We start from the raw sequence: 57,671 nt of genomic DNA on the forward strand, positions 1-57,671 counted from the left end.
ATCCGGTGGCCGTGGAGACCGCCCAACGCAATGCCCGGCTCAACGGGGTCGGGGAGCGGCTGGAAATCATCGAATGTGCCCAGGTGCCGGATGGTCCGTTTCAGACCATTGTGGCCAACATTCTGGCATCGGTGTTGTTGTCGGCGGTGGTGCCGTTGGTGGCGGCGTTGGCGCCGGGGGGCAGTCTGATTCTCTCCGGAGTGCTGCGGGAGCAGGCCCGTGAAGTGCAATTGGCGTTCGAGGGGGAAGGGGTGCGGTTGGATCGGACCCTGTTCATCGAGGAGTGGGCCGTGCTGTTATTGAAATTCGGAGAGGGATCATGACGGTTTTCGATGTGGCGGTTTGGAAGAATGGCAAGGTGCGCATGCTGGATCAGCGGCGTTTGCCAAGCGATGAGATCTACCATGATTACGGTTCCGCGGCGGAGGTGGCGGAGGCTATCCGGGATATGGTGGTGCGGGGGGCGCCGGCCATCGGTTGCGCGGCGGCTTTCGGGGTGGCGGTGGAGGCGTTTCGGCTGGCGCGGGAGGGCATTCCCGACTCCTGGTCTCAGGCCATGGATCCCGCCATGCGGCAGTTGCGGGCGGCCCGGCCCACGGCGGTGAATCTGGCCTGGGCTTTGGATCGGTTGCAACCGTTGCTGGCCGGGGAGCCTGAAGGTGTGCCGGAGCGGTTGCTGGCGGAAGCCGAGGCGATCCATCGGGAGGATATCGCGTCGTGTCGGGCCATGGGTGCGGCGGGTGCGGCCATTCTGCCCATCCCGGCTGGCGGGAGACCCCTGGCCATCATGACCCATTGCAACGCCGGCGCTCTGGCCACGGCGGGATACGGGACCGCCCTGGGGGTGATCCGCGCCGCCCGGGATCGCTTCGGATCGGTGATGGTGTATGCCACCGAAACCCGGCCCTATCTGCAAGGGGCCCGTCTGACCGCCTGGGAGTTGCTCCACGATGGTTTCGACGTGACCTTGATGACCGATTCCATGGCGGGTCACGCCATGAGTCGCGGATTGGTGGATGTGGTGGTGGTGGGAGCGGATCGGGTGGCGGCCAATGGCGATGTGGCCAACAAGATCGGTACCTATGCCCATGCGGTGCTGGCCAAACGGCACGGCATTCCGTTTCTGGTGGCCTGTCCCCTGTCCACCATCGACCTGAACACCCCCACAGGCGCGCATATCCCCATCGAGGAGCGTTCCGAAGAAGAGGTGACCCATTTTTCGGGACAGCGGGTGGCCCCCAATGGGGTGCGGGTGTTCAATCCCGCCTTCGATGTGACTCCCGCCGAGCTGATTGCGGCGCTGATCACGGAAAAAGGTGTGGTCCGCGCCCCGGATGTCGCGGGGATCCGGGGACTGTTCGGCTCTTGAAACGTCGGTGGGAACCGGATAAAATTCAAGACAGGATTTGGACCGCTTTTTGCTGTCTTGATTTAAGTATCGTGAACGCCCGGATTTTCGGACCCCTTGGCTGCGGCCCGACTCCGACAAGCCAATGACCTGACAGGGAACCAAGTGTATGGATTTCGCAACGATCATCGGATTTGCCTTTGGACTGGCCCTGATGTTCGGGGCCATCCTGATGGGTGGTCAGCTCGGCATGTTCGTGGATATCCCCAGCATCCTGATCGTCTTTGGTGGGACCATGGCCACTTTGTTCATCCGTCACCGGATGAGTGAAGTGTTTGGCGCTTTTGGTATCCTGATGAAGGCTTTTCTTGTCAAGTCTCACGATATCAATCAGATCATCAGCCAGATCGTGGAGATGTCCCACATTGCCCGCAAGGATGGCATCCTGGCTTTGGAAAAAATCAAATCCCCGGACGAGTTCTTGCAAAAGGCCATCAACCATTGCGTGGACGGGGCGGATCCGGCCTTTCTGGAAAAGGTGCTGGCCAAGGAGTTGAGCTATCAACGGGACCGTCATCGCAATGGGGTGGGGATCTTTGAAGGCATCGCCGAGGCGGCTCCGGCTTTCGGTCTGCTGGGCACGTTGATCGGTCTGGTGCAGATGCTGGTGCATATGGATGATCCCACCACCATCGGGCCGGGTCTGGCCATGGCGTTGATCAGCACCTTTTACGGCATTTTCATCGCCAATCTGGTGGCCCTGCCTATCTCCTACAAGTTGACCGCCTACAGCAAGGAGGAACAGATGGTCCGTCAGGTGATCATCGATGGCATGATCGGCATCCAGAAGGGGGTCAATCCCCGCATGCTGCTGGAGTCCCTGATTGCGGTGCTTCCGCCCACGGCACGGGATCTCAAATGACCACCCACGCCCCGACTCGGGCCTGAATGGGGTGAAAACAAGGTATCCGCATGGATGAACTGGATGACAAGCCGGCGTTTCCCCCTTCCGGGTCGCCTGGATGGTTGATGCCCCTTGTCAGCATGATGGCCATGCTGCTGGCGGTGTGCATTCTGCTGCTTTCCATCTCCCGTCCGGATCGTCTTCGTCTGGCCGAGGCCACCTCTTCGATTCGCTCTGCGTTCGGATTGGATGTATCCGACATCATCCTGCCCACCACGGGGGCGACCAACGATTCCGCCGGACTGCAAGAGGCCATCGCGTTTGAACAGGCCATCCAACTGGTGCGGATCAAGGAAAAACTGGAACGGATGCAAAACCGTCTGCCGGATGCCAAGGGGCTGGAGGTGATGGCGGTGGAAGAGGGCTTTTTGATCCGGTTGAGCCGGAGTACCCTCTTTGCCGATGGCTCCGTGACCCTGCGGCCCGAGGTGGTCCCTTTGCTGAAGGAAATGGCTCAGATGTACGCCCGGCTTCCCAACGTCATTCGCATCGACAGCCATGGGGGGGAGTCCAAACCGTCTTCTTCCGGTGGAGGCATGAACAGTGTCTGGGCCACCAGTGCCGCCGAGGCCGCCACCTTGGCCGATTTCATGGTGACCGTGGGGGGGCTGGATGTGGCGCGCCTGATTCCTTCCGGACATCCCGCGCCCCGGGCCGGTGGTCCAGGTCAGGAGGGAAAGGGCCGTGGGGTGGGAATCGAAATCCTGTTGACCCGGGAAGTCCGCGCCGAAGTCAAACCTCCGTCGGGTCCGGCTGGAGTCTCGTCAGAGGCCGCCGCTCCGGGCGCCTCCAAGTAGGGAGCCTTGTTGATTGATCATGTCTCAATCCAACCCCGCTTCAGGTCAGCAGCGTCAATTCGTCCGGGTGGATGATTCCCTTCCCTTGGCTTGGCGGCGCATCGAGGAGTCCCGTTTTCGGGAAATTCTGGCCTATTTCGAGAAACATCGGGTGTTTCCGCAAAAAGGCAATGATGTGCATCAGGTGATCACCTCTTTGGATGTCACCGATTCCCTGCGCAAAATGGAACAGAGCGATCCTCTGCTGGCCCGGGTGCTGAGTCGTTTGGATCAGAAACTCAATTTGTTGCTGCGGCTGTTTCATCCCGGCGAGTCGGATCGTCCCATGGTCATCACGCCGGTCAATCTGAGCGGGGGTGGGGTCTCTTTTCTGGAAAAGGATCCGGGGCTGTCCAAAGGGGAGATCCTGGAAATCCGGCTGGCCCTCTCCGTGGACGCCTTGACGGTGATCGAGTGCTTCGGCAGGGTGATGGTGGTCTCTGAAAATGCCCAGGATGGCCTGACCCGTGTGGCCTGTCGTTTTGAACCGATTCTGGATCCGGACCGGGAACGGCTGATTCAATACATTTTCTGGCGCCAATCCGAATTGTTGCGGGCCAAGAGCGGTTATTAGACCGGTCGGAATCGACATGGGGAGAGTGGCATGACCGGGAATGCGACGGCAATGGGCTCCAGTGTGATCGAGGTTCCATTGTGGTGGCGAAAGCTCAATGCCGTGGAAATCGAAGCCGTGGTGCGGGCCAGGCGGGGCAAACATCTCTCTCCGGTGCTGCAACCGGGGCTGGGCCATGAGGTTCGTACCCTGTTGGACGCGGAGCAGGCGCGAGATTCCGATGAGGGATTTTTCGCCTCGATTGCCCGCAAATGGCGTCTGGTGGCGCTGGAGACCTTCAACGCCAAGCTCAACCGTCTGGTGGAGCGGGCCCATCCCGGTCAGGACACCTTTCAACCCCACCCCCTGCAATGGCATGAGTCCGGAGAGGGGTTGACCTTTTGGGTGTCGGAAGGGGATGTGGGGGTCGGGGATTTTATCGAGATGCGTTTTTCTCTGTTTCCCGAGCAGCCGGTGCCGGTACATGCCTATTGCCGGGTGCGGCGGGTGCGGCGGGAGTGGAGTGGCACCGGGTTGCGGGTGGAGTGCAGCTTTGCAAACCTGGAAAGTCCAGCGTCGGCCCCGCCGCCGCCTTCCCCCGTGGACGAGGAGGTCCCGGGACTGATCATGCCCTCACCGATCCGCAAGACTCCGGAACCGGATCTTTCCGAACGTATGCCTTCCCCCCGATCCGCTGTTTCCCTTTCCCAACCCGTCGGTTCCTCCGGGCCTGCGACGGATCGCAAGAGTCGTCTCGAACAGACCCTGGCGGCGGGCAAGGCCATGGTCGATGCGGATCCCAGAGCGGTCGCCGCCCATGTGACCCCTCATGCCCATCCGGTGTTGCACACCACTTTGCCCAGGGCGACTCCCGCCCCGCCGGCGGTTGTCCAGCCGGTGCCGGCGGGTGGTTCCAAGCGTCAGGATTTCCGGATCAACGACAATCTGCCCCTCACCTGGAAAGTGATCTCCCAGAAAACCTTCGATCAGGCGGTGGCCCATTTCGAGATGCATCGGGAGTTCCCGATGCGGGAGCGGGTGGCCCGGCAAAAACGGATCCTGGCGGAGGTGGATGTGCAATTGAAGTTGCTGCGTCAACTCAACGTCAAGGCGCGTCGGCCTGTGGTGTGGTTTCGCGAGTTTCTGGATCGACGTTTCCGGCAGGCCAACGCGGAGAACGAAGAGGAGTATTTCCAGAGCGTTTTGATCTTTTTTTTCAGTTTGACCAAGGATCTGACCAAACGTCCGTCAGGCTCGATGATCGCTGCCCAGGTGGTTTCCCTCATCAAGGATCAAGTGGATCTTCAGATCGCCCGGGACCATGGGGAACCCGGTGTGCCCCAATTGCCCAAGAGCAAGGTGGAAGAGGATCTGGCGGAGATCAACCGGCAGATCACCAAGTTGATGGGGGAGTTGCGGGGGCTTTCCCCGGAGTTGGCGGAGAAGATCGTCGGATTCCGGGAGGTGCTTTCCTTGATGGATCTATCCAGCCAGGATCTTCCCAAACATTTGACGCCAGAAGGCGATGCGGTTTTTGCCGTCAATCTGAGTGCCACGGGGGTGGCCTGGAAAACCTCGAAGGATCGGGTCTATCGGGGGGATCTGGTGGAGGTGCGTCTGGGGGTGGATCCGCAAGGGGATGGGTTGGAACCGATCTGGGCCTATGGCCGGGTGGTGGTGGTCCAGGAACCGGATGATCAAGGCAAGCGTCGGGTGGCCAGTTATTTTGAACACATGTCGCCATTGCATCGGGAGAAGTTGCAAAGTCACATGGTCCGCAGGCAGCGTTCGGAACTGATGCGACGGGCCAACACCCCCTCATGACAAGGTGTGATGCGCCGGGGTGGAACCGGTGGCGTATTGCTGGAGAATGGCCCAGGCCTGTTGAAAGGTGATGGCGCGGATTTGTCCCGGATGGCGTTTGAGCAGGGTGTGATGAAATTCCGCCAGGGTTTTCAGATGGGCCGGATGGATTCCCTTGGGATGGATGTTCAAGGAGACGAACAGAGGCGCGGTGGGGTTGTGGCGTCGGGCTGTTGCCACATGACCGTTGAAACAGGTCAACAGGGCCTGGAGGTCGGTTCCCAGTTCCAGACGTTGGAAGTCGTTGGCCAGAATGGCTGTGGCGCGCCAGTAGGCCAGTTTCATCCGGTTGGTGGGGGTGGACAGGGGCGGAGGGGCATTGCAGGCTTCGCCCCGGGGAGGCGGGGGGGCGTGGCGGGTGAGAATGGCGACAGCCTGACGCAACGCCTGGGGTGCGCGCACCCGGAATCGTTCTCCGGGGGTGAGACGGTGGGCGGCGATGGGGATTTCAAACAGGCCCGATCCCCAGGGGGCTGGAGTGGTCAGGCCGGATTCGTGACTGAGCCAATAGTTGCCCGCCGCGGGCACGTTGGAAAAATCCACCTGTTGCACCGATGAGGCGATGCGGGCGCCGGGAATGATGCTGGAATCGATGCGGTATCCGGTTTCGCGTAGGAGTTGGAGGAGCCTGTTTGCGTCCGGTTGCAGCCCGTAGCCGCCGGCCCGGAAGGCCAGACAGCGATAGGCCGGCGTGTCGGCTGGCACATGGGGGGCGAGCAGGGTGGTCAGGTAGTCCGAGGCCCGTTGCAACCAGCCACGGATTAGGTGATGGCGCTCCTGGGGATCCGGGGAGAATGTGCCGGCAAGATAGTGTTCGGGTTGGAAGATGTAGCGGTTGTCCTCAAGGCGGGCATGGGTCCAGTGGGGATGGAGATGGGTCTGGACATCGTGTCCCCGTCGGATCGCCTCCACCAGTTGGGCTTCGGCCTGGGCGGGAAAGGTCGCACGCTGCCACTCCCGATAACGCCACAGACAGGCCACGTCGGCGAAAAGCGTGAGGGGAATGGCGAGCCGTTCGCAGGCGGCGAGCAGATGGGTGGTCGGCTCGATCAGCACCGCGTGTTCCGGCTGGCAGATGCGGCCCAGATAGAGTTCGTAATCGGCGGAGTAGAGGATGTGGATCATGGCATTATCCGATGTCGGCACCATGACTCGCAACCCGTGGCGAGTGCGTCTGGTCATGACACGATAACAGAGGGCAAGGGCATGAAACAAGATCCGGCCAGCACGATCGATACCCGGAGGCCGCGGCCATGAGCATGGATCCGCGTCAGTGGCCCGATATCCTGGGGCAGGAGGTGCGTGGGCGTTTGCGGCGTCGGGTCCACTACATCACCGACTCGGCCAACTGGTCTTACAAGTGGGATGCCCATTACATTGCCAGCGGGCTGGAAAAGCGGCTCGGGGATCGGGTGCCGATTGTCACCTCTCCCTGGGCGTTGCGGCATCAGGTGTTGTTGTTCGGCAATCGGGGGGCTTTCTTTTTTGGTCCACGGGAGCGGTTGCACCGTTCCAACGCCTTGTTCCTCATCTGGTTTCACGGCGAGGCCGGCTCCGGAGACCCGCGACTGGAGGCGATGTTCGATCAACTCCCCGGTGCGTTGGACCGGGTACGCAAGGTGATCGTGTCGTGTACGGTCTCCCGTCGGGTGCTGATGGAACAAGGTGTGGCCGGCGACAAGATCGAGTTGATTCCCCTGGGGGTGGATCTGGAACGGTTCCGCCCTGCGGATCCGGCGCAACGGGCGGCCATCCGGGCCGATTTGGGTATCCCACCAGAAGCGTTTTGCATCGGTTCCTTTCAGAAGGATGGAACGGGGTGGGGGGATGGGCTGGAACCGAAGTGGGTGAAGGGACCGGATTTCTTCCTGGAATTCCTGGAGCGGATTCGCGGGGTGCATCCGGGGCTGATGGTGCTGTTGACGGGGCCGGCCAGAGGCTATGTCAAGGCCGGGCTGGAACGGCTGGGTATTCCGTATCGTCACCGTTTTTTGGAGGATTATCAGCAGATCGTCTCTTATTATCAGGCGTTGGACCTGTACGCGATCACCTCCCGGGCCGAGGGTGGTCCCAAGGCGTTGATGGAAAGCTGGGCTTGCGGTGTGCCGGTGGTTTCCAGTCGTATGGGCATGCCGGCGGATTGGATCCTGGATGGCCAGAACGGATTCTTGTCCGAGGTGGGGGACGCGGGCCGCATGGCCCAACAGGTGGAGCGTTTGATGGGGGATCCGGTCTTGCTGGAGCGGTTGCGTTCCGGGGGGCTGGAAACCGTCCAGGGACTGGATTGGGAGCGGATCGCTGGACAATATCATGCCTTGTTCGTGGCGTGCGGGGTGCTTTGAGCGTTGCTCTTTGACGGGTGCTCTGATACACTCCAGGCATGACTGACAACTTTTAATTATTGAAAGTCAGAGTCAGGTTGAGAGGCATTCCCTGAAGCATGGCTGCGTCAGACTCTCTATTTTTTTAATTCATCAATCTGGGGACATGTGAACCGATGACACTGAAAACAGAGTTTGCCGGTTTGATCAAGGACGCGGTCCGCGAAATGTTTGCCGCCTATCTCGTCATGGAGCTTGAAAACGGCCCCACGGTCAGCAAGAAAGAAGACGACGATTACCGTCCACCGAGTTCCGAAGTGACGGTGGTGATCAATTTTTCCGGGGGCATCAATGGTGGCATCCATCTGGCTGCCCCGCTGCATGCCGCCATCGAACTGGCCTCGGCCTTTTCCGGTGAGGCGTATGACTCGATTGTCGGCGAGGCCGGGGATGGCTTCGGAGAGTTGGCCAACATCGCCGCCGGTGGGGTTCAGACCCGATTGGGTACCCGTTTCGGCAACATCAATCTCACCCCTCCCACCTTGATCACCGGCACCGATTACAAAATGCAGTATAAAAGTAATTTCGATAGCGTCAAGCAGTATTTCAAGTGTGATGCCGGGTTGTTTTTTGTCGAGTTCTTCTTTTACGTGCAACAGTTCAAGCGCTAAAAAAACGGACAGGCCCGATGCGTCGGGCCTGTCCGTTTTCCATTGGTGTCATCGGGGTGACACGGGAGCCTGATTGATCGCCTCCAGCAACTCCCGTTTGCTCACCGGCTTGGTCAAGTGTCCGTTGCATCCTACGGCCAGACTCTCCTGTTTTTTGTCGCTGGTGGCGTGGGCGCTCAAGGCCAGGATGGTGAGCGGGGGCAATCCTTGTTCCTGTTCCCACTGGCGGATGTTACGGGTCGCGGTCAGACCATCCATGATCGGCATTTCCAGATCCATCAGCACCAGATCAAACCGCTCCTGTCCGATCCGTTCCAGGGCCTCTTGGCCGTTGTTGACCGTGACCACACACTCGTGGGACGACTCCAGATACAGTTGAAACAGAAACTGATTTTCGGAACAATCCTCTGCCAGCAGAATTTTCAGGCGGCGTGTTTCGGTTTCCAGGTTTGATGGGACTCCGCTGGATTGGGATTGGGGTTCGGCCTGACGCACCGGCAGGGTGAAGTGGAAGCGGCTGCCTTCGTGCAGACGGCTTTCCAGCCAGATATCTCCCCCCATCATGGTCAACAGCTTGCGGGAGATGGACAGTCCCAGTCCGGTCCCCCCATAACGACGGGTGATGCCCGTATCGGCCTGGGAGAACTGCTCGAAAATCCGGGTCTGGAACTCCGGAGCGATGCCGATGCCGGTGTCCGACACCGTACACAACAGCCGATCCGGCTGGGTGGGATGAAAATCCAGATCCACCTGAATTTCCCCCCGGTTGGTGAACTTGATGGCGTTGCCCAACAGGTTGAGCAGAATCTGCCGCACCCGGCCATCGTCTCCCAGCATGGTGAGGCGGGTCGCGGGGGTGACGTTGACCTGGAGTTTCAGTCCTTTTTGTTCCGCGGACAGGCGCATCAGGTGGGAGATCTCCTCCACCAGGGTACCGGGGGAATAGGGGGCTTCGTTCAGGGTGAACTGGCCGGATTCGATCCGGGAGTAGTCGAGAATGTCGTTGATGATGGCCAGCAGCGCGCCACCGGAACGGTGCATCATTTCCACGAAGTGACGCTGCTCGGGTTTGAGTTCACTTTCCAGCAACACACCGCTCAAGCCCAGCACGATGTTCATCGGAGTGCGGATTTCATGGCTCATGGCGGCCAGGAAATCGCTTTTGCCCTTGGCGGCCCGTTCCGCCCGCTCCATGGCCTCCCGGAGTTCCTGTTCAATTTTTTCACGCTCATTGATTTCGTTCAATAATTTTGCATTGCTGGTGGCCAGTTCGTTGAGCAGTCGGGACATGGTGATGCGGCGATAGTACAACTCCAGAAAAATCCGGATCTTGGACAACAGCGTATAATCGTCGATGGGCTTTTCGATGTAATCCACCGCCCCCACCCCATAGGCGTGGACCCGGTGGGAAAGATCCTTGTAGGCCGCGGTGACGAAAATGATCGGATAATCCCGGGTGCGTTCCTCGCCCCGCAGCAAGGTGGCCACCTCGTAACCATCCATGTCCGGCATTTGCACGTCCAGCAGAATCAGCGCGAATTCGTGTTCCAGACAGAGATTCAAGGCCTGATTGCCCGATGACGCTTCCAGGATTTCCACCTGTACTTGGCGCAACAGTTTGCGCAAGGCCACGCGATTGGCCAACACGTCATCCACGATCAACAGCTTGGGCAAAGGTTCATTCATGACGGCACATCCTGGTCATGGGGGGGAAGGATCGGATTGGGGGGGGCGGGAGCGGTAGATCCGGCATCCCGGATCCAGTTCTGTGAAGCGGGATTCTTCGGTGGTTCCCAGCAATCTCTCCTGGGGGCCCAGACAGAGAAATCCGCCCCGTACCAGACTTTTGCGAAAGACGCCGAGTACCCGGTTTCTCAGTTCGTCGTTGAAGTAAATCAGAACGTTGGCGCAGTAGATCAGATGGGTTTCGGCGAAGTCCCCATCCGACACCAGATTGTGGTGGGCGAAGACGATCTTGTGGCGGATCTGATCGTGGATGGTGGCCGAATGGTCATGGCGGTGAAAATACGCCTCCAGCGCCCGTTTTCCGCCGGACAATTGGTAATTCCTGGAGAATTGCCGCAGTTTGTCCGCGGAGAAGACCCCGGATTCCGCCTGGGCGAGGGCGGTGTCGTTGATGTCGGTGGCAAACAGGGTGGTCTGGTTGAGCAATCCTTCTTCGTGCAGCAAGATGGCCAGGGAGTAGGCCTCCTCTCCGGTGGCGCAGCCGGGCAGCCAGAGCTGAATGCGGGGATAGGTGGCCAGATAGGGTATCACCTGATCCCGCAACCCCAGATACAGGGGCGGATCCCGGAACATCTCCGTGACCGGCACCGATACATGGGCGATCACCTCGTCCACGAAGGTGGTATCGTGGAGCAGTCTGGGGATCATCGCCGACAGGGTATGGTATCCCAGGGTGATGGAGAGGGTATGCAGACGCCGCTCCAGGGAAGCGCGGGCGTATTGGCTGAAATCATAGCCATGACGCAGACGCAAGGATTCCAGCAGCAGTTGCACTTCGATGGCGTGAATCTGGAGGTCGGTCATGATGTTTGGGTGAGCCAGTGGTGCATCATGGCCATGAGTTTGTCCAGATCCACGGGTTTGGCCAGATAGTCGTTGGCACCGGCCTGTTGACATTTTTCCCGTTCGCCGCTCATGGCCTTGGCGGTGAGGGCCACAATGGGCAGGGTGCGCCACTGCTCGTGGCTGCGAATGGTGCGCATGGCGGTGTAGCCGTCCATCTCCGGCATCATGATGTCCATGATCACCAGATCGATTTCCGGATGGGCCTGCAACTGGGTCACGGAGCGCACTCCGTCCTGGGCCATGAGCACCTGGAGTCCACGGGCGCGCAACGCCTTGGAAAGGGCGAAGATGTTGCGCATGTCATCGTCTACGATCAAGACCGTCTTGTCCTTGAGGGCCGGAATCTGGTGGATCGCGGGATTGGCGGCGGTGGCCGGCGGAAACGAACCGGTGGGAGTCTGCTGCATCTGGTGGAGAAACTGGGCCACCTCCTCTTGCAGCCGTTCCGGGGAACGTTCCCCCTTGATGATGATGTGATCGGTGAATTGCCGCAGATAGAGGGTCTCCTGATCGGACAACATCCGGCCCGAATAGATGATCACCGGCGGCAGTCGCAATCCATTGGTGGTGGCTCGTTCCAGCAGTTCGAATCCGCTGACCCCCCGCAGATTCAGATCCAGCACCATGCAGCAGAAAGTCTCCTCCCCCAGTCGCGCCAGGGCCTCTTCCGCCTTGGCCACGCAGGTGGTTTTCACCTCCGTGGACTCCAGCAGCGTGGCGATGGCCTTGCGGGCGTTGGGGTCATCCTCGATCACCAGCACATGGCGGGGATGCAACAGCCCTCCCTGGGTCCGGGCGATCCGGTTCATGACGGTTTCGATCTGTTCCCGTCCGATGGGCTTGACCCAATAGTCCGCGGCCCCCTGGGCGGTGCCGAAGGCGCTTTCGTCCCGGGCCGAGATGACATGAACCGGAATGTCCCGGGTCACCGGATTGGCCTTGAGTTGCTTGAGTACGCTCCAGCCATCCATGTCCGGCAGGGTCAGATCCAAAATCACCCCCGCGGGCAGATGGCGGATGGCCAGGGTCAACCCGTGTTCTCCGTCTGTGGCCATGATGGGGGAAAATCCCTTTCCCTGGGACAGTTCGTTGAGAATACGGGAAAAGACTGGATCGTCTTCGATGATCAGGATGGTTTTTTTCCGCAGGGGCGCGGTCACAGGCGCTGCGGCGACGGGGTGAGGCGGATCCGTGAGCCGGGGTTGGGGGACCGGGGTGGCAGGGGGGACGGTTTCTTCGGAGGCCTCCGAAACCGGGAGCGGAATCGGCAGGGTGAGGGTGAAACGACTGCCGGATCCGGGGATGCTGGAGACCTGGATCTGTCCTCCCAGCAAGATGGCCAGTTCCCGGGCGATGGTCAATCCCAGACCCGTTCCTCCATGGCGGCGGCTGGTGGTGCCATCCACCTGTTGAAAAGCCTGGAAGATTCGTTCCTCCTGTCCGGCTGGAATGCCGATGCCGGTATCGTGAACCGTCCAGGCGAGCCACTCCCGTTTATCCGGGGCCGAGGGGGGAGGGAAGGGAGGGGGGATTTTGTCCACGGTGAGGGTGACTTCCCCCTGATCGGTGAACTTGATGGCGTTGGCGAGCAGATTGGTGAGAATCCGGCCCAGTTTGTGGGGATCGGTGCGCAGGGTGGCCGGTGTGTGGGGGGTGGCCCGCAGGGTCAGGGTCAGGGCTTTGTCCCGGGCCAAGGGGGTGAAACGACGCTCCAGGTTTGTGAGCATTTGCACCACACTCACCGGCTCCAGGGCCAGTTCCATCTTGCCGGACTCCACCTTGGCCAGATCCAGGATGTCGTTGATCAGCATCAGCAGATCCTGACCGCTGTCGTGGATGATCTGGGCCGATTCCTTTTGGTCTTCGTTGAGGTTGCCTTCCGGGTTGATGGCCAGGGCGCGGGCCAGAATCAGTAGACTGTTCAACGGGGTGCGCAACTCGTGGGACATGTTGGCCAGGAATTCGGACTTGTAACGGGAGGCCTGTTCCAGCTCGGCGGCGTTGCGTTCCGCGATCTGCCGGGCCTCTTGCAAGGCGCGGGTGTGGCGTTCCAGGGTTTCGTTTTTGGTGCGCAACTCTTCGTTGGCGATTTGCAGGGCTTCCCCTTGGGTGGTGAGTTCCTCTTCCGAGCGGCGCAACTCCATGGCCTGCTGTTCCAGGGTTTCGCTTTTGGAACGCAACGTTTCATTGATCACCTGCAACTCTTCCCCCTGGACCTGGAGCTCGGCTTCGGATTGGCGGAGTTGTTGCGCCTGGGATTCGGATTGCTGCAACAGATTGCGGGTGCGTTGCAGGCGGTAGAGGCTTTCGAGATTGATGCCGATGACCGGTTGAATGGTTTCCAGCAAGGCGTGATGGGTCGGGGTGAACTCCCGGAAGGAGGCGATCTCCACCACTCCCAGGGTGCGTTCCTGAAAGCGCAAGGGTATCAGGATCAGGGCTTGGGGTTTGGCCTCTCCCAGGCCGGAGGCGATCTTGACATACTCTTTGGGCACGTCGGAAAGCTGAATGGTCTGACCGGTTTGGGCGCACAGTCCCACCTGGGTCTCGCCCAGAGGAATGGTGAGCCGGGCCTGTTTCATGTCTTCCAGACCGTAGCCCCCTTTGAGTTCCAACACCTTTTTGTCTTCGTTGTGGAGATAACAGGCCCCGTGACTGCCGTTGAGCAACGGGGTCAGGTGGTGAATCACCTGATGGGCGAACAGACCCGGATCCGAGAGTTGCTGCAACTGCACCGACAGGTGATTGACCTGACTCTTGATCCAGGACTCTTCATCGATATGCCGGGCCATGCCCTGAAGGATTCCAATGGAGCGGGCCAGGGTCCCGAACTCGTCTTTTCTTTCGGTGCCGGGTATGGCGATGGTGAAGTTTTTGGCGGCGAGTTGGGTGACGGACTCGTTCATCTCCCGCAGGGGACGGGTGATGGCCCGGGTGGCCAGGATCGCCACCACCAGACCGAACAGCATGATGGCCGAAAAAAACAGCAGCACCACCTGTCGGGCCGCCGTCGCGCTTTGATCGAACTCCCCGGAGAGGGAGAGAACCTTGTTTTGGGCAAACTGGACGATATAGTTGATATTCTCGTTGATCCGATCCACCCGTTTCAGGTACTCCGAGGTGGTGTGCAGCGCTTGGGCCTCCGGGGTGCGGTTGTCCAGGATCAAGACGATTTCCCGTTGGTGCAGGGCGTGCCACCAAGTATCCAGGAGGGTCTGGGTCTCGATGACACGGTTCATGTCACCCAGAAATCGTTCCTGGATGATTCTCATGTTCTCATTCAGGTCGCTCCAGGACTCCTGAAGCTGATGCTCGATCTTTTGGATGTCGTCGGGGGATTGGGGGGTGAGGATCAGGTCGCTGTACAGTCGTATTTCGATGATACGTTTTTCCAGACGGAGCGCGGCTTTGGTGACGGTGAAAGGGTGTTTGACCAGTCGGTCGTGGATGTTGGCGAGTTTTTGATTCTGGGTGTCGAAGAGCAGGAACTGCATGATCAATAAAATAATAAGTATCGAAAATCCCGCAGAAATACGATAAGCGATGGGAATATGATGGATGGATCGATTCATGCCCTCTCCTTAGCGAGTGGTCATTGGCTCCATGTTGGCCGCGAGAGTGGCCCTCAACTCCTCCCCCGAAGGATTGTCCCGCACCACAGCCCGTCCGACGGTTTCGGGCAGGATAAAGCGAATGTTGCCAAATGCAACCTTCTTATCGTGTATCATGGCTTCCAGATAGTGGTCAACCGGATACGCGGGCAGTCGGGTCGGCAGTCCGGCCCGTTGAATCAGGGCGCAGACCCGTTCGGTCTCCGCTGCCGGGCACAGGCCGACGCGGGTGGCGAAACGGGCGGCGGCCACCATGCCCGCAGCCACGGCCTCGCCGTGCAGCCAGGTGTCGTAGCCGGTCAGAGACTCGATGGCGTGACCAAAGGTATGACCAAAATTCAGCAGTGCCCGGGCGCCTTGTTCCCGTTCGTCCATGGCCACGATTTCCGCCTTGATGGCGCAGCAGCGGTACAGCAGTTCGGTGAGCAGGGGGGCGTCTCCGGCCAGGATGGTCTCCAGGCGCTCTTCCAGCAGATCGAACAACTCTTTGTCCCAGATGACCCCGTATTTGATCACCTCCGCCAGTCCGGCCCGTTGTTCCCGCTGGGGCAGGGTGGCCAGGGTATCCACATCCATCAGCACCAGACAGGGTTGATGAAAGGCGCCGATCAGATTTTTGCCCAGCGGATGGTTGATACCGGTCTTGCCTCCCACCGAGGCGTCCACCTGGGCCAACAAGGTGGTGGGCACCTGCACGAAAGGTACGCCCCGTTGATGACAGGCGGCGGCGAAACCGGTCATGTCGCCGATCACCCCGCCTCCCAGAGCCAACAGGGCGTCACCCCGCTCGAAACGGTTTGCGATCAGGGCGTCGAAAATGCGTTGCAAGGTGATCCAGTTCTTGTGGGTCTCCCCGTCTGGCAGGATGACGGGGGTGACCCGGAATCCCGCCTCTTCCAGCGACTGCCGGGTTGGGGCGAGATACAAAGGCGCCACGGTTTCGTTGCTCACCAGGGCGATCCGTTGGCCGCGAAACCTTTTTTTCAGCTCCGGGCCGATTCCGGACAGAATCCCGGAGCCGATGAGAATGTCATAAGAGCGTGGACCAAGCTCCACGGTCAGGGTGCGCAGGGTTGGATTCATGGGGTTTGCTCGATGATGCGGGGGGTGATGAAGACCATCAATTCCACTTGTTTGTTGTCCTGGCTCTCCTGCCGGAACAGTCGGCCCAGCAGGGGGATTTCGCTGAGTTGGGGAATGCCCAGGGTGCGATCGCTCTCTTTGGTGCGATAGATGCCACCCAGCACAATGGTTTCCCCATCCTTCACCAAGGCGTTGGTGGTGATCTCCTGCTTGCTGATGGGGGGCGGAGCCACACCGCTGCTGGCACCCACTTCGTTGTTGGTGGTCACCACATCCAGGATGATGTATCCGTTGGGGGTGATCTGGGGGGTGACGGTCAGGCTCAAGGTGGCGTCGATATACGAATAGGTGACCGCGCCGGTGGAGTCCCGGGTCGGATAGGGCTGGCTGGAGCCCTGGGTGATGATGGCCTTTTGTTTGTTGGTGGTGAGAATGCGGGGACTGGCGATGGCAGTCAGTTTGCCGGTGTTTTCCATGGCTCCGAGTTCGATGTCCAGATCCAGCATGGGGGAGATGGTCCCCAGATGCAATCCCACACTGCCGAAACCCGGCGTGCCGGGAGAGGCGGGCATGAAGGGAAAGTTCATGGGGGGGCTGGTGGTCATGGGCAGTCGGGGGGAGTCGTTTGTGGCGGAACTGACGGTGTGGACCTCGTTGGCATTGCTGATGCCGCTGGACAGGGCCCATTTGTCGTTTTTCTTGTAATTGAACCCCCAGTTGATGCCCAGTGAGGCGGCGTTGTCCCGGGAGACCTCCACGATGCGCGCCTCGATGAGTACCTGGGGAATGGGATGATCCAGTTTGCTCACCAGTTCGCGGATTTGAGCCAGATTTCCCGCCACTTCCTTGACGATCAGCGTGTTGGTGCGCTGGTCCAAGGCGACGCTCCCCTGTTCGGAAAGAATGCGGGTGCCTTTGGTCTGGTCCCCCTCTTGGAGCAGGGCCTTGATTTTATCCGCCTGGGCGAAGCTGACCGGAATCATTTCGGTCACCACCGGTTCCAGTTGTTTTTGATTGTTCTGCTCGACGATGCGGGCCTTGGCGGTTTTCTGGATCTCTTCCAGCGGGGCGATGCGCAGCACATTGCCCTGTCGCACCTTGCCCAACTGTTTGGCTTCGAGCATCAGATCCAGGGCCTGATCCCAGGGCACCTCTTCGAGGCGCATGGTCAGGGTGCCGGTGACGCTGTCGGCCAGGATGATGTTGATCTTGGCGATTTCGGCCATGAAACGCAGAGCGTTTTGAATGTCGATCTCCTTGACATCCAGGGAGACCTTCTGCCCCGAATAGGGGAATTCCGGCAGCGCGTTGGCATCCGGGTTGGTGAGGGGTTTGACCCGCACCAGCAGTTCCCGGTCTTTTTGGAGGATATCGTGGAGACCGGCGGAACGGTTCAAGTGCAAGGTGGCCACGAGGTTTTCCCCTTCGGGCTTCAGATCCACGTATTCCACGGGGCCGCCGAAGGCGCGCACATCCATGCGCCGGATCCACTTTTCGGCGGCTTTGGTTTTTTTGAGCTGGATGGTCAGGGTGTTGCCCTGGCGCTGGCCCTGGGCGGCGAAGCCTTCCCGGTCCAACAGGATGCGGGTCACCGCGTCCGTGCCATCCCGGGCGAAAGTGACCTGATTCACCGCAGGGGTGCCGGCCACATCCGGGCGCAAGGTCAACTGGATCAACGGTCCTCCCGCGTCCTGGCTGGCCCGGTAGGCGATGCCCGCGTGGGCCAGATCCACCACCAGCCGGGTCTTGCCGGGGGCGCTGGCCAGTTGGGCGCGCAGCACTTCCGGCGTGGAGACGGTGAGGGTCTTGGGTTCGGCGGGGCCGGGGATGCCTGGCAGATCCACCACCATGCGGGGGGGATCTTCGGTGCGGAAGATTTTCGGTTCCGGAAAGGGGCCGGTGCCCAGAAAACGGATTTCACTGCCTTCGGTCACCCGGGTGATGCGAGTGTCGCGGATTTCCGGACGGTTTTTGCTCTCCTGGCCTTTTTTATTGGCCAACACGGTCAGTTCCAGCCCCGAGGCGGTCTCCTTGAGGTCGTATTCCAGCATGGACGGCAGGGTCAATTCCAGTTGACCGTCGTGCTCCGGGGTCTCTCCGGGAAACAGACCCGCCACCGTGGACAGGTTGATCAGGCGGGGTTGGATGGCGTGATCCAGCAGGGTCTTGGGAAAGATCAGCAGAATTCTGGGGGGATCGCTTTTTTGATAGAGCTGATGGGTGAGGGGACCATCGGCTTTCACGAGGATGCGGGTGCCGTTGGACTCCTCCCGGGCGGTGACTTCGAGGATGCGTGTTGGGGGCTTGGCGGTTTGTTGCGCCGGGTCGGTGGCTTCGGGAGCGGGTTGGGACGCCAGACATCCGGCCAGCAACAGCAGCGCGAAGAACGATGACAGGAACGAAGCGGAGCGCATCATGGGGTTTTCTCTTCATGCAACCGTAGGGTAACGATTCTGGGTGCGCCCGAGGCGGAAGGGGGAGGTTCGCGGATGGTCACCACGCCATCATTGATTTCCGTGACTTCCCCTTCGCGGGTGCCGATGTGGACTCCTTGACGCACCAGATGACCCTTGCCCTGGGGATCTTGCACCATGGCCGCCGGAGGCCAGCCGTCCTTGGAGCGCAAAATGGCCACCAGCTTGAGGCTGTCCAGTTGAAAGGCTTCCAGAGGCTCCCGGGGACGGGCGGGAGCGGTTGGGGTGGCGTCGGCGTTGTCGTGCATCCGGCTTTTTTCCACTCCGGCTGGGGCCTGGAATGGATCCCGTTTGCCCACCAGACGGTAAGGCGGTTCTTCCTTGGGCAACGGCAGCTCGATGGCCGCGGCGTTGGCGGCGAAGCCGACCATCGCCATCACCATCGGCAGGGCCAGTCGCATCATGGGTTGAGTTTATCCTGTTTGTTTTTGTCCGCCGGTTTCGCCCCCTTGGCGGTGTTCTTGGCTTTTTTTTGCGCCTGCTCCGCCAGTTCGTCCGCGTCCAGAAAACGGTAGGTGGTCGCTTTGGTGGTGGTCAGCAGGGCGCCGCTTTTGTCCGGTGTCATCAGGGTGTCGTTGATCGTGACAATGCGGGGCAATCGGGCGATGGCCTGCATGAACAGTGCCGTTTCGTGGTAGGATCCCTGAATTTGCATTTCCACCGGGACTTCGGCGTGGATGTCCGCCAGCAGCTCCGCCTTGGGGGCAAACAGCACGAAGGTGAGTCCCTGTTCGTGTCCGGCGTTGGAAATGTCGGTGAGCAGCGCGGGAATATCCTTGCGTGCCGGAAGCTTGCGTGCCGCTTCCGCCTCCATGGCTTTCAGTTCGGCCAGCTCTTTGCGCAGCGCCGGAAGCTGGCGCAACATGGTTTGCCGGGAGCGGATGGTCTCTTCCTGCTTGGCGAGTTCGGCGTCGAGGCGTTCGATGGTGGCCTGATGATCCTTCAAGAAGAAATGCCAATAGCCGATGGCGATCACCACCAGGATCCCCAGGGCGATCCCCGCGTTTTGCAGCGGTTTGAGCCGCAACAGTTGACCCGGATCGAATCCCAGTTCCAGGCTCATGGTTGGGCTCCTGTTTTGGGGGCGGTTCTGGTTTTGGGATCCTCGGGTTCCGGTGGCGGGACGATCCGGGCGGTGACGGTGAATTCTTTCATTTCCGACTGGGCCTTGGCCGGGCGGGCCACCCGAGTCAGGTCCACATGGGCCAGATGGGGAGAGCGTTCCAGGGCGCTCATGAAATCCGCCACCATGGCGTTGGATTGGGCTTCGCCCATCAGTTCCAGGGCGTTTTGCCGGGTGGTGATCCGGGTGAGCCACACCTTTTCCGGAATCTGTTGACTCAAGGTGTCCAGCACCCGCAAGGTCAGATCCCGGGAGCGGCTCAACTGGGCCACCAGTTCCAGCCGTTGCTTGACCAGTTCCCGTTTGGCCTTGATATCGGCAATCTCCCCGAGTTGTTTTTCCAGACGTTTCAAGGTATCTTCGTTTTCAGTTTTTTTGGCGGTCAGTTCGGCGATATGGGTTTCGATCTGACTGTTGGCGATAAAGGCCAGCATGATGCCCATCAGGGCCACCGCTCCCCAGATCATGAATAGCCGGTTGACCTTGGCCAAACGTCGTGCCGGGCGGTAGGGAAGCAGATTGATGTGCAGTTTCATGGCGCGTCTCCCCGCAGGGCCAATCCCAGGGCCACCAGAAATCCGGTGGCGTTGTCCGGTCGCAACGCGGCTGGGATGGTTCCGTGCAGACCCGACAAGGGATTGACTCGTTGCACCGGCAGATTCAATAACTCCCCCAACTGGGTGGGCAGCTCCGGCAGCAGGGCGCAGCCGCCGGCGACATGCACCGATCCGACCCGCTGGTTGCCGTGGGCGGCGTTGTGAAAGTCCACGGATTGGCGGATCAATCCGGCCATCTGTTCCAGGAATGCCTGAACCATGGGTTGCCGTTGGGTGGGAGACCAGGGGCGGTTTTGGGCGTCTTGGCCCAGCCGGATCATCCGTTCCGCCTCTTCGGTGCCGAGGCTGTTTTGTTGCTGAAGCTCTTGCAGCAGCCGTTCCCCCCCGAAGGCGTGATCCCGGATGAACTCCGGCACGCCGTTGGCCAGAATCGCCACGCTCAAGTGGGAGGCGCCGGCATTGACCAGGGCGGTGGCTTCGGTTTTGTCGGTTTTTGCGGTTTGATCGGTTTTTTTGGCCTTGGCGGCTTTGGACAGCCCCTTGGCTCCCGCGGCGGTGGGACAGAACTGTCCAAAGGCGTTGATCATGCCGAACAGATCCAGATCACACAGAACCGGATTCAGACCCGCTTCCCGAGGGGCCTCCAGCCGGTTGTCCACCAGCTCTTTTTTGCAGGCGGTGAGCATCACGTCCATCTGTTCCGGGCCCCGCTCCAGAATCTGGAAGTCCAGATAGACCTCTTCGATGTCGAAGGGGATATGCTCTTCGGCTTCCAGGGCGATCTGGTCTTCCAGATCCAGTTCGCTCATCAGGGCCAGTGGAATCCGTTTGATGATCACCGATGGGCCGCCGACGCCAATGGCAACGCGCTTGCATCCGAAGCGGGATTCGGCCCAAAGTTCCCGGAGAGTCTGGACCACGACCTCCTTTTCTTTGATCTTTCCGCCGGAGACGGCCTTGGGGGGCAGGGGTTTCCACCCGACCCGATGGACGCTCCATTGGCGTCCGGAATGGCGCAACTCCACCGCCTTGATGGCGGTGGTGCCGATGTCCAGACCGACCACGGGCTTGTCAAAGGAGGCAAATGGGATCATGGTGCTTTTTTCGGTCCGTTTTTTGGCATGAGGAATCTGGACGGATGGTGCTGAATCGTCTAAAAAGCAGGATCAACTTTAATGGAAGAGAGGGCCAGTGGCAATGCACCCTTTGCCACGGTTTCTTCTTTCCGATCGTTCATCCGACCATGAAAGGCTGAATTCACCATGGGTACGGTACGCAAGAAAGGCGATCCGGGCCGGGATGTCATCGAGCCCGATCTGTTCGACCCGCTTCCCGACGACCCCCGGGAGCCGGATCTGTTCATCGACGCTCCTGCTCCGGAGGCGTCCGTTCCGGCTTCCGGATCCCAGGCCCGGAAGGACTCCCAGCCCGGGGAGTCGGAGATTCAGCCCGCTGGACCTCCCCCCAAACCCCGTCCCAAACCCCCGGTCCGTCCTGCCGCGAAGCGTTCTTCCGGCGGTTTCTGGCGTTGGGTCTGGCGGTTGTTTCTGCTCGGGATTTTTTTGATTCTGGTGGGGATCGGCGTGGCCTGGGGGGTTTACCAGCACTTTTCCGAGGGGTTGCCCACCTTGAAAAGTCTGGCGGATTATCGTCCCAATCTGCTCACCCGGGTCTATGCCCGGGATTATCAGTTGATGGGGGAGTTTTACATTCAGCGTCGGCTGTTCATTCCCCGTTCGGAGATGCCCCAACGGCTGATCGATGCCCTGTTGGCCACCGAGGACTCCCGTTTTTATCAACATCCGGGCATCGACATGACCGGCATCCTGCGGGCCACGGTCACCAACCTCAAGGCCGGAGGCCGCAAGGTCCAGGGGGCTTCCACCATCACCCAGCAGGTGGCCCGCACCTTTCTGCTCACCTCCATCAAGAGCATGGAGCGCAAGATCAAGGAGATCATCCTCTCCTTCCAGATCGAAAAGCGGTTCACCAAGGATGAGATTCTCGAACTGTACTTCAACCAGATCTATATGGGGGCCGGGGCCTATGGCATGGGGGCGGCGGCCCACGCCTATTTCGCCCGGGATGTCTCCGAGTTGACCCTGGGCCAGATGGCCATGCTGGCGGGTCTGCCCAAGGCGCCAAGCTATTACAGCCCGTGGCGGGATCCCGAAAAGGCCCGCGCCCGTCAGAAACTGGTGCTCAACCGTATGGTGGAACTGGGACTGGCCACCGCCGAAGAGGCCACCGAGGCCGCCGAGGCTCCCTTGAATCTGGTGCGTCCCAAGGAGTCTTTGGAACAGATCGCCCCGTATTATCTGGAACACGTGCGCCGTACCATCCTGGAAGAGTGGGGCAGCGATCAGTTGTTCAACGGCGGACTGGAAGTCCATACCGCCCTGGATCCCCGTCTGCAACGGGTGGCCCAGCAGGCGGTGCGCAAGGGGTTGCTGGAATACGACCGCCGTCACGGTTATCGGGGTGTGGTGACCCATATCGCCGATGTGGGGGTTCAGGGGCGGGGTGCCTGGCTCAAAAGCCACGAGAAAACCCAGCCCACCACCGGTGGATTTCTCCATGCCTTGGTGCTGGATATCCCCAAACAGGGACCAGCCCACCTGTTGCTCACTTCCGGCAAGGAGATCCAGTTGCCCATGGAGGGGATCAAATGGGCCCGTCCCCGGCGCAAGGATGCCAAGGAGAACAAGGATGGCAAGGATCTGGGACCGGCTCCCAAAAAGCTTGCCGATCTTTTGACGCCCGGCGATGTGGTGCTGGTGGAACCGCCGGAAGGCAAACGTACCCATTTCACCCTGGCCCAGGAACCCAATGTCGAAGCCGCCCTGGTGTGCATGGATCCCCACACCGGTCAGGTGTTGGCCATGGTAGGCGGGTATGATTTTTCCCGCAGCGAGTTCAACCGGGCCATCCAGAGCATGCGTCAACCCGGCTCCTCCTTCAAGCCGTTCATCTATACCGCCGCCATGGACAAGGGTTACTCTCCGGTGGATCGGGTCGAAGACAGTCCTTTGCCCATCACCTATCGGGATCCCAACACCGGCGAATCCAAGGTGTGGCAACCGGAAAACTACGAACACAAATACTACGGACCCACCACCCTGCGGGTGGCTTTGACCCACTCCCGCAATCTGGTGACCGTGCGGCTGGCCAAAAGCATCGGCATTCCCTATATCGCCTCGTATCTGAAGAATTTCGGATTGGATATTCCCCCGGAGCGGCAGGATCTGTCCTTGTCCCTCGGCTCCATGGGTTTTTCACCCCTCAAGATGACGGCGGCCTACGCGGTTTTCGCCAACGGGGGCAAGCGGGTGGAACCGGTCTACATCGCCCGGGTTCAGGACCGTTTCGGTCGCACCGTGTTCCGTCACGGGGGCGGGGACTGTCTGTTGTGCCATCAGGAGCCGGAACGGATCATTCCCCAACCCGGGGAATCCATCAATACCCCCAAGTTCGGCAAGCCGACCCTCAATCCCGCCAGTGTCTATCAAGTGGTGAGCCTGATGAAAGGGGTGGTCAAGTATGGCACCGCCCGCAAGGCGTTGTCTTTGAACCGTCCCATCGCCGGCAAGACCGGCACCACCAACGACTATCGGGATGCTTGGTTCATCGGCATTTCGCCCTCTTTGGTGGCCGGGGTGTGGGTGGGCATGGATGACTTCTCCATGCTGGGGGAGACCGGCGGCACCGCGGCTTTGCCCATCTGGATCGACTTCATGCAAGAGGCGTTGCAGGGCCAGCCGGCCACGGATTTCGCCGTGCCGCCGGGCATCTCCTTGGAGGAGATCGATGGGGAAACCGGCGAGCTTCCGGGTCCGCAAACCACCCAACGGGTTTTTGAGGCCTTCAAGCCCGGACAGCAGCCTTTGACCCCTGCGGCTGCGGCGCCGGTTCAGGAGGAGGGGAGTTCCGGAGCGCCGGGAGCCGGATCCACGGATGATGAGGAGGGGGGAGTGGCTCCCGCCGCACCCACACCGACGGCTCCCGCTGGCGGCAATGCCCCCCCGTCCCGCAGTTGGGGACCGGCGGACGGCAGTGCCGCTCCTGCGGCGCCCGCGTCTCCGGGTGGTGGGGGGAGCAGTTGGGGCAGTAGCAGTGGCAGCAGCAGTGGTGCCGGCAATCCCCCCCGTGGCGGCAACAATCCCCGCGGCGCCACCCCCGGTGGTGGGCGGCAGGGTCAGGGGGAGATGGACGGCGGGCTGTACTGAAAAAATCCGGACCGGAATCGACGTGGCGCATCGATTCCGGTCCGGCATGATTGGCAAAATGGAAAAACGGGGAAAAACGGCGGGAAATTCCCTAAAGAATCAGGCCTGGACCGGCGCCGGCAGGGGCAGAATGGCTTGACGCATTTTGGCTAGGGCGCGTTGTTCCAGTTGCCGCACCCGCTCCCGGGAGACCCCGAGTTTGCGGCCGATCTCTTCCAGGGTCAAAGGGGTGTCGTCGAGTATGCGCCAGGAGATGATGGCCCGTTCCCGTTCGTTGAGCACCCGCAGGGCCTGGGCGGCGGCGCGACGGTTGAGGGTCGCGGTTTCGGCGGCCAGCAGGGTGACCTCCTGATTGCTGCGCCCGTCGGGAATGAGGTTTTGCAGTTCTTCGCCGTCATCCAGGGTGCAGCGGTTCAAGGAGTCGTCCCGGTTGGCGAGGCGGCAGTCCATTTCGAGGATTTCACGGGTTTTGGCCCCGAGCTTTTGACCCAGCAGGCAGGCTTCGTCGTGATCCAGGCGTTCGATGGAGATTTTGTTGCGGCGCAGACTGAAAAAAAGTTTGCGTTGCATGGCGGTGGTGCCGATCTTGACCAGACTCCACGAGCGCAGAATGAACTCCTGGATCGAGGCCCGAATCCACCAGACGGCATAGGTGGCCAGTCGGAATCCCTTGTAGGGATTGAATTTTTTTACTGCCTGCATCAGTCCCAGGGAGCCTTCCTGGACCAGATCCATCAGTCTGAGGCCATAATCCACGTACTCTCTGGCGATTTTGACCACATAACGCAGATACGAAGAGACCAGTCGGTGGGCTGCTTGCAGATCCCCGTGTTCGTGATAGCGGACCGCCAGTTGGAATTCTTCTTCCGGGGTGAGCAGAGGAAATTGGTTGATCTCCCCCAGGTAACGGCTCAAATCTCCCTGATCGGCGACCGGAACCAAGGCGTATCCCATTGTGGGTTTCATGCAACCTCGAAAGCGTGTTAAATTGACAGTGGACGGGATGCGGAGCGGATGCGGATGACCGCAACGGGGCTGTTTTAGAGTTTCTGGTGTGACATCAATGGAGTATTGTTATGTCGGGATGGCAGTTTGTCAAGGGATGGATCCGTTCCGTACTTTTTTTTGCCTTGCTGGTGGCCGGAACCTGTGTCTATGGATTGTTGATTTCCGTGTCCTGGCCGGTGGCCTCCCTGGCGCGCAGACGGCGTTGGGCTGCGGATTGGTCCCGGTATTGCCGTCGTCTGCTGGCCGTGAGCTGTGATTTGCGCGAGCGGGTGGAGGGGCTGGAGAATCTGCCTCCCCCGCCGTATGTGATTTTGTCCAAGCATCAGTCCGCCTGGGAGACCTTGGCGTTTGTGTCGTTGTTTTATCCATGTGTGCAGGTGCTCAAACAGAGCCTCACCTGGATTCCGGTGTTCGGCTGGGCCTTGCAGGCCACGGGTCAGATCTCCATCGACCGGAGCCGGGGCGTGGCGGCGTTGCACCGTCTCCACGAACAAGGAATCCATCAACTGGAACAGGGCGTGGCGGTGTTGATCTTTCCCGAAGGCACCCGTTCCGCGCCGGGAGTGGCGGGCAAATATCATCCGGGGGGCGTTTCCCTGGCTTTGGCCGCCGGGGCTCCCATCGTGCCGGTGGCCCACAATGCCGGCTCTTTCTGGCCCCGGCGCTCGTTTCTGAAAAAAGCCGGTGAGATCCGGGTACGGATCGGCACGCCGATTGCCACGGCCGGTCTGAGCCGCGCCGACCGCAAGGCTCTGGTCGCCCGGGTGGAGGCGACCATTGAGGCCATGACCGCCGAGCTGGAAACCTCATCCGTCTGAGAAGGTTTTTTGATTTACTCCCACGGCGTTGCTGCTACAATGGGGGCCATGGCTGTACGGGACAGGGTGTCGGGTGCGCACGGATGGCCGTGTTCAATCTACTCGTGACAGGGGATCGGATCATGGATGGCGCTGGCAAGAAGCTACAGGAGAAGGATGTTTTTGAAAATACGGTGGCAGTGGTCCGGGAGCTGTATGGCAAGGAGACCTTCTGTAATCGTATCAAGGCCGAACAGATCGTCATCGATATCGACGTGGAACAAGGCTGCACCAAGAGCGTGATGCTGGAGTATGGCAAATTCGTCGTCTCCAGGGACTCCAAGGATGTGAATGGGAATTACGTCAAACACGACATCCTCAAGGATCCCCAATCGTTTGAACAGTTCGTGTTCGTGGAGAAATTCTACGAGTACATGGACTGCAAAATCAATGACCTGACCGAATACGAAATCTCTCTCCGCGAATACGAAAGCCTGCTCAAGTTCTCTCAGATCACCGCCAATCTCAACTACAAAATGTTTCCGGCCTTGATGGAGTTCTTCAAGAAGGATTGCCTGAACACCTTCCGCTCGGTCCTGAACAAAGAACAGGCCAAAATCCTGAACATGCGCCTGGGGGAACTGTTGATGGAGTATCAGCCCTGATCGGGCTGGCCAGTGTCGGACCGGGTGGATCCCAGGGGTGGACCACTCGGCAGCGCAGGGGAGATCGTGAACCGGTTGTCCCGGCTGGCCCGCCTTTTGCTTTTATCAGAAACTTAATGACAATCCGGTGACTCGCCACCCCTGACGCAACACTTTCACGCCGTCAGATCCATGGTTTCATTTCCCCCAGGATTCAACGTCCATCCTTGAGTAGCCTTCACAATGACGACGACGCTCCTTGAAACCCTCATCGCCCGCGCCATCGATCTGGGATTGAAATCCTCGCTGGCTTCACCACAGGCCGCCGCCCTGCTGGCCAGCAAGAATCAAACCCCAGGGGCCGAGGCCATCATCCGGGATTCAAACCAGTTGACCGCCGACTACAAAGCCTGCCTCAAGGAGATCGAGGTGGCGGTTCCCCAACAATACGGGTCGTTGCGCAACCAGATCGTGGATCAGGTGCGCAAGGCGATGAAAAAACAACCGGGTATGCGCAAATGGCGCTGCAAGGTGTGCAATTTCATCTACGACGAGCGCATCGGCCTGCCCCGACGCAACATCCGTCCCTCCACCAGCTTCCAGGATCTGCCGGAAGACTGGGAGTGTCCGGAGTGTGATGTGGGCAAGGGACAGTTCGTGCTCGATCAGGTGTGACTTTTCCCCTGCGGGTTCGTGGGGACTGTCCGGCGCTTCACTTCGGCGGTCTCCGCGGCCCGGCGACGACGCAGTTCGTACAAGGCGATGGCCGCTGCCGTGGCCACGTTGAATGAACCCACCGCGCCGGTCATGGGAATGGCCAGCACGGCATCACATCGTTCCCGGGTCAGACGGCGCAATCCCCGTCCTTCGCCCCCCAGCACCAAGGCGATGGGGCCGCGCCAGTCCTCCTGACCGCCATCCAGACGGTGGGGGGCGTCTCCGTCCAGACCCACCACCCGCACATCCCGATCCTGGAGTTCCTGGATCCCCCGGGCCAGATTGGTCACCCGGATCGTGTCCACCCGCGCTGCCGCTCCGGCGGAAGCCTTCACCGCCACCGACGACAAGGGCGCGGAACGATCCTTGGGCAGAATGACCGCCTTGACCCCGAAAGCCTCCGCCGAACGCAAAATGGCCCCCAGATTGCGTGGATCCTCCACCCCGTCCAGCAGCAGCAACACCGGATCGTCTTGCTCCTCCAGCCGATCCAGCAGCGTCTCCCAGGTGGGTTGAACCCGCACCGCTACCCGCAACGCCACCCCCTGATGGACCCCGCCATCGGTGAACCGGTCGAGAATGACCCGTTCCACAAATTTGGGCCGTACCCCCCGTTCCCCCGCCAGCCGTTCCACCTCCCGGGACCGTCCGCTGCGCACTCCCTGAAGCATGAGCAGGCTTTCCACCGGTCGGGTGTCGTCGTTCAGCACCGCCAGCACCGGGTTGAAGCCAAACACTACTTCCGCTTCGCCGCTCATGCTTCCCGCCTCCAGATCGTTTGATCACGGGAGTCTTCCAGCACGATTCCGGCCTGGGTCAACTCCTTGCGGATGCGGTCCGCGGTCTGGAAATCCCGGTTGCGTCGCGCCTCGTTGCGTTGGGCGATCAACGCCTCCACCTCGGCGTCGCTCCATCCCCCCTCGGGATTGAAACGGAAGTGGACCTCCGGCACCTCCCCGCACAGTCCGAGTATGCCCCCCAGTCCCCGCAGCAGGGCCACATGACGGATCAATTCCTGCCGTTGGGTCGGAGAGTCGCCTTCACTGACCAGACGGTTGATCCCCTTCGCCAGCTCAAACAGCACCGCGATGGCCCGAGGGGTGTTGAGGTCGTCGTCCATGGCTTCGCGGAAACGGACCCCGTGGCCTTCGGGGTATTCCTGGCTTTCTTGTTCCCATACCACGGGTTGGGCCTCGGGAAGGGCGCCCAGAATCCCTTCGGCGGCGCGCAAGGCGCCGTAGAGCCGGTCCAGTCCGGCCCGGGCGCCGTCGAGCAGTTCCAGGGAGAAATCCAGGGGTGCCCGATAGTGGCTGTTGAGCAGAAACAGGCGGATGGTCTCCCCGCGCCAGGCGGTGAGCAGATCGCGGATGGTGCGGAAATTGTCGAGACTTTTCGACATTTTTTCCCGTTTGCCCGCGTCGTCCACCACATTGACAAAGCCGTTGTGCAGCCAGCAGGTGACCCAGGGCTTGCCGGTGGCTCCCTGGGTCTGGGCGATTTCGTTTTCGTGGTGGGGAAAGATCAGATCCCGTCCTCCGCCGTGCAGATCGAAGGACTCTCCCAGATATTTCACCCCCATGGCCGAACATTCGATATGCCAGCCGGGCCGTCCCGCTCCCCAGGGGGAGGGCCATTGGGGCTCGTCGGGCTTGGCCCCTTTCCACAGGACAAAATCCAAAGGATTGCGTTTGCGGCTGTCCACATCCACCCGGGCGCCGGATTCCAACTCCTCCAGGTGTTTGCCGGAAAGCAGTCCATAGGCGGGAAAACGGTCCACCGCGTAAAAGACATCGCCACCGCTTTCATAAGCCAGTCCCTTGTCGATCAGGGTCTGGATCATGGCGCGCATTTCCGGCAGATGTTCCGTGGCCTTGGGTTGGATGTCGGCGGGAATCACTCCCAGCGCCGCCATGTCGGTGTGAAAGGCGTCGATGAAACGGCCCGACAACGCCTCGATGGAGATCCCCTCTTGGATCGCCCGACGGATGATCTTGTCGTCGATGTCGGTGAAATTGCACACATGGGTCACCTTCAGTCCGCTGGCGCGCAGATGACGCACCAAAACGTCGAAGGAGACCATCACCCGGGCATGCCCGATGTGGCAAAAATCATAGGCGGTGATGCCGCAGACATAGATCCCGACCTGGCCGGGAACACGGGGCACGAAGGGCTGTTTTTGGCGGCCCAGGGAGTTGTAGAGAGAGAGAGTCATGACGCACTGCCTTGTTGACGTTGCCAAAAGATCCATGATACCATTTTTCGGTTTGCTTCCTTACACCGTCAGCCCTACCGGGAAAAGATCCATGTCTGTTTTATCGCAACGCATCCAGAACGTAAAGCCCTCGCCAACCCTGATGATCACAGCCAAGGCCAAGGCCCTCCAGGCCCAAGGCAAGGATGTGATCGGACTTGGCTCCGGAGAGCCCGATTTCGACACCCCGGAACACATCAAAAAGGCGGCCATCCGCGCCCTGCGGGAAGGATTCACCAAGTATACCGCCGTCGAAGGCATCGATGAACTGCAACGCGCCATCATTCATCGTTACGTCGAAGACCACAACATGGCCTTCACCCCGGATCAGGTGGTGGTGACCGTGGGTGGCAAACAGGCCTTTTTCAACCTGATCCAGGCTACCATCAATCCCGGCGACGAGGTGATCATCCCCGCGCCTTATTGGGTCTCTTATCCGGATATGGTGCTGCTGGCCGATGGCGTGCCCGTGGTCGTGGCCACCCAGGAGGCCAACGGCTTCAAGATGACCCCGGAAGAGTTGGAAGCCGCCATCACCGCCAAGACCCGTTTTCTGGTGATCAACTCCCCCTCCAATCCCACCGGTTCGGCCTACACCGCCGAAGAGTTGATCGCCCTGGGGGCGGTGCTGGAGCGTCATCCCCACGTGTGGGTGATCAGCGACGACATCTATGAAAAGATCATCTACAAGCCATTCCGCTTCGCCACCTTGAGCGCCGTGGTTCCCGCCTTGCAGAATCGTACCGTGATCGTGAGCGGGGTTTCCAAAGCCTACTCCATGACCGGTTGGCGCATCGGTTATGCGGTCGGGCCCAAGGAGATCATCAAGGCCATGACCAAAATGCAGTCGCAAAGCACCTCCAACGCCACCTCCATCGCCCAGAAAGCGGCGGCGGTGGCCCTGGCCGGGTCGCAAAAGTGCATCAAACCCATGGTCAAGGCCTTCCGCGAGCGGCGGGATTTTGTGGTCGATGCCCTCAACGCCATGCCCGGCATCACCTGTCGTTCCCCGGAAGGGGCGTTTTACGTCTTCCCCAACGTGGCGGGCTTGATGAACACCACCGCCGCCAACGGCACCCGCATCACCGATACCCTGGAGTTCTCCGCCTATCTGCTGGAGGCCGTGGGCGTGGCCGTGGTTCCGGGTTCGGCCTTCGGCCTGGATCCTTATTTCCGCATCTCCTTCGCCACGTCGATGCAGGATCTGGAACAGGCCATGATCCGCATCCGCAAGGTGGCCGAAGAGTTGACGCGGTGATGGGATTGGTGTGAGCCTTCCGTGCCGGATGGAAAGTTCTTTCATCCGGCACGGATTGGTTACAATGATTTTCTTAGGGAGGCAGACGTATCTTCTAGGCCCGATTGTGAAGCACGGATTGATGAATTTGATTCTGGGAGTTTGAATTCAAAAGAATCAACAAAAGTCCCCTTTAATTGTCTTCCGTTGGAAATGCAAGGGGGATATTGGGTCGATTGTTTGTAGAAATTTCTTGTGTTTGTGATGCGATAGGGTCTGTGACACTCTTGATGGTAAATGCGTTTATCGTGCCCATCTAAAATCTTGTTATCCATGTTGATGGAAAGAAAATGATTCCTTGTTGCAATGTTTTCTGTGCTGGTCATTTTTACCCCTTTCTGGTGTTCTACGTAATTGGTTAAATCTTTAGATCCTGAAGGGGCAGTAGTGGCAATAGGCGAGAAATATATTCTACCTACTTTAAACTTTTTGAAATATTTGTTTCTGATTGTTTTGTTCTCAGAAGGGTTGCATAGTATTTTATTGTCAGGGCAATCTTTGCGAATGCAAGGGTTCCCATGGCAGCAAGAGCATGACATATTGTTCTCAACAACGAGAACAATAAAATCTCTTACCTTTTTTTCTAATATAATTAGAAATATATTTTCTGTCTCAATAATACAGAGTATTCTTTTGGAATTATAGTAGTTTGCTTCTTTGATTTTTTTAAGAACTGTTTCTGTGCCTGATTTGAAAGATGATTTCATATCTTTTCCGTTTTCTAAGGATCTGAATTGCATTGTTGCGTTGACTGGGTCAAGATTTAACAGATCCGATGGCGACTTGCCATCGGATCTTGCGTTTTGAATCTTAGCTTTCTCCCGTTTTTTGATCAAATATATTTTTCGTGTTGGGATGTGACTCCAATGCTTCCAAGGAGTTCTGGGAAAATTTTGATATCCTTATATTTGTAGAGGTGTTTTTTTCTTTGGGCGTGTGTTTTTTTTGTTTTCTTGCTGTCTGGAACGATGCTAAAATATTCCATAGTTTTTCTGGCAGGAATAAGGCTACCTATTGTAAACGCCAATGTCTTATAGGGTTTTTTGCTGTTTGTGGTGCTGAGAGAGTTGGGTGATATTGATATCTTAAGGTCTAGAGGAAGGTATCCTTGTCGGAGTGTTGGGGTAATATTTTGAAAATCTTTCATGATCTGATCTGCTATACCAAGATTTTTTGAAGCCTCTTGATTGGTTCGTTTCGCGCGTAGATGATTTTTTGAGTATTCTTTTATCATTTTTTTTATAAAGGCTTTTCCCTCGGATTGTGATGTGGGAAGCTCCTGGTCTTTTAAAATTCCCTTCCAGGCGTCACTCTTCTTCATCAATTCAAAGATTATATGCATGTGCTCTAGTCCGTATGGTTGATTCATCAGTTCCGTGATGGGTGCTGAAGAGTATTCCTTTTGGAAGCCAGGGAATTGGGTTTCAGGAGAACAGCAGAACGTGTGAACTTTGATTGTATGGACTGACTCGAACTCGTATGTTTTGTCTTCAATGTTGCGAGTCTTGAAACATGACTGGATTGCTTCTTTAACATTTTTTTCAATTGATTTGCAAATTGTTCCAAGTGTGTTTGAACAACTAGCAACAATTGCTGATATATTCTTTCTTGTATTAGAAATTCTTTCTGTTGTTGATTGTGGCCACAAAGGAATTTCGGTCCATATTCTTATTTTGTTATATTCGTATTCGTTGCCAAAGTACCATTGTAATCCAAAATACACCTCCATATCTGGGAAAATGTCGACTAATTTAACATTATAGCATAACTTTTTTAAAGTGGTCCATCCAGTATTTTTTGCTATTTTTTCTTCCCCGATTTCATTAAAAAGACTACCTGTTTCCTCGAACGGATAGGTTTTGCACTTGGCGACACTTAATGCTTGGCTGATGCAGTTGTTGAAAACTTCTGTATTGACGGTCTTGATGATCGTATTAGATAATTGAATCAGAGCTGGATCGGTTTCGTAATTCCAGTTTTCTTTTTCGGGACTGGGGGGTATAAGATTTTCTCTCAGTTTCTGCAGAGTGTCTCTATTGAAAGGGCTGTATAAAGATGTTTCGCAAGAAGAGAAACCTATATATTGCGGAGCTTTCATGTCCATGTCGAAGTTCCTTTGGAAGGATGAGTTGAATAGAAAGAGGTATAATTGAAGATTGGTGGGCGACTGTCCAGTCGGTCGAGAGGGTGGGCGGTTGCGGGGCATCCACGTGATATCGCCACGGCTTACAGTCGGGTGTGGGCAGAGAGCGAAGACGCCATCCGATCCGGGATTAAATCGACCAATGTGGAGTGCAAGACGGTTCACGGCCTGAGCAAAGTTTGGACACGAGGATTGGCTCGTATCACCTTTGCGGTAAAAATGAAGGCCATGGCCTACAATAATGTAAAACTGTTTATGCATTATAGTTGCGCCAATTGCCTATAAAAATAAGGAGAAAATGCTGAAGATTGCAGCATAAAGGGGAGGAGATCCCCGCATCTGGAGGCCTAAACTGGCCCTTTTGACCCCAAAACGCAACGCCAAGCCGAACAGTTCGGTCAACAGCGGCGTTTTATGAGGCAAGCGAGAAAACTTAGAGAGGAGGCGGGATGGAGATCCGGACCGGATAGGTGGGATAGCGAATCCGCCAGAGGTCGGGGACCGACATGACTGGAGCGGTGCTTTGAAGTCCGGTGACCATGCGCTTTACGGCAGGGTGTCCAGACTTGAGCCAGAGTGTGTTTCTGATTGGTTGCATGGTTCCAGCCCCTCTTTCTGGAAAGCAGTCAACACCAACCATCTTGAAGCTTTTCATAAGATCTATATCGCCTGAATGATGCGGATTTCTTGTGATGATTTGATTTTTTTGTTCTGTTTATAACGAGCAACTCAATGAAAATAAACAATTCTTGCTTCCTTTTGCGTTATTACAATATAACAAAAAAAACAAAAAAATAACAATTATCCATTATTTCCAATTCTGTTAGTATAGCAGAGTCCTCTTCTGAATTGCAACCCTAAGTAACATCATTGTGTGATTTTTTTTCTGTAAAAATGTTCAAATAGAACAGGTTGATAGACTGGATGACGCAAGTTGCGTCAGATGTCGGCTGCTGTTTTGGGCGCGCGCAGGGGTGATCAGTGTGGGGGATGAGCCGGTGGAACTATATTATGAACGCACGCGAAACGCGCGCGCGATCACGCCGCGAACACCTCCGGATAATCCCGGCAGGCTTGGCGAAAATCCCCCATCCGGCCAATGTCCATCCAGTAGTCCAAGAACGGGAACGCCGCCGTGGTTTCTCCCTGCTTGATGATGCTTTGGAAGAGGGTCGGCATGTCGAAATACTGGTCTTTGGGGATCAACGGCAGCACTTCCGGGTCCAGCAGATAGATGCCGGCGTTGACGAAATACTCCTGCACTGGTTTTTCCTCGATGGTCACCAGCCGATGGGCATCCAGACGCACCACCCCGTAGGGGACGGTCTGTTCCACCTTGCGCACGCACAAGGTGGCCCGGGATTGGTGTTCCAGGTGGAAATTCAACACGTGCTGAAAATTGATGCGGGTGAGCAGGTCTCCGTTCATGACGAAAAACGGTTCCTTGGGACGCTCGGGGAACAGCGACAACGATCCTGCCGTGCCCAGACGACCGTTTTCTTCCAGATAGACGATCTGCACGCCCCAGGCGGAACCGTCGCCGAAATACTCCTTGATCATCTCCTTGCGGTAGTTCACCGACAGGAAAAAACGGTAGAACCCGTGGGAGATGAAGCTTTCCAGAATCACTTCCAGAATCGGTTTGGAACCCACCTTGAGCAGCGGTTTGGGAACCACGTCGGTGAGGGGAGAGAGTCGGGAACCCAGACCGCCGGCCATCAGCACCACCCAGTTTTCTCTGGATTCGGGGACCGAGAGGTTGTGCATGGTCTCCAGTCCCGTCACGCAACCGGCTTCGTTCAGGATGGGCAGATGTTCGATTCGTTTGGCATGCATCATGGTGAGCATCCGTTCCCGGGTGTCCGAGGCCCGTGCGAAAGTGGGGGCGGCGTTCATGATGTTCATTACAGGCTCCTTCATATCCACGCGTTTCAAAAGGGCGCGGCGCACGTCCCCATCGGTCACGACCCCCTGAAGATGGCCTGCGTCGTCGGTCACCAGGGCCAACCGCAAGGCACCCTTGTCGATCACCCGGACCGCTTCCAGGATCGATAATTCAGGCCGAATCACTATGGTCTGCCAACGCTCTTGATCTCGACTCATTTTCCCCTCTCCCCGGCTGGACACCCCACCACCACAGACCCATCCCCCACAGGTTTCACCACCACGGCTCCGGCCCCGACCACCGCGCCGGCCCCGATCACGATCCCTTGACGCACCACTGCCCCGGCTCCGATATGGGTGCCGCGACCCACCCGCACCCCACCGCTCAACACCGCGCCCGAGGCCACATGAACGTGGGCGTCCAACTGACAGTCGTGATCCACCACCGCGGCGGTGTTGATCAAAACATTCTCTTCCGTCACCACTCCGGTTTGCACCACGGCCCGGGCCATGATCTGCGTTCCCATGCCGAACCGGGCCGCGGACGAGACCCAGGCTGCCGGGTGAATCACCGAGGCGAAGGCAAATCCCCTGGCCCGGCAGGCGTCGAACAGTCCCGCCCGCGCCACACCCGCGCCCACCGATCCCACGCCGAGAATCAACAACGTCGTGTCGGCGGCAATCCGCTCCAGATGGTCATCCCCACCCAGATACGGCAGTCCCAGGGCCGCTTGATCAACCGGGCTCATGACCGGAGCCAGTACCCCGATCACCCGGTCGAGCCACCCCAGTTCCTTCAGGGTGTCCCGGATTACGCGGGCGTGTCCGCCGCCGCCAAGCAGAATGAAAGAACCGGATCGCAATTTATGGGCCACTTTATTGGAGGTTAAAAATCATTCTATTGGGATGGATGGCTCCACTCCGGTCGCCCTTTTTACCCTGTCAGCAGGCGTCGGGCGGCAAGAATGACCCGGTGTTGATCCTCTTCCGGCAAACCCGTCGCGCAGGGCAGGGTCACCACCCGCCACCACAGATCATCGCTCACCGGTTGGGGGGTTTGGGGGGCATGGCGATAGGGTGGTTGCAGATGGAGGGGTTTCCAGAACGGACGGGCATCGATGCCCGCGGCTTGCAACCCGGCTTGCAATCGTTCCACCGCTTCCGGATCGGCCACCCGACGCATCACGAATCCGGAAAACCAGCAGGCTCCGGCGCTGTCCAAAGGTGCGGGGAAGGGGGAGACCCACGCCTCCAGATCCGCGAATGCCTGGTCGTAGCGGGCGCGAATGGCGCGTTTGGCCTGGACGAAGGGGTCGAGTCGTTCCAGTTGGGCGCAGCCGACGGCGGCCTGGAGGTTGGTCATGCGATAGTTGAACCCCACCCGGTCGTGATCGTATCCGGATCCCAGGCGGGCGGTGGTGGTGAGATGGCGGGCCAGGGCCAGTTGCGGGAGATGGTTGCCGACGATGGCCCCACCGCCGCCACAGGTGACGGTTTTGTTGCCATTGAAAGAAAAAACCGATAACTCGGCCCCCAAAGCCCCCACGGGTTGTCCCCGGTGGGTGGCCCCCAGGGCGGCGGCGGCATCCGCGATCACCGGCAGATTTTTGGAGCGGGCGCAGGCGACGATCGCCTCCATGTCCGCCGCCAGTCCCAGGGTATGTACCGGCATCACCGCTGCCACCCGTCTGCCCGAGGCGGAATGGAGCACGCTGCCGTCGGCCTGGAGTCGGGTTTCGCGGGACAGGATTCGTTCCAGCAGGTTGGGATCGAGATTCCAGGTGTTCGGATCCACATCCACCAGCCAGGGTATGGCCCCGCAGTGGGATACGGCATTGGCGCTGGCGATGAAGGTGAGGGAGGGCACGATCACCAGATCCCCCGGTCCCACCCCTGCGGTGACCAGGGCCGCATGCAATCCGCAGGTGCCGGAGGAGACCGCCACCGCCCCTTTGGCGCCGCTGGCCGCGGCCACCATGGCCTCGAACCGGTCCACGAATGGCCCCACCGACGACACGAAGGTGCTGGTGATGCATTCTTGCAGGTAGCGGGCCTCGTTGCCGGTGAGATCCGGTACCGCCAGAGGGATTTTCTTCAGGGTGTTCATGGCCTCGGGGATCACATTTTGCCGTCCAGGTTCCGGTCCGCCACCCGGTGGGACAAGGCGGGCACCGCCTGCTCCATGGCCTGGCTGATGGCGGCGATTTCCCACAGGGGTTGGGCCCGCAACTGGCGCAGGGTGGTCAGGAAGGCGCTCAAGCGTTCCGGGGTGCGGGTCGGATGGCGGATCACCCCCACGTGACGATAGCGGCTGAAATCCGCCTGTTCCCCCTGGCTCAGAAACTCCTCTTCGTCCTTTTCGCCGGTGGTGTCGCTCACCGTGAAGTGACAGGGCCACTCGCGGCAGCCCGGTGGCATGGCGGAGGCGAACTGGCGGGCCTCTGCGTCATCGGCGAACAGACGGGGGGTGTATCCGGCCTCTTGCAGGAACAGCACCGCGATTTCGGCAAAGGTGGAAAGATCTTGTGCCGCTTCCAGTCGGGGGATGAAAACCTCCCGGTTGCATCCGGTGACGCTGGCCAGCAGACACAGTTGGCCGGCTTCAGCGTGGGAGATGAAATAACGTTTCACATCCAGGGGCGCGGCCAGGGGTTGGCGTTTTTCCAGGCGGCGGAGAAAACCGTGCAACAGACTGCCATCGGAAAAGGCCACATTGGCGAAACGGGCGGTCACGGCGGGAACCGTTTCCGACCATTGCCACATGGTCTGTTCCATCAGCGCCTTGCTGGCCCCCATGAGATTGGCCGGATTGACCGCCTTGTCGGAAGAGACAGAAAAGAAACGGGTGGTTGGGCCTTGGGACAGGCGGGCCAGGAGTCCGTCCAGGGCCAAGACGTTGACCTGAAGCATGCGCATCAGGGTGAAAGGATCCCGTTCCGCCCGCACGTGTTTGAGGGCGGCGAAGTTGACCACATGATCGAAAGGGGGGTGGGCTGCGAGAAAGTGGTCGAATTCGCGGGTGCCCAGGGGGATGGCGCTGGTAGCGAAGTCGTCGGGGGGAGAGAGGGCCGAGGCCCGCAGATCCCGCACCAGTTCCACCAGATTGTTTTCGTTGGGGTCCACCAGCCTCAATGCGCCCAATGGCCAGCGGACCATTTCCCGGGTGAACGCACTCCCGATGGATCCGGCGGCGCCGATCACCAGCACCTTGGCTCCGGTCAACGTTTCCGCCAGTTGGGTCCGGTACGCCTCCAGATCCTCCTGGAACATCGATCCGGGGCGGCGCAAAATTTTTTGGAGCAGGGCAGGGGAGATCATGGGGTGTCTCCGGTCTGGATCCGATCCAGATCGTCGATGAAGGTGCGCACCGCCTGATTGTCCGGATCCTCCGCCAGGATGCGGGCAAAGGTTTCCCGGGCCTCTTGAGGTCGTCCCAACTCCAGATAGAGCCGTCCCAGCTTGATCATGGTGACAAAATCCTTGCGCACGATCTTGAGATACTCCTCGAAGATGGCCGCCGCCGTCGTACCTTTGCCGTTGAGTCGCAGCAATTCCGCATGGAAGGGAATGTGGGCCAGGGAGAGTTCCGACAACCGCTGGGAGATCGCCTGGGCGGTGAGCATGTCTCCGGTCTGCAAGGCGATGGTGAAGAGCCGTTGCAAGGCTTCGGGGAGCAGGGCCTTGTGGGTGATCTGCCGATAGGAGCGGGCGGCCAGTTCCTGGTTTCCGTCGAGTTCTGTCAGATAGCCCTGGATCAGATGGCTGTATTCGTTCTTTTCGGCCAGAGAGCTTTTTTCCAGTCCGGCGCCAAACTGACGCAACCGTTCCATTTCCCGATTGCGGAACATGGCCTGGGCCTTGACCCGTACCCCTTGCGGAGAACTGAGCATCGACAGGATATACTGTTTGTAGTCGTGATCGGTCTGGGCCAGGAGTGCTGCGAAGTCGTGGTCCAGTGCGACGAAACCGGCCTGCACCGGTTCGGGCAGGGTTGCGATGGTCAGACCCCGACGGTGCAAAAAGACCAGGGAGCGGCCCGGTTGGTTGTCGTCACGCCATTGTTTGAGCAGTTGTTTGTAGTCCGGACGGGGTTTTTCCTCCTCCATGCGGGCCCGGAGCCGTTGTCGGACCGCGTCGAGCAGTTTGATCAGGGAGACGGCGTTGTCCCGATAGATTTCGTAATAGAGGCGTCCGGCTTGTTCGATCTCCGCGTCGCTCCAATCCCGCTCCTTGTCCGGACGGCTCAATTTGAGCATGGCCCCCAGACCCCATCTTTTGACCAGTCGGCTGATCTCCCGGTACTCCCCGTCCAGGATCTCCTCGATGGCATCCATGCGTTTCTTGAATTTGAAGTGGGGCGGTTTGCCCCGGCGACCGAACAGATCGTCGTTGCACTCCAGACCCTCGATGGCCAATCCTTTCACCTTGGCGGCCAATCCCCGCACCTTGGCCAACTCCTTGTCCACAGCCTGATAGTGGGCGGTGCGGCTGATGGGGGTTTCCTCCGGCATCAGTGCCCGGAGTCGGTCGCGGGCGGATGGGGTGACACGCTCCGGGGTGATGGTTTCCCAGGGGAGATGTTCCACCCCTTCGATTTTGGCGGAGCCGGGGCAGGGGTTGATCAACCGACAGTGGCGCTCGATGGCGAAGCGGGCCAGGGCCGCCAGACTCGGGATGGCGTTGAGAAAGTCGTGACGGGTTTCCGCCATCCAGCCTCCGTTGGTCTCCACCATCAGATCCCCACGGGCGATGAAAGGACCGGTCTGCTGTTCCACGCTTCCCGCCGCATGGGTGAAACCCTCGCGGTTGAAACACAGGTCGAATCCCGCCAGCACCACCCGGGAAAATCCCATGTCCACGGCCATGCCCAACGCCTGATGGCCCACGGTGATGCCGGGATACAAGACATTCGTCGGATTGAGGGGGCTTTCCCAGGGGAACAGGGGCCCCATGTAGGCGTTGCGTCCCCGCCATTGGCCCAGCAGGGCGGGATTGAGGTGATACATGTTGATCAGGAGACTCTCCTGCCACAACCCCAGCATGCCCTTGCTTTGGTGAAAGATCACATCGTGGGGATCGATGGCGAACAGCACATCCGGCGTGATCCCTTCCCGGCTCAGTTGATCCGCCACCCGGGCCACGGCCAGAATGGTCAGTTGATCCCGATGTTGGTGGATCCAGGGAAAACTCTCCGGCAGGGAAGGGCCGCCAGCCAGCAGCACGGCGGTTCGGCCTGTGAAGGCATCCTTCAACCGATAGGCGGGAAAACGGTTTTCCGCCAGATTTTCCAGCCCTTTCACCATGAAAATGCGGTTGCCGACTTCATGGTTCACCTGCAAGCGGTACTGGCCCAGGGTGCGTTCCGCCTCGTTGAACAGGCTCACATAACCGTCGTGGATGCCGTCCACCACCGCCAGCGATTTGGCCACGAACACTTGGTCCAGATAAAAATATTCTTTGATCCCGAAGGGTTCGGATTCGGCGATCCAGTGATCGACGGTGGTCACCAGAATGCCGGGAGGCAGTTCTTGCGGCATCATGCCTGCGTCATGCAGCCGTTTCAGGACTTCGGGCAAGTCGAGAAAAATGAAACGGGAGCCTTCCGGACGTTTGCGTTTCAGGATCCAGTTGAGCAGCAGCCCGGAGTCGCACCCCACCACCAGATACAACGAATCCTCCCGGGTGAAGGATTCCCCGAATTGTTGCTGAAAAACATTATCCGATCCGACCCTGGAAAAGGCCTCCTGGTTCACGGACGGCAGATAACGCTCCCCGAACCGGTTCATGAGAAGTGGACCCAGTGACATTTCCTGCGTCTTGTCGGGCATGGTGTGGCCTTCCAAAGGGGTGTTTTCGGAATCGATGATGCGCGTAAGAGTCATAAGCAATTTTTCGGCCATTTCAATGGGTGGCCCTTTACGGCCTCGGGATTGCATGCTTTGATGGCCATCTCGTGATTCACCTTCAACCGGGCCAGATTTTTACCATGTCCGACACCCCCCCCACCGAGTTGCATGCTGCCATGGCCGATGTGGCCACCTGTATCGATCAGGGGCTTTGGAACGCCGCCCTGGAGCGTTTGCTGGTCTTGAAGAAACGTTATCCGGGATATGCCCACGTGCTGCACCTGTTGGGTGTGGTGCGGCAGGAGTTGGGGGAGGGGCGGGGGGCGTTGGAGGCGTTGAGTCAGGCGGTGGCCATCCTGCCGGACAACGCCGTGTTTCAACTGGACCTGGGGGTGCTGCTCCACAAAAGAGGCGCACGACTGCCGGCTCTGGATTGTCTGCGGGAAGCGGTCCGGCTCAGTCCCGACAACGAGGCGGCCTGTTTCCACCTCGGGGATCTGCTGATGGATCTGGGAGAGGTCGAGGAGGCGATCGACTGTTTCACCCGTGCGACCCGTCTCAAGCCGGATATGGCAGGGGCGTGGATCAATCTGGGTCTGTGTCAAAAATCCCGGAACCGTCCCGAACTCGCCCTGGAGTGTTTTCGCACGGCCTCGCAGGTCCGACCGGATCACGCCCAGGCCCATGTCAATCTGGCCATGGCCCATCTGATGATGGAACACTACCCGGAAGGATGGCGGGAATACGAGTGGCGCTTCAAACTCGATCAACCCAGCGTCCCGTATCCATGCCCCTCGATTCCCCGTTGGCAGGGGGAACCTCTGCAAGACCGAACCATCCTTTTGTTGGGAGAGCAGGGGTTCGGAGACATGATCCAGTTCATCCGCTTCGCCGCTGTGCTGAAAGATCAGGGCGCGCGGGTGCTGCTGACCGTGCCCACCCCTTTGGTGACGCTGTTCCGGCGTGCCCCGGGGGTGGCGCAGGTGCAAAATCATGCGGAATTCCGTGAACCGGTCCATTTCCAGATTCCGCTTCTGTCCGTGCCCGGAGTGCTGGGCACCACGGTGGAGACCATTCCGGCGGTTGGGGGGTATCTGACTCCGGATCCGCAACAAGTCGCCGAATGGGCCGGTCGGCTGAGCGAACCGGGCTTCAAGGTGGGGCTGGTCTGGGAAGGAAAACCGTTGCACGCCAATGATCCGTTGCGGCGTCGCTCCTGCACCCTGGCGGATCTGCTGCCCTTGGCGCAGGTGCCGGGGGTGAGCCTGTACAGCCTGCAGAAAAGTGAGCCGGATCGACCCTTGCCCCGGATTCCGGAAGGATTGTCGATGCGGATCATGGATTCTTACTTGACCGATTTTGCCGCCACGGCGGCGATCATGAGCCGGATGGATCGGATCATCACCATCGATTCGGCCACGGCCCATCTGGCCGGAGCCTTGGGGGTGCCGGTTTGGACCCTGTTGCCCCGGGCGCCGGATTGGCGTTGGGGCATGAATCGATCCACCACACCCTGGTATGCCTCCATGACCCTGTTTCGCCAGAGGGTGACCGATCGTTGGAGCGAGCCTGTGGAGGCGATGGTCCGGGCCTGGGAGCCGCGGACATGAATACCGCCGACATTCCCGGGTTGCTTCAGCAGGCTTTGGCCGCTCATCGGCGTCGGGATCCGGTGCAGGTGAACGCCTTGGTGCGGCAGGTGTTGGACATGGATCCGGACAACGCCGATGCGCTGTATGTGTTGGGCCTGAGTGCCGGTTCCATGAACCGCCCCGATCTGGCGGTCAATCTGTTGAGCAAGGCGGTGGCCCTCAATCCGGATCAACCCTATTATCATTTCAATCTGGGATCCTGTTTCAGTGCCTTGGGCCAAAACGAACGGGCCGAAGAGAGTCTGCGCGCCGCCATCGCCCTGAAACCCGATCTGGCGGAAGCCTGGATCAATCTGGGCAATTGGCGCATGGCCCAAGGGGAGTTGTCGGCTGCGGTGGAGTATTATCTGCACGGGGTGGGGTTGAATCCCGATCTGACCATCGGCCACTATAATCTGGGGGTCATTTTTCAGGAGCATGGGGATCACGGGATGGCTTTGGAGCGGTTCCGGGAGGCCTTGCGGTGTGACCCCGAATACCCCCAGGCCCACATGGGAATGGCGGCTTCGTTGCTCAAGACCGGCTGTTACGCCGCCGGCTGGCGGGAGTATGAATGGCGGTTCCGACTGCCCCATCATGCCCCGCGTATCTGTCCCGTGCCCCGCTGGGAGGGTCGGGTGTCTGCGGGGTTGCGTATCTATGTCTATACCGAACAGGGCTTCGGCGACGCCTTGATGTTCGCCCGGTTCGCACCTTTGCTCCGGGAGAGGGGCGCCCGGGTGCTGCTGGAGTGTCGTCCGGAGTTGTTGCGGCTTCTGACCGCCTCGTCTCTGGCGGATCAGGTGACGGCACGGGCCTCGGACGATGGCGCGCCTCCTCCGTTCGATTACGACTGCCATGTTCCCCTGATGAGTCTGCCGGAGGTGTTGGGGATCACTTTGGATACCCTGCCGAATTTCCCCTATCTGATGGCGCCCCCGGAGCGGGTGCGGGCCTGGGGGGAGCGACTCGGGGAGAAAAAAGGATGGCGGGTGGGGCTTTCCTGGTCGGGCAACCCTGCGGCGGATGTCAATCAGGTTCGGGCCTGCCCCCTGGAGACCTTGTTGCCTTTGACCCTGTTGCCCGGCATTACCTTCTACAGCCTGCAAAAAGGGCCACCCGCCGCCCAATTGACCGAAGCGTTGTGTCAACGTCACGAAATCATTCCCCTGGGGGATAAATTGGGAGATTTCGCCGAAACCGCCGCCGTGTTGCAGCATCTGGATCTGTTGATCTCCACGGACACGGCGCTTGTCCACTTGGCGGGCGGGTTGGGGGTACCGGTCTGGACCTTGTTGCACACGGCTTGTGAATGGCGTTGGCTGGAAAAACGGGAAGACAGCCCTTGGTATCCGTCCATGCGTCTGTTTCGTCAGGCCAGATCGGGGGATTGGCGGGAGTTGGTGGGGCGGGTCAGAGGTGCTTTGGAGGTGTTGACACAAATCTGAAAATCTTGCCATAAACGCAGAAATACTGCTTGATTTTTGGTTTCCGTTCACTTATTCTCCTCGAACTGGAATTTCCTGCATGGCGCGGAGTAGGGTTTTGCACGGTTCTTTCCAAGTCTATATAACAAATGTTTTTAGGAGAATAGGCGATGGGTTCGTATGCCTCTCTGGAATCCACCCAGTTTCTGACTTTCCATTTGGACCAGGAGGTCTATGCCATCGACATCTCCCGGATCAAAGAGGTGCTTGAATTCACGCCACTGACCCGGATTCCACGGACTCCGGATTTCATGTGCGGGGTGATCAATCTGCGTGGCAACGTGGTGCCGGTGGTGGATTTGCGTTTGAAGTTCGGCATGACCAAGGATGACCCCACCATCAATACCTGCATCATCATTCTGGACGTGATTCAGGATGATGAGGCCACGGTGATCGGAGCGGTTGCGGATTCGGTCAAGGAGGTGATGGAACTCGATCCCAAACAGATCGAGCCGCCTCCCCGGTTCGGCACCGGGGTGCCCAACGGGTTTATTCGTGGCATTGGCAAGCATGGTCAACAGTTTGTTATGGTGCTGGAAACAGATCGAATTTTTTCCGACAGCGCATCCACCCTCGTCGCGTCGTGATTTTGCAGCCGGTCGCGGACTTCTTTGCAAGTTTCATCCGTCCCGCCCTGCGGTTCAAGGAGAGCCAACCCATGGTGATCAATCGACAAGCCACTTTGATCAAGACCATTCAGGATTCCATGCACGAAATGGCTATTGCCTTTTTTGCCACCGACATCGGCATCCGGGATGGTCCGGCCCTGGTCAATCATGCGGCGGATGGCGTGTCGCATCCGGCCAATCGGGCTGATGTGACGGCCATCGTCGGTTTTCGGGGTCAGATGACAGGGGGCGTGCATCTTTCCGCGCCGATGCACGCGGCTTTGGGGCTGGCTTCGGCGTTTTGGGGAGAACCTCTGGAATCCTTCAACGAAACCGGGCGGGACGCCTTTGGCGAGTTGGCCAACATTCTGGCCGGTGCCTTGAAAAGCCGTATTGACGATGGCCTTGATCTGACCCCTCCCAGAATCGTGCAGGGATCGGATCCGGCGGATTTGCCCACTTATGGGGGTTCCTACAGTGCCCGCTGTTATTTCATGACCGTCAATGGACCCTTGTATGTGGAGGTGTTCCACGATGGTCAGGAAACCTAGACCGGTTGCCACCGGTTTTTCTTCAGGGTGGAGACTCCAACGTCGTGGACAATCAAAAAGAAGAGAATAGCTGCGTGCGTGTTATCGGGTAGAATTCGTCAGAATCTCATCCCTGTGAGGTCACGCGATTTTCCCCGCCAAAGCCCTGGGGATCACTTCCGTTTCATACCGGATCCCGTCGATTCCATCTCCCGCAGCCAGTGGGCGATATCGGCCAATACGTGAGTCAGTTCGGTTTCCAGTTGATCCAGCCGCAGGGGCCAGTTCTGGGGCCGATTGGACCGGATGGCGGTTTCTATCTCCCGCGTCGCCTCGAATAACCCCATGGCACACAGATTCCCCGCCGACCCTTTCAAGGCATGGATCAACCGTTCGGCCTCCTGTCGGTCGTTTTGGCGCCGGCCAAGCAGCATGCCCCGCAGGGTTGTGATCACGTTGGTGTGGTTGCGTTGAAACTCCACCAGCAAGGTCCACAGCAACGGCTGTTTGTGGCTGACCATTTCCAGCAGTCCGGGGCGGTCGAGGCCCGACTGCGGGTGGTTCTTGGGGATCACGATCCGGGAAACGGGTGGTTCCGGCACCTTGAGAGGCTGATGGCGCGGACCGATCCAACGGCTCAACGTCTCGAACAGCCGTTTGCGGTCGATGGGTTTGGTGATGTGGCCGTTCATGCCGGCTTCCAGGCTGGCCCGTTGATCCTCTTCCATGGCGTGGGCGGTCATGGCCAGGATGGGCAGATCCTGAAAACGGGAATCGGCGCGAATCATGCGTGCGGCGGCGTGACCATCCATCAGGGGCATCTGGACATCCATCAACACCAGATCATATTGACCCGTGCTCACCTGTTGAATCGCGTCCAGACCGTTTTCCGCCACATCGACCACAATGCCGACGCTGAGCAGATTCTCCTTGGCCACCTGTTGGTTGATGGAATTGTCTTCCACCAGCAGCACTCTGGCCCCGGTCAATTGTTTCCGGTAGGTGGCCAGATCCGGGGCATGATTGCCGGTGCGTTGCAACCGGGCCGCCTCACGGCCAAAGAGGGTCAGGATGGTCTCGAACAGTACCGAACAGTTGACCGGTTTCACCAGTTCCAGATCCGCAACCCCGGCGGGCCTGTGGCTGTACTGGTTTTCGGGGTTGTCCGGGTCTGGACGGGTCAACAGCAGAATGCCGCACTCGGAGGGGGATTGGGTTGGGTCGATGCGGTTGCTACCCCGGATGGTCTCCAGGGCCTCGGGGGGCGGTGAGACGGCTGCGTCCACCACCGCCAGACGGAATGGCCTGCCGGCGGTGCGTGCCTGAGTCGTCTGATCCAGGGCTTCCAGGATCGAGGCCACCGGTACCACCTCGAAGGTGAACAGATGGAGCATTTCCGCCAAGGCGTTGCGACAGGGGGGATTGCTGGCCACCAGCAGCACAGGCAGATGGCGCAACTCCGGAGGCGGCAGCAGATCTGACGGATTGGCCGTGACCGCGTGTTGAAAGGTGGCGGTGAAATGAAAGGTGCTGCCGTGTCCAGGGGTGCTTTCCAGCCAGATGCGTCCCCCCATCAAATCCACCAACCGTTTGCTGATGGCCAGTCCCAGACCGGTGCCTCCGTGGGTGCGGGTGGTGGACAGATCCGCCTGGGAAAACGGATGAAACAGCCGGACCTTTTGCTCCTCCAGGATGCCGATACCGGTATCCCGCACCGAGAAATGCAACAGAATCGGAGCCTCTTCATCCTGGAGGCGTCGTACCGTCACTTCCACCTCGCCGTCGGTGGGGGTGAACTTGATGGCGTTGCCGATCAGATTCATCAGGATCTGTTCCAGGCGCAGGGGATCCCCATGCACGGTGGTGCGACACTCCTCCGCCACGGATAGGATCAACCCGATCCCTTTTTCCGCCATTTGCAGCCGGAACAGATCCGTCAGACGCTCGAACAGATCCCGTGGCTGAAAATCGACTTTTTCCAATTCCAGCCGTCCGGCGTCGATTTTTGAGAAGTCGAGAATGTCGTTGATGATCCGCAGCAGGGAGCGGGAGGCTCCGGCGATTTTGTTCAGGTTGTCCCGCGTTCTGGGGGGCAGGTCGGACTGCAAGGAGAGATCGGTCAGACCGATCACGGCATTCATGGGGGTACGGATTTCGTGGCTCATGTTGGCCAGAAACAGGCTTTTGGCCTGATTGGCCGCCGCCGCCGCGGCGCTGGAACGTTCCAACTCCCGGGTCATGCGTTGCAGGTCGCAGACCATGCGGTTGAATGCGGAGGCTAGATCCCCGATTTCGTCTTGTGTGGTGACCGCCAGGATGGTGTCGAAGCGACCCTGACCGATGGCCGCCATGCCCTGACGCAACTGGATGATCGGTGCCGCCAGTTTGCGGGAGACCAGATAGGCGAAACCGGCCACCAGCATCAACATCAAAACAGCCGGCAGCAAGACGAATTGCAGCTCTTTCCGAATGGCCTCCTGGACCATTGCCGGGGTCACCGGAAAGGTGATCCGCAGTGCCAGATGGGGTTCCCCTTCCCCGAGGCGGATCTCTCCATGGATCTGTTTGCCGCCGGGATCGTCGGCGCGGGTGTTGTCTTCTTCCAGAGGAATGAAACGCTCCCCATGCCGATGATACAGCCGCGCTCCCTGGTATCCGGCCACTTGCATGGCGACCACATGGCGCAGATAGCTGGTCAGATCCCCGTGCAGCAGGATGGATCCGGCGAATCCGCCGATCTCCGGATCCCATTTGGGAATGCCCGCCAGTACGGTCCAGCGGCCATCCGGCATCTGGAACGGTTCTGAAAAACGGGTGGAGCCGAACGGGAGTTCCTGCAATTTCTGATGGAGACTCCTGGCCTGCTGATCATAAGGATCGGTACTGCCGGACTGGTTGAGATTCCGATACTCCCGGATCCGTTTGTTGCCGCTGACCGCCACCTTTTCCTGGCCCTGCCGGTCGAAGTAGCGGATCGACAGAAACAGTCCTTTCTGGGCCGAAAGAATGTGCAAAAACAGCCGTTCCACATGGGGTTTGACCAGCAATGCCCTGTCTCCCCATGCCTGGAGCATGTCATCCAGGCCGGAGAGTTTTTCTAAGATGCCCAGGCTGCTTTGCAGGGGGATGGCCTGCATCCGGTCGAAATAGGCGACCGCCTCATCCACCGCATGTTGGGCCGACCGTTCCATTTCCTGCTGGATCTGGCGTTTGACCACCCAGTATTGCACCGATCCGAAGCACAGGATCAGCAGTATGCCGCCTCCGACGAACCAAGCCAGCAGTTTGTGAAAAATCGAGCGGACTGGGGGAATCATGGGTTTTCCGGATATTTTTTCAAGGCTTCGGCCTGTTCGATTGTCTCTTCGATCAACGGATTGTTCAGCACGGTATCCACTCCCAGCATGTGCGCCCGTTGTTTGTTGACGACGAGTGGACCCCGGGGCGGGGCGATGGGGGGCATGTTGGCTGGATTCGCCCCCTGGGCCAGAATGCGATGGGCCATGTGGACCGCCTCGTATCCTTGCAGATAGCCGGAGTCGTCGGCGGCGCACAGCGCCCCTTCCACGACAAATTGTTTTTCGTCGCTGATGTCGGGTGTGTGGATGTGGCGCAGATACCAGGCCACCAGGGCCAAGGGATCCACGGGTTTGCCATCCGTGTCTTTGATGGTGTTGTGGTTGGTCAGAAAAATCGCGTCGGCTTTTTGGGCCAGGGTCAGGGCGCCTTCTTTCCATTCCGTTTCGTTGTTGGTCACCATCGTGCCGACGATTCGCACCGGCAGCGTACCCTGTTCGGCCTGGCGTTGGAGGTCTTTCACCTTGGCGAGGCTGGTTTCCGAATCATCCGCCAAGATGGCCACGGTCTGGATCCCCGGAACCAGTCGGGTGAGCAGTTCCAACCCTTCTCGCATGTATCCGGGCTGGTAGACGCCGGTGATGTTGTGGCCGGGTTTTTCTTGACTGTCCAGCAGGCCATACTTGAGGGGCCAGATGTTGATCCCCCAGAAAACCACCGGTATCTTGGTGTCCAGATAGTGGGAGCCGATGTAGTGGGCCGCGTTGTCGTCGCCGAGCAGCAGCAGATCGGGCTGAAACCGCTCCGCCTGTTCCAGAATCCGCCGTGTGGTGACGGCGATTGCTCCCTGGTCGCTTTTGTGTTTGGTATCCATCCACAATTTCCGGATCACGGCCCGTGACGACTCCACAAAGTCGGTTTGGGTATAGGTGGTCACTTGGTCCGGATGGTCGAGATAGCCGAATTCCAGCAACGCGGCCGTCACGCCCCGATGGGTCTCCTGGGACCACAGGTATTCTCGATGATAACTGCTGACCACCAGAATACGTTTTTTCGGGGCGGCCAGGAGGTGACATGGCATCCAGACCATGGCGATGGCCAGCAGCAGAATCAGCCGGGAACAAGCGTGGTCCCTGGAGAAATGATCATGGGATTGTTTGGGGCGGATTGTGCCATGCATCGGGTTTTTCCCAGCCATCTTTGTGTGGTCAGGAGAGCAAAATTTGCAAATTGAGTCAAGAATACACCCGGAGAGTCGGCAGCAAAAGGGTCATTATGCATTCTTGTTTTTCAGCCGGACGGTGGTTCCCGTGAAAGCGGTTTTTTTAAAACGCGTCAACAGCGGGGATCAGGAGTCGTCGGACACCAGTTGATAGCCGACTCCGTGGATGGTGACCAGCATGCGGGAACTGGAGGTCTCTCCCATTTTGCGGCGCAACCGGTTGATCATGACATCGATGGTGCGGTCGTTGGGCATCCAATCGCGACTGCTGATGGCTTCCAGCAGTTGATCCCGGGTGAACACCCGACCCGGTTTGCGGACAAATTCCGACAACAGCAGATATTCCCCATTGGTCAGGGGGACCTGGGAACCGTCCGGAGTGGTGAGCCGGCGTCGTTGTGTATCCAGGGTCCAGCCCTTGAACAGGTGTTTGGTGACCGGGATTGCATCGTCCTCCCGCTGCTTGCGGGTGCGACGCAGCAGGTTTTTGACCCGGATCAGCAGTTCCCGTTCGTTGAAGGGTTTGATCACATAATCGTCCGCCCCCAACTCCAGCCCCACGATCCGGTCCACGTCCTCCCTGCGGGCGGTCACCAGGATGATGCCCATGTCGGAACGCAGCCGCAGGGCGCGGGTCAGGGAAAAGCCGTCCTCGCCGGGAAGGTTGATGTCCAACAGCACCAGATCGGTGCGGGTGGTTTCGAGACGTGTCCACATTTGGGAGCCGTTTTCCGCTTCGGAGACCGAATAGCCTTCCTTTTCAAAACAGGCAACGAGCAGCCCTCGGGTCACCGGATCGTCTTCGACGATCACAATGTGTTGTTTGGCATTCATACCCAACTGTCACACCCCAACTCTTTTCGTCCATGCATGCAGGCCTTGTCGGCAGCTTTTGTGAAAAGGTGCGCAGATCAAGACACGTGACCCAACAGTTTATCCTTGTCATTATGGAATAATCAAGATTAATTCAAACCTCTTTATAAAATAGCTCTGAATCATATCGATAGGGTTTTAAAAGCTCAGAATTGTTTATATGATATTTATTTTCATATCAGGCGGTGGATGATATGGTTTATAGTAATTTTTTGCAACCTGATAATCATTTCCAAGGATCCCGGAACCCGCCGGAAAAAAAATGGTCCCAAGCCCAGACATTTCCCCATCCTGGAAGAAAAACGTGTTATGCTGCATAGCGAAACGAGCTTCGTGGACCCTGGTTGGATTCCATCCCCTGAACATTGTAAAAGATAACTGAATATCAAAGCTATGGATGATCAGCTGCATGCTTTGGTCGTGGACGACAACCCGATGGAACGGGCCTTGCTGTCCGGACTGCTCAAGAAATTGACCCGCTGGACCATCGTACCCCTCGCCTGCGCCACCGGAGAAGAGGCGCTTAAGCAGGTGGAACGGATGGATCCGCAAGTGGCCTTTGTGGATTATCGACTGGATCATGAATCGGGTATCGATCTGATCCGCAGTCTCAAGTCCATGGGAAGCCGTGCGGGATTCATTTTGTTCACCGGCACGGAAGGGGATGAGGCTCTGGTGGAAGCGGTCCGGGTCGGGGCCGATGACTATCTGCGCAAAAGCGAATTGAGCGTGGAGAGTCTCAACCGGACCATTCATCATGTGCTGGAAAAAAGACGTACCGCCTGCAATCTGGAAGCCGCCCTCGCCGAACTTCAAAAGGCCAAGGCGCAACTGGAAAAACGGGTCGAAACCGATGCCGCCGTCCTGAGCGAGGCCCGGGAACGGTTGGACGCCATCGCCTCGGCGGCCCTTGATCCCATTTTGATCCTGGATGCCCAGATGCGGGTCACCTTCTGGAATCCGGCGGCCACCCGGGTGTTTGGTCAGACCCCGGAAGAGATTTTGGGGCGCCCGGTGCTGGATTTGCTGCCTCCATCGGAGTTCGCCACCCGTCTGAAAAACACCTTCAAAAGTTTCAGTCGCACGGGCAAGGGGACCATGATCGGTCGGGTGGTCGAATTCATGGTCAAGCACAAAAACGGCAAGACCTTTCCCGTGGAAGCCTCCTCGTCTGCCATCCAGATCCACAATGCCTGGCATGTGGTGGTGATTTTGCGGGATGTCACCAAGCATCGCAAAGACAAGGCGGCCCTGCTGCGGGCGCGGGACGCGGCCCAGCGGGCCACCAACCTGAAGGATCAATTCGTCTCCCTGGTGGCCCATGACCTGCGGGGGCCATTCACTTCGATTCTGGGCTTTCTGGAGTTGCTGGACAACGATCCCAAGAACCCCTTGAGCAAAAAACAGAAAGGCTATCTGGCCTGGATCACCGAAAGCAGCGCCAAAATGCTGGCCCTGATCGACGAAATTCTGGACATCAGCCGTTTGAAAACCGGCAAGATCGTCCCGGAGCCGCGTTTCTTCAACGCCCGTTTCGCCGGAGACAAGGCCCTGGAGTCGATTCGACCCCTGGCCGAGCAGAAAGGCATCGAGCTGCTCAATACCCTGCCCGAAGCCTTCCGGCTGCACGCGGATCCGGCGTTGTTCGGCGAGGTGCTGCACAATCTGCTCACCAACGCCGTGAAATTTTGCAGCAAGGGGGATCGGATCACCTTGTTGCGTCCCCCGGGCAAGCCTTCCACCCTGGCGGTGCTGGACACAGGCGTGGGGATCCGTCAGAAACGATTGCCGAAATTGTTCAAGCTGGAAGAAAAAACCTCCACCGTGGGCACTTCCGGCGAGCATGGCACCGGCTATGGATTGCCGTTCAGCCGGGATTTGCTGCGTGCCCATCACGGGGATCTGACGGTGGAGTCCAAGGAGGGCATCGGCAGCATCTTCTACGCCCAATTGCCGGAAGTGGTCCCCATGGCCTTGATCGTGGACGACGACGCGGAGTTTCGTCAGTTGCTGCTGGCCTTCCTGCACAACGACGGCGTTTCGACCCTGGAGTCCACCAACGGCTTGCAGGCGTTGGAAGTGCTCAAGAGTCGCTCCTGTCATCTGATCATCTGCGACGTGCAGATGCCCGGCATGGATGGTTTCACCTTTTTGGCCAAGGTGCGGGCCGATCCCAAGACCCGTCTGATCCCGGTGATTCTCGTGACCGGTGATGACACCATCGAAACCCGTGAGACCGCTTTTCGCATCGGAGCCAACGACTTTATCAACAAGCCGTTCACCCCCACGGAGTTCATCCCCCGCGTGCGTCGTTTCGTGGGATGAACGGTTCCTCTGGAGGCCATGGGGTTGCGGTTCCGGCGGCCAAAAAACGGCTTGGACAACATTTTCTTGCCGATTCCGAGGTGGCCCGGGAGATTGTCCGGGCCTCTGGAGTGGGACCGGGGGATCGGGTGGTGGAGATCGGTCCCGGACCGGGTGCCTTGACCGTTTGGCTGCTGCGGGCTGCCGGACGGGTGTGGGCCATCGAGCTGGATGCGGAGTTGTTGCCGGTTTTGATGCAGCGCACCGCCGGTCTGGGGGAGCTGCACGTGGAGAGGACCGACGCCTTGCGGGTGGACTATGGGGCGTTGGCGGAAACCCTGGGCGGGGAGCTGCGCATCGTGGCCAATCTGCCCTATAATATCAGCACCCCTTTGCTGATGCGTTTCATCGATCAGCGGGCGGCCATCGTCCAGATGACCCTGATGGTGCAAACCGAAGTGGCGGAACGGCTCTACGCCCGGCCCGGCACCAAGGCCTATGGGGCCTTGTCGGTGCCCTGCGGCTTGTGGATGGAGATCGAACCGGTGCTGCATGTGCCTCCCGGCGCGTTTCGTCCGCCCCCCAAGGTCAACTCCACCGTGGTGCGACTGACCCGGCGGGCCGCTCCCCTGGCCCGGGTGGATGACCCCGGAATTTTCTCCCAGGTGGTGCGGGCCGCGTTTGGTCAACGCCGCAAGGTGCTGGCCAACGCCCTGCGGGTGATGGGGGATCCGGCCCGCCAGTGGCTGGAACGGGCGGAAATCGATCCGGAACGCCGGGGCGAGACCCTTTCGATTCCGGAGTTCGCCCGACTGGCCAATGTGATTCACGCCTCAGGGGGGAGCGACTCCCCGGATCACTCTCCCACCATCATGAACGCCGACCAGATATAGGGGTGTTTCCACTCGCTGGACTCCAGCAGATCCAGTTGGGACTCCCGCAAGGCCCGATGGGCGCTCATCCCTTCTCCGAGACGGGCGTAGAGATTGGTCATAAGTGCCTGAGTGCCCGCGTCGCTCACCTCCCACAACGAGGCGATGACCGATTTGGCTCCCGCCTCCTGGAAGGCCCGACGCAAACCGTAGACCCCTTCGCCTTCGTGCATCTCCCCGAGTCCGGTTTCGCAGGCCGACAGCACCGCCAGTCGTGTGCCGGTCAGATCCATGCCCAGCACCTCCAGGGCGGTGAGTACCCCATCGTTGTCCGTGTCCAGTTCTCCGAGGAAGCGGGCGTTGGCGTTGATGCCGGCAAAGGCCAGACCGGCCCGCAACAACGGATTGTCTCCGGGAGGGGGAAGCTTCAACTCGCCACCACGGGCCAGTTTCAGGAGTCGTTTCTTGAGGTTGTCGTCGGGTTTGAGGAAAAAGCCGTGGGTGGCGATGTGCAGAATCTCCGGTGGCGTCGCGAGCGATTGCAACGCCGACTCCTGGGCTTCGTGTTTCATCAGCACGGTGTTGTTTTTTTTGCGGCCCGTGGCCTGTCCGGAGATCAGCCGCCCCTCTTTTTCCGCGCCGGGCAGCGGATCGAAATGCAGTCCCCGCATGCCCGACGAGAAGGCCCGCAATCCCTGCTTGAGTTCGGATGAGCGTCTCCCCTGGAGGGATTCCGACTCCTTTTCCTTTGCTTTCAGCTTTTTGGCCTGGTCTCCTCCCACCTTGTCGGAGTCGTAATCCGGACCGGCCAGGATCAGGTAGTTGCCTTTGGCTTCGGGCACAGCGGAAGGGACCAGATCCCGGCTCGACGACAGCAGATGCAGATCCGTATCCCGGGCCAGATAGTCATCCTCCGGATTCACCAGGGCCGGGAAGGGGAGGATGTTGAGCATGCCGTCCGGAACCACATACACCTGTTCCCGTTTGCCGATACGCTGCTTGATGGGTGCCCAGATCCGGTCATAGGCGGTGCGGCCCATTTTTTTGATGCTCTCTTCGTCCGCCTCTTCCTCCTGGATGATGGCCCGATAGTCGGTGACGATTTTTTGCACCCCGTCCGGATCCGGATAGACCACCCGGTCGAACACCACCTTGCCCTTGTCCTGGAACACAATGGCCGCCTGCAATCCGCTGCGTTCTTCATCCTTGTAGGCCAGGAATTCCACCAGGGCGGCCTTTTCCGGCAGATGTTTCACCAGGGTGTCGAGGGTGATGGGCGTGGTGGTGTGTTGCAGTCGTTTGCTGGCCCGTCCCAGTTCCAGTTGCAGCCGTTCCACGTCGTTTTCCAGATCGTGGATCACCTTCAAATGGGTGCTGGCGGTCTCCGGGGTGGGGCCGGAGAGGGTCAACGAGGCCAGCCGTTTGCGGGTTTCCGTCAACCGTTCGCTGATCGCCTTGAGCGCCGGATCGTTCCCCAGTCGGGCAATCTGCCGGATCTCCGAGGTGATCTTGAGCAGCAATCCCTTGCGTCGCAAACCCACCTCGAACGCCTCGCGCCCTCCGGTGGCCGGATCCATCTCCCCCAGCCGGGTCAGGTAGGTGTTGAGTTCCGGGGCATGCAGCCGGATGTATCCCTCCCGGGCGTTGTCCCCGGTGGACCAGAGCATGCGATCCAGAAAATCCGAACGGCGGATGAACAGTTCCTTGCGTACCTTGAACGCATCCGGGTGTTTGGTCTTCTCCAGGATCGAGGCCAGGGTTTCCAAGACCTCGAAGGCGTAGGGATGCAAGGGTCCGACCGCCTCTTCGGCCTTGGCGCGGGCCTGGCGGGCCAGCTCTTCCGCCTCTTTGTGGCGTCCCATGTCCCGCAGCAGCAGGCTCAAGTCGTTCATGGAGCGGATCACATCCGGATGGCGCTCTCCGAGGGTTTTCCGGCGTCCTTCCAGGGCTTTGGTGAAGAGTTTTTCCGCCTCCTGATGCTGTCCCAGATGATGGGTGACCCGGGCCAGATTGTTCAGGGCCTTCAGGGTGCGGGGATGACGTCCCCCCAGCGTGGCGCTCCAGCTTTCCAGTGCTTGACGGAACAAGGGTGCGGCCTTGGCTTCTTCTCGTTGCAGCAGATGCAGATAGGCCAGATTGTTGATCACCGCCACCGTGTCCACATGCCGCTCCCCGAGCCGTTTGCGATAGGCGTCGATGGCGTTGTGATACAGGGGTTCGGCCTTGTCGAAGTTGCCTTGGCTTTCGTGCAGCAAGGCGAGATTGTTCATGGTGGTCAGGGTGATGGGGCGTTCGGGACCGAATTGTTTTTGAGCCAGTTCGAGAGCCCGTCGCAACACCGGTTCCGCGTCGTCGTAGAGTCCCGCCTGTTCCAGCAGTTGCCCCAGATTGTTGAGGGTGGTGATGGTGACCGGATGGGATTCCCCCAGGGTCTTGGTGAGGGATTCCAGGGTCGTCTTGAGCAGGGTTTCCGCGGCGGCCAGATCTCCTCTTTTTTCGAGGATGGTGGCCAGCTCCACACGCAAGGCCAGGGTCGAGGGGTGTTCCTCTCCCTGTTCGGCGGCGAGTTCTTTCAGGAGTTTGCGGGTCTGGTTTTCCGCCTCCTGGAAATCGCTCTGGTCTGCCAGCAGATGAATCCGGGCCGTGGTGGCTTCGACGGTCAACGGATCCTTGGTGCCGGCGGGCAGCCGGGCCAGAACCGGCTTGAGGAGCGCTTCGGCCCGTTTGAGTTCTCCCAGACGACGGTTGGCCTCGGCGGCTCCGATGCGTGTGGCAAGGGGGGTGGGATCTTCTTTCGGCAGGATGGCTTCCAGAATGGTCAGGCTTTGTTCGTAGGCGTCCCGGGCCATGGGGAAGGCCTCGCGGGCCATGTTCAGGGCCGCGAACCGTTCCAGACAACGGGCGGTTTCCGGGTGATGATAACCATGGACCCCGGCGGAACGGGAACAGACCTCCCGCAGCATCGTTTCCGCCTCGTCATGGGATCCCAGTTCCTGGAGCAGTCGGGCCAGGGCCAGATCGTTGTCCATGGCCAGGGGATGCCCGGCTCCGATTTTGGCGGCCCAGCCGCCGCGGGCGGCTTGATACATATCACGGGCGGCGGCGGGATTGTTTTGGGTCTCCAGGAGTTCCGCCAGGGCCTTGCCGGTGGCGAGGCTTTCCGGATGGTTGGGCCCCAGTGCCTTTTGGGCATGGGTCGCTGCCTGCTTGAGCAAAGGTTCGGCCTCGGCCACCTTGCCCATCAGGGTCAGATAGGTGCCCAGCTCCCGTTCGCTCATGAAGGTGGAGGCGTGTTGCGCCCCGAGATTCTCCCGGGCCAGATCCGCTGCCTGTTTTCCCAGGCGGATGGCGGTGTCCAGATCCCCCTTTTCGGCGGCGGCCATGGCCTCTTCCCGGGTCTTGGACCATACCCCCGCCACCTCGGCCTTGCTGGCTGGAATGACTCCGGCTTGGTTGAGGGTTTCATCCACCCAGGGGGGCATGGTATTGACCATTCGGCTGATTTCCCCGTTGTACATGGCCGCATCCTTGGTATCGCCTCCCTTGGCGGCCAGGGTGGCGGCTTTGCGGAAATACTCCAGGGCTTTGGCGGTCTCTCCCGCCTGGAGGCTGGCCGTGGCCGCGTTGTGCAGCCAGTCCTTGTGCCCCGGATCCCGTTCGTGGGCCTTGGCAAAGCGGGTCATGGCCTGCTGGAAATCGTTGGCCTGCATAGCCTTTTTGCCTGCTTCCGCCTCTTTGGCCGCCGTGGGGTCGTTTTGGGCTGCCGGAGGCGCGGGGGGTGGCGTCAGCAGTGGGGCGTTGCCGGTGGTTTTTTCAGCGTTTGCCGGTTTGACGACCGCCCCGGCCCGTTGTTTTTCGTCCGGAGCGCCGGACGCGGCCAGCGCGGTCAGTGGCCAGGAGGATCCCAGCAACAGACCGAGCGCGATCACGGATAACGGCTTTATCCGCCGTGGATAGTGGACACGAAAACAATGGGGGCGGGAAAGAGACATGGGACTCTCCACGGGATGGGTTTTCAGGGGGCCATGGAGGGCATGC

General features: G+C 59.3%; 43 protein-coding genes (1 of these 43 cut by a window edge). 19 read left to right on the plus strand and 24 right to left on the minus strand.

Features of this window, described 5'->3' with window-relative positions:
- The 6 genes from prmA to HQL98_05030 all read left to right on the plus strand — a co-directional run.
- Window positions 1-323, plus strand: partial view of a 50S ribosomal protein L11 methyltransferase gene (gene prmA, locus HQL98_05005; GenBank protein MBF0271424.1) — the final stretch only. Its footprint begins 541 nt before the window's first position; only the last 323 of its 864 coding nucleotides appear in the window; its start codon lies beyond the left edge, outside the window; its stop codon occupies window positions 321-323.
- Window positions 320-1,369, plus strand: a complete 1,050-nt coding sequence (mtnA, locus tag HQL98_05010; protein ID MBF0271425.1) for an S-methyl-5-thioribose-1-phosphate isomerase — start codon at window positions 320-322, stop codon at window positions 1,367-1,369. The genes prmA and mtnA overlap by 4 nt, the downstream gene beginning before the upstream one ends.
- A 148-nt stretch (window positions 1,370-1,517) precedes the next feature.
- Complete coding sequence (locus tag HQL98_05015; GenBank protein ID MBF0271426.1) at window positions 1,518-2,270, plus strand: MotA/TolQ/ExbB proton channel family protein; 753 nt, start codon at window positions 1,518-1,520, stop codon at window positions 2,268-2,270.
- A gap of 50 nt (window positions 2,271-2,320) precedes the next feature.
- Window positions 2,321-3,109, plus strand: coding sequence for a hypothetical protein (locus tag HQL98_05020; GenBank protein ID MBF0271427.1), 789 nt, complete (start codon window positions 2,321-2,323; stop codon window positions 3,107-3,109).
- A 19-nt stretch (window positions 3,110-3,128) separates the two neighbouring features.
- Window positions 3,129-3,722 (plus strand): PilZ domain-containing protein, encoded by a 594-nt coding sequence (locus tag HQL98_05025; protein MBF0271428.1) that lies wholly within the window; start codon window positions 3,129-3,131, stop codon window positions 3,720-3,722.
- Window positions 3,723-3,752: 30 nt separating this feature from the next.
- On the plus strand, window positions 3,753-5,525 hold the full coding sequence (locus HQL98_05030; protein ID MBF0271429.1) for a hypothetical protein: 1,773 nt from the start codon (window positions 3,753-3,755) through the stop codon (window positions 5,523-5,525).
- Here HQL98_05030 and HQL98_05035 read toward each other — a convergent pair.
- Window positions 5,520-6,689 (minus strand): hypothetical protein, encoded by a 1,170-nt coding sequence (locus HQL98_05035; protein ID MBF0271430.1) that lies wholly within the window; start codon window positions 6,687-6,689, stop codon window positions 5,520-5,522. The two genes, HQL98_05030 and HQL98_05035, sit on opposite strands and share 6 nt — an antisense overlap.
- A gap of 128 nt (window positions 6,690-6,817) precedes the next feature.
- Here HQL98_05035 and HQL98_05040 point away from each other — a divergent pair, with 128 nt between their 5' ends.
- Together HQL98_05040 and HQL98_05045 are read left to right on the plus strand one after the other, a co-directional pair.
- Window positions 6,818-7,906 carry a glycosyltransferase gene (locus tag HQL98_05040; GenBank protein MBF0271431.1) on the plus strand — a complete coding sequence of 363 codons (1,089 nt, stop codon included), beginning with the start codon at window positions 6,818-6,820 and terminating at the stop codon, window positions 7,904-7,906.
- A 155-nt stretch (window positions 7,907-8,061) separates the two neighbouring features.
- Window positions 8,062-8,556 carry a chemotaxis protein CheX gene (locus HQL98_05045; protein MBF0271432.1) on the plus strand — a complete coding sequence of 165 codons (495 nt, stop codon included), beginning with the start codon at window positions 8,062-8,064 and terminating at the stop codon, window positions 8,554-8,556.
- Window positions 8,557-8,604: 48 nt separating this feature from the next.
- On the opposite strand, the gene HQL98_05050 is transcribed toward HQL98_05045, so the two are convergent.
- Genes HQL98_05050 through pilM form a run of 9 tightly spaced genes read right to left on the minus strand, consistent with a single transcriptional unit; the run spans window position 8,605 to window position 21,090 of the window.
- Window positions 8,605-10,242, minus strand: coding sequence for a response regulator (locus tag HQL98_05050; protein ID MBF0271433.1), 1,638 nt, complete (start codon window positions 10,240-10,242; stop codon window positions 8,605-8,607).
- Between the two features lie 15 nt (window positions 10,243-10,257).
- Window positions 10,258-11,106, minus strand: a complete 849-nt coding sequence (locus tag HQL98_05055) for a protein-glutamate O-methyltransferase CheR (GenBank protein MBF0271434.1) — start codon at window positions 11,104-11,106, stop codon at window positions 10,258-10,260.
- A complete protein-coding gene (locus HQL98_05060) occupies window positions 11,103-14,720 on the minus strand; it encodes a response regulator (GenBank protein MBF0271435.1) in 3,618 nt (1,205 codons plus the stop codon). Before HQL98_05060 ends, HQL98_05055 begins: the two co-directional genes overlap by 4 nt.
- Window positions 14,721-14,729: 9 nt before the next feature.
- On the minus strand, window positions 14,730-15,830 hold the full coding sequence (gene aroB, locus HQL98_05065; protein ID MBF0271436.1) for a 3-dehydroquinate synthase: 1,101 nt from the start codon (window positions 15,828-15,830) through the stop codon (window positions 14,730-14,732).
- Window positions 15,831-15,838: 8 nt separating this feature from the next.
- Window positions 15,839-18,259, minus strand: coding sequence for a type IV pilus secretin PilQ (gene pilQ / locus HQL98_05070; protein MBF0271437.1), 2,421 nt, complete (start codon window positions 18,257-18,259; stop codon window positions 15,839-15,841).
- Window positions 18,256-18,720: a pilus assembly protein PilP gene (locus tag HQL98_05075; GenBank protein MBF0271438.1), complete on the minus strand. Its 465-nt coding sequence runs from the start codon at window positions 18,718-18,720 to the stop codon at window positions 18,256-18,258. The genes pilQ and HQL98_05075 overlap by 4 nt, the downstream gene beginning before the upstream one ends.
- Complete coding sequence (gene pilO / locus HQL98_05080; GenBank protein MBF0271439.1) at window positions 18,717-19,379, minus strand: type 4a pilus biogenesis protein PilO; 663 nt, start codon at window positions 19,377-19,379, stop codon at window positions 18,717-18,719. The genes HQL98_05075 and pilO overlap by 4 nt, the downstream gene beginning before the upstream one ends.
- Window positions 19,376-19,975 carry a PilN domain-containing protein gene (locus HQL98_05085; GenBank protein MBF0271440.1) on the minus strand — a complete coding sequence of 200 codons (600 nt, stop codon included), beginning with the start codon at window positions 19,973-19,975 and terminating at the stop codon, window positions 19,376-19,378. The genes pilO and HQL98_05085 overlap by 4 nt, the downstream gene beginning before the upstream one ends.
- On the minus strand, window positions 19,972-21,090 hold the full coding sequence (pilM, locus tag HQL98_05090) for a type IV pilus assembly protein PilM (GenBank protein MBF0271441.1): 1,119 nt from the start codon (window positions 21,088-21,090) through the stop codon (window positions 19,972-19,974). Before pilM ends, HQL98_05085 begins: the two co-directional genes overlap by 4 nt.
- 168 nt (window positions 21,091-21,258) lie before the next feature.
- Between pilM and HQL98_05095 the strand changes: the two genes are divergently transcribed.
- Window positions 21,259-24,222, plus strand: coding sequence for a PBP1A family penicillin-binding protein (locus HQL98_05095; GenBank protein MBF0271442.1), 2,964 nt, complete (start codon window positions 21,259-21,261; stop codon window positions 24,220-24,222).
- A 99-nt stretch (window positions 24,223-24,321) separates the two neighbouring features.
- Here HQL98_05095 and rpoH read toward each other — a convergent pair whose 3' ends face one another.
- The gene (gene rpoH, locus HQL98_05100; GenBank protein ID MBF0271443.1) at window positions 24,322-25,176 is read right to left on the minus strand and encodes an RNA polymerase sigma factor RpoH; all 855 of its coding nucleotides are present in this window, start codon (window positions 25,174-25,176) and stop codon (window positions 24,322-24,324) included.
- 122 nt (window positions 25,177-25,298) lie between these two features.
- Here rpoH and HQL98_05105 point away from each other — a divergent pair, with 122 nt between their 5' ends.
- The 3 genes from HQL98_05105 to HQL98_05115 all read left to right on the plus strand — a co-directional run bounded on the left by HQL98_05105 (window position 25,299) and on the right by HQL98_05115 (window position 27,346).
- Window positions 25,299-26,048: a 1-acyl-sn-glycerol-3-phosphate acyltransferase gene (locus HQL98_05105; GenBank protein ID MBF0271444.1), complete on the plus strand. Its 750-nt coding sequence runs from the start codon at window positions 25,299-25,301 to the stop codon at window positions 26,046-26,048.
- Window positions 26,049-26,137: 89 nt separating this feature from the next.
- On the plus strand, window positions 26,138-26,692 hold the full coding sequence (locus HQL98_05110; protein ID MBF0271445.1) for a hypothetical protein: 555 nt from the start codon (window positions 26,138-26,140) through the stop codon (window positions 26,690-26,692).
- Between the two features lie 489 nt (window positions 26,693-27,181).
- On the plus strand, window positions 27,182-27,346 hold the full coding sequence (locus HQL98_05115) for a rubredoxin (protein MBF0271446.1): 165 nt from the start codon (window positions 27,182-27,184) through the stop codon (window positions 27,344-27,346).
- Here the strand turns inward: HQL98_05115 and rlmB are convergent.
- Both rlmB and HQL98_05125 read right to left on the minus strand, forming a co-directional pair.
- On the minus strand, window positions 27,337-28,146 hold the full coding sequence (rlmB, locus tag HQL98_05120; protein MBF0271447.1) for a 23S rRNA (guanosine(2251)-2'-O)-methyltransferase RlmB: 810 nt from the start codon (window positions 28,144-28,146) through the stop codon (window positions 27,337-27,339). The two genes, HQL98_05115 and rlmB, sit on opposite strands and share 10 nt — an antisense overlap.
- Entirely contained in the window at window positions 28,143-29,600 is a 1,458-nt protein-coding gene (locus tag HQL98_05125; protein ID MBF0271448.1) for a cysteine--tRNA ligase, read from the minus strand. Before HQL98_05125 ends, rlmB begins: the two co-directional genes overlap by 4 nt.
- Window positions 29,601-29,691: 91 nt before the next feature.
- Here HQL98_05125 and HQL98_05130 point away from each other — a divergent pair, with 91 nt between their 5' ends.
- Window positions 29,692-30,897 carry a pyridoxal phosphate-dependent aminotransferase gene (locus HQL98_05130; protein MBF0271449.1) on the plus strand — a complete coding sequence of 402 codons (1,206 nt, stop codon included), beginning with the start codon at window positions 29,692-29,694 and terminating at the stop codon, window positions 30,895-30,897.
- Between the two features lie 59 nt (window positions 30,898-30,956).
- Here HQL98_05130 and HQL98_05135 read toward each other — a convergent pair whose 3' ends face one another.
- From HQL98_05135 to HQL98_05165, 7 genes are all read right to left on the minus strand, one after another.
- Entirely contained in the window at window positions 30,957-31,643 is a 687-nt protein-coding gene (locus HQL98_05135) for a hypothetical protein (protein ID MBF0271450.1), read from the minus strand.
- A 125-nt stretch (window positions 31,644-31,768) separates the two neighbouring features.
- Window positions 31,769-33,040: a hypothetical protein gene (locus HQL98_05140; GenBank protein ID MBF0271451.1), complete on the minus strand. Its 1,272-nt coding sequence runs from the start codon at window positions 33,038-33,040 to the stop codon at window positions 31,769-31,771.
- Window positions 33,041-34,117: 1,077 nt separating this feature from the next.
- A complete protein-coding gene (locus HQL98_05145; protein MBF0271452.1) occupies window positions 34,118-35,182 on the minus strand; it encodes a nucleotidyltransferase family protein in 1,065 nt (354 codons plus the stop codon).
- Complete coding sequence (locus HQL98_05150; GenBank protein MBF0271453.1) at window positions 35,179-35,826, minus strand: NeuD/PglB/VioB family sugar acetyltransferase; 648 nt, start codon at window positions 35,824-35,826, stop codon at window positions 35,179-35,181. Before HQL98_05150 ends, HQL98_05145 begins: the two co-directional genes overlap by 4 nt.
- A 71-nt stretch (window positions 35,827-35,897) precedes the next feature.
- Window positions 35,898-37,070 (minus strand): aminotransferase class I/II-fold pyridoxal phosphate-dependent enzyme, encoded by a 1,173-nt coding sequence (locus HQL98_05155; protein ID MBF0271454.1) that lies wholly within the window; start codon window positions 37,068-37,070, stop codon window positions 35,898-35,900.
- Window positions 37,071-37,081: 11 nt separating this feature from the next.
- The gene (locus HQL98_05160) at window positions 37,082-38,281 is read right to left on the minus strand and encodes a polysaccharide biosynthesis protein (protein ID MBF0271455.1); all 1,200 of its coding nucleotides are present in this window, start codon (window positions 38,279-38,281) and stop codon (window positions 37,082-37,084) included.
- On the minus strand, window positions 38,278-40,845 hold the full coding sequence (locus HQL98_05165) for a DUF115 domain-containing protein (GenBank protein ID MBF0271456.1): 2,568 nt from the start codon (window positions 40,843-40,845) through the stop codon (window positions 38,278-38,280). The genes HQL98_05160 and HQL98_05165 overlap by 4 nt, the downstream gene beginning before the upstream one ends.
- Window positions 40,846-40,949: 104 nt before the next feature.
- Here HQL98_05165 and HQL98_05170 point away from each other — a divergent pair, with 104 nt between their 5' ends.
- The 4 genes from HQL98_05170 to HQL98_05185 all read left to right on the plus strand — a co-directional run bounded on the left by HQL98_05170 (window position 40,950) and on the right by HQL98_05185 (window position 45,086).
- Entirely contained in the window at window positions 40,950-42,419 is a 1,470-nt protein-coding gene (locus tag HQL98_05170; GenBank protein MBF0271457.1) for a glycosyltransferase family protein, read from the plus strand.
- Complete coding sequence (locus tag HQL98_05175) at window positions 42,416-43,888, plus strand: glycosyltransferase family protein (GenBank protein ID MBF0271458.1); 1,473 nt, start codon at window positions 42,416-42,418, stop codon at window positions 43,886-43,888. The genes HQL98_05170 and HQL98_05175 overlap by 4 nt, the downstream gene beginning before the upstream one ends.
- Before the next feature lie 149 nt (window positions 43,889-44,037).
- The gene (locus HQL98_05180; protein MBF0271459.1) at window positions 44,038-44,514 is read left to right on the plus strand and encodes a purine-binding chemotaxis protein CheW; all 477 of its coding nucleotides are present in this window, start codon (window positions 44,038-44,040) and stop codon (window positions 44,512-44,514) included.
- A gap of 71 nt (window positions 44,515-44,585) precedes the next feature.
- Entirely contained in the window at window positions 44,586-45,086 is a 501-nt protein-coding gene (locus HQL98_05185; protein MBF0271460.1) for a chemotaxis protein CheX, read from the plus strand.
- 152 nt (window positions 45,087-45,238) lie between these two features.
- Here the strand turns inward: HQL98_05185 and HQL98_05190 are convergent, their stop codons facing one another.
- The 3 genes from HQL98_05190 to HQL98_05200 all read right to left on the minus strand — a co-directional run bounded on the left by HQL98_05190 (window position 45,239) and on the right by HQL98_05200 (window position 50,418).
- Window positions 45,239-48,382, minus strand: a complete 3,144-nt coding sequence (locus tag HQL98_05190; GenBank protein MBF0271461.1) for a response regulator — start codon at window positions 48,380-48,382, stop codon at window positions 45,239-45,241.
- A complete protein-coding gene (locus HQL98_05195; GenBank protein ID MBF0271462.1) occupies window positions 48,379-49,542 on the minus strand; it encodes a hypothetical protein in 1,164 nt (387 codons plus the stop codon). Before HQL98_05195 ends, HQL98_05190 begins: the two co-directional genes overlap by 4 nt.
- 168 nt (window positions 49,543-49,710) lie before the next feature.
- A complete protein-coding gene (locus HQL98_05200) occupies window positions 49,711-50,418 on the minus strand; it encodes a response regulator (GenBank protein MBF0271463.1) in 708 nt (235 codons plus the stop codon).
- 432 nt (window positions 50,419-50,850) lie between these two features.
- Between HQL98_05200 and HQL98_05205 the strand changes: the two genes are divergently transcribed.
- Window positions 50,851-52,782 carry a response regulator gene (locus HQL98_05205; GenBank protein ID MBF0271464.1) on the plus strand — a complete coding sequence of 644 codons (1,932 nt, stop codon included), beginning with the start codon at window positions 50,851-50,853 and terminating at the stop codon, window positions 52,780-52,782.
- Complete coding sequence (gene rsmA, locus HQL98_05210) at window positions 52,779-53,654, plus strand: 16S rRNA (adenine(1518)-N(6)/adenine(1519)-N(6))-dimethyltransferase RsmA (GenBank protein MBF0271465.1); 876 nt, start codon at window positions 52,779-52,781, stop codon at window positions 53,652-53,654. Before HQL98_05205 ends, rsmA begins: the two co-directional genes overlap by 4 nt.
- Here the strand turns inward: rsmA and HQL98_05215 are convergent.
- The gene (locus HQL98_05215; GenBank protein MBF0271466.1) at window positions 53,618-57,562 is read right to left on the minus strand and encodes a CHAT domain-containing protein; all 3,945 of its coding nucleotides are present in this window, start codon (window positions 57,560-57,562) and stop codon (window positions 53,618-53,620) included. The two genes, rsmA and HQL98_05215, sit on opposite strands and share 37 nt — an antisense overlap.
- Window positions 57,563-57,671 lie beyond the last annotated feature (109 nt).

Source organism: Magnetococcales bacterium, from assembly GCA_015231755.1.
Taxonomy (GTDB): domain Bacteria; phylum Pseudomonadota; class Magnetococcia; order Magnetococcales; family Magnetaquicoccaceae; genus Magnetaquiglobus.

Excerpts from the sequence above, each read along its gene's own strand:
- mtnA (MBF0271425.1), top strand. The coding sequence starts at position 320 with ATGACGGTTTTCGATGTGGCGGTTTGGAAGAATGGCAAGGTGCGCATG.
- HQL98_05015 (MBF0271426.1), top strand. The coding sequence starts at position 1,518 with ATGGATTTCGCAACGATCATCGGATTTGCCTTTGGACTGGCCCTGATG.
- HQL98_05020 (MBF0271427.1), top strand. The coding sequence starts at position 2,321 with ATGGATGAACTGGATGACAAGCCGGCGTTTCCCCCTTCCGGGTCGCCT.
- HQL98_05025 (MBF0271428.1), top strand. The coding sequence starts at position 3,129 with ATGTCTCAATCCAACCCCGCTTCAGGTCAGCAGCGTCAATTCGTCCGG.
- HQL98_05030 (MBF0271429.1), top strand. The coding sequence starts at position 3,753 with ATGACCGGGAATGCGACGGCAATGGGCTCCAGTGTGATCGAGGTTCCA.
- HQL98_05035 (MBF0271430.1), bottom strand. The coding sequence starts at position 6,689 with ATGATCCACATCCTCTACTCCGCCGATTACGAACTCTATCTGGGCCGC.
- HQL98_05040 (MBF0271431.1), top strand. The coding sequence starts at position 6,818 with ATGAGCATGGATCCGCGTCAGTGGCCCGATATCCTGGGGCAGGAGGTG.
- HQL98_05045 (MBF0271432.1), top strand. The coding sequence starts at position 8,062 with ATGACACTGAAAACAGAGTTTGCCGGTTTGATCAAGGACGCGGTCCGC.
- HQL98_05050 (MBF0271433.1), bottom strand. The coding sequence starts at position 10,242 with ATGAATGAACCTTTGCCCAAGCTGTTGATCGTGGATGACGTGTTGGCC.
- HQL98_05055 (MBF0271434.1), bottom strand. The coding sequence starts at position 11,106 with ATGACCGACCTCCAGATTCACGCCATCGAAGTGCAACTGCTGCTGGAA.
- HQL98_05060 (MBF0271435.1), bottom strand. The coding sequence starts at position 14,720 with ATGAATCGATCCATCCATCATATTCCCATCGCTTATCGTATTTCTGCG.
- pilQ (MBF0271437.1), bottom strand. The coding sequence starts at position 18,259 with ATGATGCGCTCCGCTTCGTTCCTGTCATCGTTCTTCGCGCTGCTGTTG.
- HQL98_05075 (MBF0271438.1), bottom strand. The coding sequence starts at position 18,720 with ATGATGCGACTGGCCCTGCCGATGGTGATGGCGATGGTCGGCTTCGCC.
- pilO (MBF0271439.1), bottom strand. The coding sequence starts at position 19,379 with ATGAGCCTGGAACTGGGATTCGATCCGGGTCAACTGTTGCGGCTCAAA.
- HQL98_05085 (MBF0271440.1), bottom strand. The coding sequence starts at position 19,975 with ATGAAACTGCACATCAATCTGCTTCCCTACCGCCCGGCACGACGTTTG.
- pilM (MBF0271441.1), bottom strand. The coding sequence starts at position 21,090 with ATGATCCCATTTGCCTCCTTTGACAAGCCCGTGGTCGGTCTGGACATC.
- HQL98_05095 (MBF0271442.1), top strand. The coding sequence starts at position 21,259 with ATGGGTACGGTACGCAAGAAAGGCGATCCGGGCCGGGATGTCATCGAG.
- rpoH (MBF0271443.1), bottom strand. The coding sequence starts at position 25,176 with ATGGGATACGCCTTGGTTCCGGTCGCCGATCAGGGAGATTTGAGCCGT.
- HQL98_05105 (MBF0271444.1), top strand. The coding sequence starts at position 25,299 with ATGTCGGGATGGCAGTTTGTCAAGGGATGGATCCGTTCCGTACTTTTT.
- HQL98_05115 (MBF0271446.1), top strand. The coding sequence starts at position 27,182 with ATGCGCAAATGGCGCTGCAAGGTGTGCAATTTCATCTACGACGAGCGC.
- rlmB (MBF0271447.1), bottom strand. The coding sequence starts at position 28,146 with ATGAGCGGCGAAGCGGAAGTAGTGTTTGGCTTCAACCCGGTGCTGGCG.
- HQL98_05125 (MBF0271448.1), bottom strand. The coding sequence starts at position 29,600 with ATGACTCTCTCTCTCTACAACTCCCTGGGCCGCCAAAAACAGCCCTTC.
- HQL98_05130 (MBF0271449.1), top strand. The coding sequence starts at position 29,692 with ATGTCTGTTTTATCGCAACGCATCCAGAACGTAAAGCCCTCGCCAACC.
- HQL98_05135 (MBF0271450.1), bottom strand. The coding sequence starts at position 31,643 with ATGAAATCATCTTTCAAATCAGGCACAGAAACAGTTCTTAAAAAAATC.
- HQL98_05140 (MBF0271451.1), bottom strand. The coding sequence starts at position 33,040 with ATGGACATGAAAGCTCCGCAATATATAGGTTTCTCTTCTTGCGAAACA.
- HQL98_05145 (MBF0271452.1), bottom strand. The coding sequence starts at position 35,182 with ATGAGTCGAGATCAAGAGCGTTGGCAGACCATAGTGATTCGGCCTGAA.
- HQL98_05155 (MBF0271454.1), bottom strand. The coding sequence starts at position 37,070 with ATGAACACCCTGAAGAAAATCCCTCTGGCGGTACCGGATCTCACCGGC.
- HQL98_05160 (MBF0271455.1), bottom strand. The coding sequence starts at position 38,281 with ATGATCTCCCCTGCCCTGCTCCAAAAAATTTTGCGCCGCCCCGGATCG.
- HQL98_05165 (MBF0271456.1), bottom strand. The coding sequence starts at position 40,845 with ATGACTCTTACGCGCATCATCGATTCCGAAAACACCCCTTTGGAAGGC.
- HQL98_05170 (MBF0271457.1), top strand. The coding sequence starts at position 40,950 with ATGTCCGACACCCCCCCCACCGAGTTGCATGCTGCCATGGCCGATGTG.
- HQL98_05175 (MBF0271458.1), top strand. The coding sequence starts at position 42,416 with ATGAATACCGCCGACATTCCCGGGTTGCTTCAGCAGGCTTTGGCCGCT.
- HQL98_05180 (MBF0271459.1), top strand. The coding sequence starts at position 44,038 with ATGGGTTCGTATGCCTCTCTGGAATCCACCCAGTTTCTGACTTTCCAT.
- HQL98_05185 (MBF0271460.1), top strand. The coding sequence starts at position 44,586 with ATGGTGATCAATCGACAAGCCACTTTGATCAAGACCATTCAGGATTCC.
- HQL98_05190 (MBF0271461.1), bottom strand. The coding sequence starts at position 48,382 with ATGATTCCCCCAGTCCGCTCGATTTTTCACAAACTGCTGGCTTGGTTC.
- HQL98_05195 (MBF0271462.1), bottom strand. The coding sequence starts at position 49,542 with ATGCATGGCACAATCCGCCCCAAACAATCCCATGATCATTTCTCCAGG.
- HQL98_05200 (MBF0271463.1), bottom strand. The coding sequence starts at position 50,418 with ATGAATGCCAAACAACACATTGTGATCGTCGAAGACGATCCGGTGACC.
- HQL98_05205 (MBF0271464.1), top strand. The coding sequence starts at position 50,851 with ATGGATGATCAGCTGCATGCTTTGGTCGTGGACGACAACCCGATGGAA.
- rsmA (MBF0271465.1), top strand. The coding sequence starts at position 52,779 with ATGAACGGTTCCTCTGGAGGCCATGGGGTTGCGGTTCCGGCGGCCAAA.